Consider the following 56,998-nt stretch of genomic DNA (forward strand, 5'->3'; position numbering starts at 1 on the left):
GATGGCCGGCGGCATCATAGCTCGGGTCATTGCTCGCCTGTTCAGGCTCCATGCTGGGGTGGGTCACTTTTGCCTCCTTTGCGACTGACATGAGGTCAGCCATCAATGACAAGTCACCCAGGGACAGGAACTGCTTCGGCCTTTCCCTGGGCCATTCCTTTTTGGCTGTCATCCTTTTCTCAACGACAGCGGCGACAAATTAGCATGCACTCAAATACAAATGCAAATGATTCTCAATTAATTTGTGTAAAGATGTAACCGCCTTGATTGGACGCCTGCATCAATCACAACAAATTGCTCAGCCAAAGACAGGCTTGAGGCGACTGAGTTGAGAGCGATTTGCAAAAGAGTGACTGAGTTAATTCAGTCGGCGGTGAGGCAAAGGGCGGGAGCCTAAGGAAGGTGCGAACAAGTGCCATGTGTGCTTTGCGTCGGCTTACAGGCCTGGGAGCAAGGCCTGGTTCGCAGCAAATGGCCCTAGTGCTTTGCAAGAAGCACTTTCCTAATACGGCGGAGCAAGCTTGCTCAAATATCCTCTGAACTGGGCCGACTAAATTCCTCAACATAGGCATGAATGGAGAATTAACTCACTGCCATATAAGCACTAAACTGAGTATATTCATCACAAGAGGAATTTTTGAGGAGCAGGGGATGAAAGCCACAGCCGGTCGTCCTAAAGGCCATTCAGGGGCCAGGGATGCTTTGATAGAAGCCGCGCGTAGCTGCTTTACCCTGAAGGGCTATGAGCGGGTTTCCACCCGAGAGCTGGCGCGCAAGGCGGGAGTGGATGCGGCGATGATCCGTTATTACTTCGGCTCCAAGGCAGGCCTGTTTGAGGCCATGGTCAGAGACACCATCGCTCCTGTGCTGGAAGCTTTCAAACACTACAATGCCGCGCAAAGTCACCAATCTACCTCTGAGGGCTCTGCAAACAGCCCTGAGCCCAACAATAGCCGCCTTGAGCCGAGCAAGATGAGTCTTGATTCGAGCAAGAAAAGGCCCGAGTCAGGTTTTGGCGGACCATTTGAGCTGATGCAGGTCTATTACCGCGCCATGGCTGCCAACCCGGCCTTGCCCGGGCTTATCATCCAGGTATTGAATCACAGAGAAGGCAGTGAAGCCTTCGATGCCCTTGCCAGTGTATTCAGTGACATGCTCAGCCGCTCGAAGCTGTGGATCCGCCAGCTTGGGCAAGATCACGGCCTTAATCCCAACCTGGACCCTACCTTGGCGCGGCTGAGTTTTGTCAGCCTGATGGTGTTTCCGCTGATCGCCCCGGCCCATCTGATGCGGGACTTCGGCGTCGAATTGAACGAAACCTGGCTCAAACAGCTGGCAGAGCACAATGCCAAAGTCCTGCATCAAGGCTTATTGCGCCAGGATATTGCCGCCAACCCAGGCAGTGAGGAACCCCAATGAACAAGATATCCCTGATACTGACAGCGACACTATTGCTGTTGCAAGCTTGTGGCGACAACGGCGAAAGCCGCGCCATGGGCACTCTGGAGCGGGATCGTATCCAGCTTTCAGCCCCCGTTGCCGAGCAGATAGCCGATATCCATGTGGCCGAGGGTGACAAGGTCGAGGCGGGGCAGTTGTTGCTGCAATTGGACAGCCGCAGCGCGGCAGCCAGAGTGGCACAGCGCCGCGCCGAATTGGCCGAGGCCGGCGCCAGGCTTGATGAGCTGCAACAAGGCGCCAGGGTAGAAGAGCGGCGGGCGGCCAGAGCCGCCATAGAGGCGGCAACGGCAGCCGCGACCGAAGCCAGACTCAGATATCAGCGCACCCGCGAGCTGTTTGCCGCCAAAGTGGTGGGGCAGGCGGAGCTGGATGCGGCCATCGCCGAGCGGGATCACACCAAGGCCTTGGTCGAGCAGGCCAATGAACAATGGTTGCAACTGGAAAACGGTACCCGCAGCGAACAACTGGCTCAGGCCGAAGCCAGAGTGGCAGCCGCAGCGGCGGCGCTCAAGGCCGAGGAGAAAGCCTTGGACGACCTCAGCCTCAGGGCGCCGCTGGCATCAGAGGTGGACATATTGCCCTGGAAGAGGGGCGATCGAGTGGCTCAGGGCACTCAACTTGTCGCACTTTTGGCACTGGATAAACCCTATGCCAGAGTCTATTTGCCGCAAACGGCCATCAGTAAGCTTTCCCGTGGCGACAAGCTGGAGGTCTGGGTCGATGGGGTGGAGCAGCCGCTCAAGGGCACTGTCAGAAATATCCGTTCCCAACCGGCATTTACCCCGTTTTATGCCCTTAATGAGCGTGATCGTGCCAGATTGATGTATCTGACGGATATCGATGTCGAGGGCGCCGAGTCTCTGCCCTCAGGGCTGGCGCTGGAGGTACGACTGCCATGACTCAGTCAGCTGATGCCGGTGCTTCTTCGGCCATTCAAACTACCCTGGCCATTGAAGCTCACGGACTGACCCGGCGTTTTGGTGAGTTGACCGCGGTGGATAATCTCAGTCTCGCCATTCCCCGTGGCAGTATTTACGGCTTTCTCGGCCCCAACGGTTGCGGCAAGTCCACTGCGATTCGGCTGCTTACCGGCCTGTTGTTGCCGGATGCCGGTGAGGTGACCGTATTGGGAGAACCGCTTGCCGGTAACGAAGAGGCGCTCAAGCAACGTATAGGTTATATGACCCAGAAGTTCTCTCTCTACGATAATCTGTCTGTGCTGGAGAACCTCAGATTTGTCGCCAGTATTTATGGCTTGTTCGGCCGCCGCGGCAAGGCGCGCATTGAAGAGCTACTGCATCTATATAGCCTGGAGGGCAGGGAGTCTCAGTTGGCCGGCTCCATGAGTGGTGGTCAGAAGCAGCGTCTGGCACTGGCCTGCGCCACACTGCACTCCCCCGAGCTGTTGTTTCTCGATGAACCCACCTCGGCGGTCGATCCGGAAAACCGCCGCGAGTTTTGGGAGCGGCTGTTCGATCTCTGCGCCGCTGGGACCACTATTTTGGTGTCAACCCACTACATGGACGAGGCAGAGCGCTGCCATGCATTGGCAATCCTTGAGCGCGGCGCCAAGCGGGCCGATGGTTCCCCGGCCGAATTGATGCAGCAGATGGGCGCCAGCGTGGTGGAAGTGAGCGGTGAGCAGCTAAGGACGCTCAAGCAGCAGTTGGTGGCCTTGCCAGAGGTTGTTTCAGCCGCTCAGGTAGGCACCCGGCTCAGGGTGTTGGTGCGGCGTGATGCCACAGATCCCATCGCCTTTCTCAGCCCCTATTGCGATGGGCGCAAGCTCGCCATGGCGCGGCCCAGTCTCGAAGATGTGTTTGTATCCTGCACCGGAGGTCGACATGTGGGCTAGGATATTGGCAATCATGCTCAAGGAGCTCAGGCAGCTGTCGCGGGATAGGATGACCTTCGGCATGATAGTGATGATCCCTCTGGTGCAGTTGCTGCTGTTTGGCTACGCCATCAATACCGATGCCAGGCATCTGCCCGCCGGATTGGTGGATATATCCGCCAGCAGCTATAGCCGGGCCTTGGTGCAGGCGGTAAAGGCCACCCAAGTGGTGGACTTCAAGGCAAAATATGCCTCTATCGAACAGGCCGAGGCGGCCATCACCTCGGGAGAAGTGCGCGCCGTGCTCTATTTGCCGGCGGATCTCAATGCCCGGCTGGTGAATCATCCAGCCTTCGACCGTCGTCAAAGCGACAGCCAGCTTACCCGGCCCGTGGCCCAGTGGCTGGTGGATGGCTCGGATACGGTTATCGCCGCCGCGATTCGTAGCCTGAGAAGCATGCCGCTGGATGAAGTGGCCGGTTTCAGCAGCCAAAGCCGGGTGCCAAGTTTTGAGGTGGTGCAGTATTTCAACCCGGAGCAGCGCACTGTGGTTAACATAGTGCCCGGCTTGCTGGCGGTGATTTTGACCATGACAATGATCATGTTCACCTCTGCCGCCATTGTCAGGGAAAGAGAGCAGGGCAATATGGAGTTTCTGATCACCACCCCGGTCAAACCCATGGAGCTGATGGTGGGGAAAATCATCCCCTATGTGCTGGTGGGGCTTATTCAGGTGAGTATTATCCTCAGCGTGGGCCACTTCCTGTTCGGTGTGCCGGTGCGCGGTGGTCTGGACAGCTTGTTGCTGGCCTCTTTACTGTTTATCTTTGCCAGCCTCAGCCTGGGCCTGGTGATCAGCACCATTGCCAAGACCCAATTGCAGGCGATGCAGCTGACGGTATTTATCCTGTTGCCCTCTATTCTGTTGTCAGGCTTTATGTTTCCTTACGAAGCTATGCCAATTGCGGCGCAGTGGATTGCCGAAGCGCTGCCGGCGACCCACTTTATGCGTATGGTGCGCGCCATAGTCCTGCATGAGGCCGATATCCTGATGTTGGCTAAAGATGCCTTTTGGCTGGGGGCGTTCACCCTGGGAGGCGTATTGCTCGCTTCATTGAGGTTCCGTAAGCGTTTGGGATGAGCGCTGTGGTTCAGCGCTCTTCATCTCTGAGGGTCAACACTTCATAGCCGGTATCTGTCACCAGTATGGTGTGCTCCCACTGGGCCGAGAGTTTTTTATCCCGGGTCACTACTGTCCAGCCATCTTTCTTGGTCTTTATTTTGGCGCCGCCCTGGTTGATCATCGGCTCTATGGTAAAACACATACCGGCTCGCAGTTCCAGGCCGCTGGCGGCGCGGCCATAGTGCAGTACCTGGGGCTCTTCGTGCATCTCCCGCCCTATGCCATGACCACAATATTCCCTGACCACACTGTAGCCCTGGGATTCGGCATACTGCTGAATCGCATGGCCAATATCCCCGAGGCGGGCACCGGGCCTGACCATCTTGATCCCTCGCCACATGGCTTCATAAGTGGCCTGTACCAGGCGTTTGGCCAAAGGCGATGCCTGTGGCATCAGGTACATCTTGCTGGAGTCGGCAATAAAACCATCCTTTTCGAGGGTAATATCCAGATTGACAATATCGCTGGCCTTCAGCAACTGCTGCTCTGACGGAACCCCGTGACACACGACTTCATTGACCGAACTGTTGAGCACATAGGCATAGCCGTATTGGCCCTTGCTGGCCGGGCGCGCCTTAAGCTCGTTGACGATAAAGTCTTCTACTCTGTCGTTGATGGCCATGGTCGAGATGCCGGGAACAACAAAGTCGTCCAACATGGCAAATACCTTGGCAATCAGGGCGCCTGAGCGGCGCATCAGATCGGCTTCAGTCGCGGTTTTTAAATGAATTTTTCTTTTTTGATCAAGCATTTTGCGCTCCAGGTACCTTAATGGCTTCCCGCTGATACAGCTCGGCCATCAGCTCATTGAAACTCCGGTCGGGGTTAAGCTCGGCCAGCATGCCCATCTTGATCCAAAATTCCGCCTGGGCGTTGATGGAGCGCGCCATTAGGCCGCTGGCCTTGCGCAGCTCCTCATGGAGTTCATCGGAGATCTTGATAATTCCCATATGCTAAAAATACACTTTATATATAAAACATATATGAATCGTATACTTTGTGGCGGTGAAAGAAAAGCATGTTGGTTGAAAGATTGCGGCGCCTTAAGAAAGTGTGGCGTTGTCAGAAAAGGGTTTAAGGCAGTTCTTTGGGCAAGCATAAGCAGCAGCCTTGGCTCTCTTTTGCAGGGGCAAGCTGGTGGGCGACTATGACGTTAAAAAGCCTGCTTGGGGAAGCAGGCTTGAGATTGAGCTCGAGGGTGAAGGTGAAGCTAGAGAACCGTTTGCTGCTCGTCTCAGTTAGGCTGAAAGTGAGAGCTGGTTTTTAACTGCCCTGATTTTTAACCGCTTTGGTTTATAACGGCTTTGGTCTTAGCCGTTTTGCTCAGAATGCTTTTGTTCAAAGGCAAGCGAGGCTTAATTTGTTGCCAGCGGCAGATGGGCCTTGCTGCCCCAGTCGGCCCAGGAGCCATCGTAGAGTATCAGGGCATCGAGGCGTACCTGATAGGCCGCCAGGATCAAAATACAGGCGGTGATCCCTGAGCCGCAACTGAAGATCAAAGGTTTGCCGCTGCGTCTGGCATCCATGGCACCCAGATGAAGAAAAATCTGCTCCAGTGCCGGCTGAGGTTTCAGGCTGTCGCCATCCAGCACTTCGGCAAACGGCAGATTCACGGCGCCGGGAATATGGCCGCTGCGCACGCCTTCTCTGGGTTCGGGACTCTGGCCGAGAAAGCGTGAACTGGCCCTGGCATCCAGTATCATGGCCTGCTTGCCTGCCAGGGTATCCAATACCTGGGGGGCGTTACAGACCTTTTCCGCTTGATATTGCCCACAGGCGTTACCGCGCGGAAACTCGGTCGCTAACTTGTCGGCACAGGGGCGCTGCTCTTTGAGCCATTTGGGCAGACCGCCGTCGAGAACAAACACCTGCTCAAAGCCCATGACCTTGAAACACCACCAGCCCCGGGGTGATGAGTAGATGCCCTGGTTGTCATAGATGACGACAGTACTGTCCTGGTCGATGCCAAGCCGCTGCACCAGTTCTGTAAACTGGGCCTGACTCGGCAGAGCGTGTAATTCACTGGACTGCAGATCTGTGCACTCCCGCTCCAGATCCAGCCGCCGGGCACCGGCAATAAAGCAGGGCTCATCGTAGACTATCGGCTCGCGGCCTATCACCTTGTCCATGCTGGCATCCAAAATGACCAACTTGGGATCAGAAAGATGAGCGGCCAACCACTCGCTGCTTACCAGTGCAGATTGCATCTCGACTCCTTAAGCTCGGTAACGGCACCAAGCAATGAAACTTGGCCCAAATTACTGGAGCGCTACGGATTTCTCAAGCTGTTATTGCCACAGAACCTCTATAGGCGATTATTCTCAATAGTTATTGGCATGCGGTTTGGATTGCAGCCTCGGCAGCACTTTGCAGGCTGGCATCAATAATGGCCTCAAACTGTGGCTGTTGTCCGGCGGGCAACAGCTCCCTTAGCATTTCCCGGCGCTTCTCTTCACCGAGCAGGCGTTCGGCCAGCCAGGCACACAGATACATGGCCGACAGGCAGCCACCGGCGGTAGCTATGTTGCCTCTTATCACCAAAGGTTCATCCAGTACTTCGGCACCTGTCTTTTGCAATGCCGTTTTGGCATCCGGATGCGTGGTGGCCGCGCGGCAATCCAGTAACCCCAATCTTTGCAGGATAAAGGAACCGGCGCAGATAGAGCCGAGCAGTTGCTTGTTGGGATCCAACCCAAAAGTATTGATAAAGTCCGGGTCTTGCAGCGCCAGCGGGATCCCCTGTTTGCCGCTGATAAACAGCACGGCATCAGCCTGGTTGGCTTCGCGAATATGGCCCTGCATCTCAATCTCAAGACCCAATGCCGATTTGTGACTTTTGCTGCTGCCGAGCAGCTTGACCTGCCAATCATTCTGGATGCGGCCCAATATGTCCCACATCAAAAACAGATCGATATCGGTAAATTCATCGAAAGCCACTATGGCGATAGTGGGTTTCTTGTCCGTTGGCCCATAGCTGGCGCTCGGGGTTTGAGCGTTTGGTGAAGTATAAACAGACATACAGCCTCCTTGTCTGGTATCAGTTTGACAATTAGGTTCTTCAGGAATGTTATTCAATGCCAATGCAAGCCGGGATTCAGTCTCTGAACTCTTCGTCATAGGCCAGGCCGCTGACATCGGCCAGCTCTTTACCCAGCTCCTGCATTGCGGCCTTGCTCTTACGTCTCAGCAGGGTCACTCTCTGACCATCCTTGAGCATCAAGATCAAGTCCCAGTATCTGGGCTCGCCGAAGTGGGGGCAGAGGCAAAATCCGCTGATTTCGGCCAGTGGCACCTTGAGTTGCCCTATGGGGTAGATACTGCGAATACTGTGCACCAGCACACAGGTATCTTTGTCTATCAAGATTTTATGGCGACAGAACAACGCGTGCCAGCCGAGTGTTGCCCCCATGGCCCAACCGAGCAGCAGTTCAGGGTTAAGCCCGAAATACACCTGTGCCAAAGTCAGCGCCGCCAGCGGCAGGCCGATTAACCAGGTCCAGCGGCCAAACACCAACTCGGCCCTTTGTGAGGAGTACTTGTTCCAGTGCGCCATGGCTCAGCTCCCTAAGCGTGTCAGTAGCAGTCCGAGCAGGGCAAAAAGCGGCAGCGGCAGTGCCAGTTTCCACATCAGGTGTTGCTCCCAAATGGGCCGGTACTGACTGCTGGATTGGCCAGTTTGAGTCGCGGCTTTCAGAGGCTTGGTTTCGGTATGGGGGGATTTTGCGGCCTGGCTCTCGGCCTCGGGCGCCGAGTCGCTTGGAGCTGTGTCAAAGGGCACGGCTTTCAACTCGGGCCAGGCAGTGACTTTTTCATAAACTTCAAGTTCATAAACTTCAAGTTCATAAACTTCAAGTTCATTGACTGCAAGCGGGCCGGCGCAGCCGCGCAAAAAGCCTATCAATGTCAGCGCTTCAGCCATATCTGTCAGGGTGTGGCGCTGTCCGAGCAGCACCAGCTGCACCCCATTGGGCGTTTGCGCCAGTGGGGTAATATGAATAGATAGTTGACTGTAGGGCAGGGTTTTGCGGGGCTTGGCTTTTATACGCCACCAGCCAGTGTATTCTTGAATCTCAGCGCTTTTGGGGTCAAACAGCCAACGCCTTCTCACCCCCAAACAGCCAGTTGCCAGAGTTAACAACAGCAAGGCCGAGACGGCATGAAATACCTGTGATTTACCTGTCAGCACCACAGCCATTAAACTTGAGGCCGACAGGGGAACCAGCATGATTAAGCCCCAGATTGTAGCCAGGGTTTGCTGTCTGCCAATAAAGTAGGCTCGTCCATCGGCATCCAGCTTTAAGTGCCAACGGGCGCCGCGGGGCAGAGCGCGATATTTTTTGTTTAACTCATCTTCCTTGGACATCAATCAGTTATCCTTTTGAGGTATCAAGTGCCAGATGCAAAATAGGGAAGGGCTTACCCATGGCATCGAGTGCCGAGCGGGAGATTTGTTTAAAGCCTTGATGCCGGTAGAATCCGACCGCCTGTGGGTTTTGCTCATTGACATCGACCAAGTTGGCGCCGAGGTCTTCGATGGCATGCTTGAGCAGGGCACTGCCTACGCCTTGGCCGCGAGCCCGGCTGTGAACAAACAGCATCTCTATCTTGTCGTCTGCTACGCCCAGAAAGCCGACAATGGCTTTGGCCTCATCTCGTATACATCTGAGCGTCCCCGCCGGGAAGGCCTTATCGAGGATCAGCGGCTTGAAAAAGGCGATATCGGCTTCGCTGATAAAGTCGTGGGTGGCGCGCACTGAATCTTCCCAGACTTGCAGCAGCTCAGCAAAGTCGGCACTGGACGGGGTTTCAATGTTCATATCTTGTGGTTTTCCAATCCAGGGTCGGGTTGTGGTGCTCTTTGAGAGCCAGGCCGAGCAGGATGCGCTCATCTTTCCCCGGTGCTTTCTGCAGTTGCATGGTTTATATCCATGGGCTTAATTAGGTGCTGGTTAGCGCTACTCAGCCCCTGAAGTTATTGCCCGGCTTGCACCATTTGCAGAATTTTGCGGGCCTTCTCAAAGTGATCCAGTTTGTGGGTCTGGATCCACCAGGTAGCGGCCTCCATGAGCAACTCGGGATCATCATTCTTGTTGGCAAAGAAGGCATAGAAGGAGACGCCAACATTCTCGCCCTTCTGGGCGATTTTTTGCTGGCAAATATGGATAACTTTTTGTCGCAGGCTGGCACGCATCTCGATTGTTCCCTCAATCTGAAAAATCATTTTTAGGTGTTTTGCTGTTGCAACTGGGCTTGTTGCGCCTTGGTCAGTTTACTGACAACCAGGGCGTAGGATGCCTCAATCAGGTCACGGAGCATATCCTCGTTGACCTCACCATTCAAGGTTAGCGTGAACCAATGCTGCTTATTCATGTAATAGCCGGGCACTATCGCCTCAAAGCTATCGATCAGTGCCTGCACGTCGGCTGGCTTGGCCTTGAGTGTCACCCTAGGGGGCGTTTCCTGCTCGGCCAGCAGAGCAAACATCTTACCCATGACCTTATAGACTCTGGCCTCAGGACCAAAAGGGTAGTCGGCAGTGGCGTTGGGGCATTGCTGTAACAGATTCTTGAGTTGTGTCAGTGTCATGGCGTCCTCTGTCATTTTGGGGGGAGTATGATAATACCGGCTTCAGTCGACGTTTTGTTGATGGGGAAGGGCATGTCGCAGCCTGGCCTTCAGCCATTGAAGCGTTTACACATAAAATACCTGTCCGGACTGCCGGGAATTCCGCTGACCGAGCCGACAACTTCAAACCCTTGTTTGGCATAAAATGCCGGCGCCTGAAACGACAAAGTGTCGAGCTGCGCAGCCAGGCACCCCCGTTTGATTGCCTCTTGCTCGCACAGAGCCATTAAGCGGCTGCCAAGACCTGAACCTCTATGCTCCTTCGCGACCCAAACCACCTCAATCAGCAACTGGCGATAGATGCTGCGGCCACTCACGCCACCAATGAGTTGCCCCTTGGAGTCGCGGGCGATGGCGGCCAGAGGTTGACTAAGGAAGGTGGGAACAAGCCCCATGGGTACTCTGCGTCGGCTTACGGACCTGGATGCAAGGCGTGGTTCGCAGCAAATGGCTAATCCTTTGCAAGAAGCACAACACAGCAGGCGGGTCTGTAAGCCACGCCCTTCGGGGCTTTCACAGCAACCGGCTTTCGGCGTTATCCGACTTCGACAGGCCCCGGCATGCCTTCAGTCAGATGCCTTGAACACCAATTGCTGTGCAAGCCAGAGTACCACGAGGACTTATTTCCACCTTCCTTGCCCATATAGCTGTGATTATAGGTTCTGAGCTTGTCGATAAGCTCATTTTGCAGGTCGTCATCAACTTGCTGTAAAAGGTCAATCTGCATACCGATTTCCCTGAGTTGTTGTTGGTTGCTTTGGATTCAGTGTTAATTAAATCCTGGGTTAAGGCTGTTGTCGTTTTATGCTCAAGGTTGTTGCTCAAGCTCAAGGCTGCTGCTTAAGGTTCAGTGTCGCGTTATCTATCAAGGTCAGATATCCCTGCTCTTCGGTCAGTTTGATCATAACCGACAAAGTAATTTCCTTCACTGGCTTGCTCATCTCATCAAGACCTGCATCAATGGAAAAACTATATTGGGTAGGTGTCTCGGTATTTATCAATGTTTGTACTTGCTGGAAACTGTTTATTGCCGTATCAGTGAGTGCCAATTGATAATGGTTTTGTGCTGGACTGCTGCTGAAGAGGCCCTCATTTTGGGGGATAACTTGAGTAGACTCCAATTTGAGTGGGAAACTATACCGGGATATTCCTTGGCTGGTATCCAGTTCCAGGGTCAGTTCAGTGGCATCAATCTTGAGTTTACCCGGTTCATCGATGAGGATTTGCGATCTGATAACTCGCGGGTTTAATTCGGCAAAATCCTGCTCATCGAAAGAACTCAGGCTGAGCATGGTGCCGAGTGGAATACTGGCACAAGCGTTAATAAAAAATATTACCCCAAGGACTGTTAAAATCCTTCTTATCATAATTATTATTCCCTTTAATACGATATTTATAATGTTTTTTTGATGTTGGCACCGCGTCCATCTGTTATTAGTGCGTCGCTAAGTTAGCCATAAAAATGATAGCTTGCCAAGCTTCTTTATCAGCAGATAAGCAGGTTTATAGATATCAAAATAAATAAATTCGACGGCATTCGAAGCAGAGTAACCCTTGCTTCGTCAATCACTGTGACTTTCCGCTACATGTATTTGCTTTGTCATAGCGTCACAATGTCATAGAGTCACTATCGCTTCCAAAAACAAGGAACGACGGCTCTGGCAATTAACCGCTATTGTTTGAGGATCTGGAGGGGATTCAAGCAGGATAAGGGTCTTGATTGGCGTCCAGAAGACTGAGGTAAAGTCGCAACTCAAATTCCAACTGATGATAGTCCGGTTCCATATAGGTGCACAGCTTGTAGAAGGCTTTGTTGTGCTCTTTTTCCTTCAGATGCGCCAGTTCATGTACCACCAACATCCGCAAGAAGGCTTCGGGTGCCCGTTTCAGGCGGGAGGAGATACGGATTTCATTCTTGGTCTTGAGTTTGTGCCCTTGCTTACGGGCGGCGTAGGTATGCAGCCCCAGCGCCTGATGGCTGAGGCTGATTTTGTCGTCAAAACACACTTTGGCGAGCGGGTTTGATTGACGCAGATAAGTTTGTTTCAGCGCCTGGGTATAGTCCCAAAGCGCTTTATCACTGCGGATCTGGTGTAATTCAGGATGACGTTTTGTCAGGTATTCAGCCAGTTTGCCAGCTTGGCTGAGCTGCTGAACCTGTTGTTTTATCTCGTCGCTGTAGTGGGCCAGATAATCAAAACCGTTCAAGGGCTTAGACCTTCTTGTAGATCCGCATCTGCTGGAAGGCGTACGCGGCGTCAAAGGCGTTTTGCTGGAACTTTTTCAGCTCCAGGCCGCTGAAGTCCACTTGCGGTGGATTGCGTTTCAGCTGCTCTTTAATGCTTTGAGGTGTCAGCATTGTTACCGGTAACTTACCCAGTTGAATGGCCGCCTCGAACTTGAAGCTGACAGAGGTGCCGGCCAGCTTACCCTTGTATTCGCGCTCAATAATCACGACGTGTTCGACCTGATAATCTTCCATCAGTTTATTGAAGGCGAATTGGAATTCCCGAATTGCTTCCTGGCTGGCAGGGTTGCTCAAGGTAAATGAGTGACGGCGGCAATCAGGAACGTTGAATACGTCCCCCTGGGCGCTCAGTAAACAGATGACGGCTTCGCCGCCTTTTAATTCAACAGCACAAACTTTCATGGTATTCCTTGTAGTTCATCATGCCGCACCGGCGGCTAATGTTAATCTTATGATTCGGAGCCGCTTTCATTGCCGTTATCTACCGGAGCGGGTTTACGTCTCATAGGGGCATCGCCCACATCCACCCCGGTAATAAAGCGCTTGTCTCTGCCGGACTTGGCCTTGCCCGGTTTAGCCGCTGTCTTGCTGCGTCCTTTGGGCTTGCTGGCCTTGGTATTCTTGGGTTTGCTGCTCTGGCGCTTGGGATCGGCCAGGCCACTGAATTTGGGTTCGAGCCCCTCCAGGGAACTGAACTCGAAGCGGCGACCGAGAAAGCTCTGCACCTTTTTGAAGTTGAACCAGTCCTTGGGGCCCACCAGAGACAGGGCATCGCCCTTGGCGCCGGCGCGGCCGGTACGGCCGATACGGTGGACATATTCTTCGGCAAACTTGGGCATGTCGAAGTTGACCACCAAGGAGACATTCACCAGATCCAGACCGCGGGAGGCCACGTCGGTTGTCACCAGAATTTGCTGCTGGCCACGGCTGAACTGATCCATTATCTGGTTACGGGCACTTTGGCGCAGTTCACCACTGAGCGCCACGGCGCTGTAGCCTTCTTGCTTGAGCTTTTCGGCCAGTCTGTCGGTATCCTGGCGGGTGGCGGTGAAGATGATCACCTGGCGCTGTTGCTCGCGCTTTAGCAGTTCAATCAGCAGCGCCTCTTTATGATCCAGATGGTCACAGAGGAAAATACGCTGATGTATGTCCTGATGCTCTGCATTGGCGGCGCCAATGGCCACATGCTGTGGGTCATTGAGCAAGGTGGCGGCGATATCATTGACCTCTTCATGTTCCAGAGTGGCCGAGAACATCAGGGTCTGCCGTCGTCTATGGTTGGCGGCGTCGTTGATTGCCTTGAGTTGCGGGGCAAAGCCCAGATCCAGCATGCGGTCGGCTTCGTCAAGAATAAGCAGTTCCAGCCCTTCCAGATACAGATGGCGTTGTGACAGGTGATCGGCAATCCGCCCCGGGGTGGCGACGATAAAATGCGGATCCCGCGCCAGCGCCTTGGCCTGATCGTTGAAGTTTTCTCCGCCAAGCACACTGATGGCTCGATATTGGGTATTGGCAACCAACAGACGCAGCTGGGCGTAGACCTGGTTGGCCAGCTCACGGGTCGGCAGGAGTATCAGTACCCTGGGATCACGCTTACTGAGCGCCTTGGTGGAGATCACCCTTTGCATTGCCGGCAACAAAAAGGCCAAGGTCTTTCCCGAGCCCGTCTTGGATGAGGCCATCAGGTCTTTCCCGGCCAGCGCCACGGGAATCGCTTCACGCTGAATTTCGGTAGGCTCATCGATACCCATATGCTTAAGGGTTTGCAGCAGACGCTGATCCAGCGAAAAATCGGAAAAATGCAAAGGTGAACTCCTCAATAAAAACGACCGCACATTATAACGGCTTTTACGGCGCTGGGCATGCATTTAGTCAAAGGAGTGTCGAAACAGCAGCGACTTTTGTTCAAAAAAGTCGCAAGTGGGTGGCGGGAGTCCTGCCGGATAAAATCTGGAGCAGTACTGGCTTCGGGTGTATGCTGCCTTGGCTGTCTAAGCTTAGGCTGCGTGACTGGTAGAAAAATATAAAGGAGAGAGGATGACGCAGAGTCATAACCCTTGTATCGGTATCGCGCTGGGAAGCGGTGCCGCCAAAGGATGGGCCCACATAGGTGTACTCAAAGGCTTGGCAGCCATGGGAGTACAGCCAGATAAGGTGGCCGGTTCATCCATAGGCGCCCTGGTCGGTGCGGCCTATGCCAATGAGCGTCTCGAAGAGCTGGAAGACTGGGTACGCAGTTTTTCCAGCTGGGATGTGTTGGGGTTGATGGATATTAGTTGGGGCAAGGGCGGACTCATCAGTGGTGATAAGGTATTCAGTGCCATTCAAGATCGCATCGGTGATCTCCTGATTGAAGAACTTAAGTATCCTTTTACTGCTGTGTCAACCGACCTCTACTCAGGGCAGGAGATCTGGTTCCGTCAGGGGGATTTACGCCAAGCCGTCAGAGCTTCCTGTTCCATGCCGGGGATCATGTCGCCGGTGCGTCAGGGGCATCGCTGGCTGGTGGATGGCGCTGTGGTGAATCCCATTCCCGTGTCTGTGGCCAGAGCTATGGGTGCAAGTTTGGTGATAGGCGTCGATTTGCATGGTCACAGGCGTGAGCAACTGCAAGTATTGCCGGTGGCGCTCAATAGCGAAGAACCTTCATTGCAGAGCAAAGTGGCGGAACACTCCTCTGAGAGTGGTTTTATGGATCTGTTGGCCAAGGGCAAGGATTATATTTCCGGCCTGACCGACAAGTTCTCCCTCGGCAATAAGGCCGAACCCGGCATGTTGGCTGTGATGTCACAGTCGATGGATATTCTGGAGCAGCGCCACAAGCGCGCGCGCTTGATGGGGGATCCACCGGATATCTGTATCGTGCCAAAGGTGTCTGACATAGGCACTATGGAGTTTCACCGTGCCAGTGAAGCCATTGCCGCCGGGGAGAAGGCGGTGCAGCAGGCCTCGCATCTGATTGATGCGGCGTTGGGGCGTCTCTGAAGCAGGCGCTTTTTGTTAATGCTTGGTATGGGCACATTTTCTGCGGTGTGGGCACACTTTCTGCATAGTCAGCACATCATCAGCATCAAGGCGCTTCAAGGGCGTTTTTTTGACATTTTCCAAGCAATCTTGTCTTAAAAACAACCAGTTGGACGCCAATATGACGGAAAACTGACATGCAGCCTATCCATTCCTCTGTGGATCCCAGATTGTCCGGGGTCGATGCCTATGGCGTCAACAATCGTTTGACCAGCGGCAGCGGCCTCTCGGTTGTCGACACTGAAACTGTCAGTGACAACAAAAGCCAGGGCTCAGCCTCGGCAAACATAAGGCAGGACAGCATATCCCTCTCCAACGATGGCAAAAGAGCCGCGCGGCTGCAGGAGTTGGCCAAGAAGTTTTTTGGCTCAGGCCAGTTCAGCAGTGCCGATTTACCCAAGCTGTTGGCGCGCCTCGGCGACGAAGGGCTGTTGTCTGAGAGTCAGATGGCCAAATTACAGGGCAGTGGCCTGATGGGAGTCGATACCAAGGATAACGTCAGTCTAAAGGAATTTATTCAAGGCCAGATTGGTCTGCTCAGACAACAGGCCAGCCAAAGCCCTTTGCTCAACGCACTTGAGGGAGCTGATAGCTTGATGGGTAATATGGGGATGATGTATACCCCATCGAGCTCTTTGGCGGCCAATAAGGTGGCGGCTCAGTTGGATGCCGTGCTCAAGGGCGAAAACCAAACCGCCAAGAGCGACAATGGCAACAGCAGCAAGCCAGCGGTCAAGGCCGATTCCGCACAGCAAGAGCCTCAACTCTTGTCCCGGCTCAGTGGTGTCAGCGCGTTGATGCGCACCGCCGCAGCTATGGGCAGCCAGCAGCAGGGCAGTGGGCAAATCAACAGTTATCTGGCCTTGGTAAAGAGATACTGACTAGCGGCCGTTTGGAGCTCGGTCAAGGGAAAAATCTCTACAAGTTGTGCTCGTCGGCACTAATCCCATAGTGTTGTTCATCCTCTTCAATACCATGATCCAGATCATGGTATTGAAGAGCGATTTGTCGCTTAATCTCCACATATAGTGCTTGGTTAATAAAACACCACTATATATGGTGTTAAATAAACAACATGGAGATTAAAGAAATGCCGGTAGTGATTAAGCGGGACGGGTGCCGTACTCAGTTCGACGAAACAAGGATAAGGGATGCGGTGCTGGCAGCCTCTAGCCACTGCGGTATAGAAGATGCAGACTATGCGGCCACAGTTGCAGCGTTGGTCACCCAGGCGGTAACCGACAAGGCCGAGGTCAATATCCAGGAGTTGCAGGACAGGGTCGAAAACCTGTTGATGGAAGGGCCGTACAAGCAAGTGGCCCGTAGCTACATCGAATATCGTCATGACAGAGATATCTGCCGTGAATCCAGCAGCCGACTGAATCTGGAGATCCGCGGCCTGGTCGAGCAGAGCAACGCGACCCTGCTCAACGAAAATGCCAATAAAGACTCCAAGGTGATCCCCACCCAGAGAGATCTCCTGGCCGGTATTGTCGCCAAACATTATGCCAAACATCATATCCTGCCCAAGGATGTGGTTGCCGCCCATGAGGCCGGTGAGATCCATTATCACGATCTCGACTATTCGCCTTTCTTCCCTATGTTCAACTGTATGCTGATCGATCTCGGTGGCATGTTGACCCAAGGGTTCAAGATGGGCAATGCCGAGATTGAAACGCCAAAATCCATCTCTACTGCCACTGCAGTTACCGCGCAGATCATCGCCCAGGTCGCCAGCCATATTTATGGCGGCACTACAATCAACCGCATAGATGAAGTGTTGGCCCCCTTTGTGGCCAAGAGCTACGACAAGCATTATCAAACGGCGCTCAAGTGGGGGATTACCGATGCCAAGGCGTTTGCCACAGAGCAAACCAAGAAAGAGTGTCACGACGCCTTCCAGTCGCTGGAATATGAGGTCAATACCCTGCATACCGCTAATGGTCAGACGCCTTTTGTTACCTTCGGTTTCGGTTTGGGTACCAGCTGGGAGTCACGGCTGATCCAAGAGTCTATTTTGCGGATCCGTATGGAAGGCCTTGGCAAGAACCGCAAGACAGCGGTTTTCCCCAAGTTGGTATTTGCCATTCGTGATGGTATCAACCACAAGGCCGGTGACTGCAACTACGATATCAAGCAGTTGGCGCTCGAGTGTGCCAGCATTCGCATGTATCCGGACATTCTCAACTATGAGCAGGTGGTCAAGGTTACTGGCTCATTCAAGACTCCTATGGGTTGTCGCAGTTTCCTTGGCACCTATGAGGAAAACGGTGAACTGCTGCATGAAGGTCGCAACAACTTAGGTGTAGTCAGCCTGAACTTGCCGAGGGTGGCGCTGGAGGCCAAGGGCGATGAAGCCGAGTTTTATCGCATTTTGGATCAAAGGCTGGAGATGGCCCGCAAGGCATTGGATACCCGCATCGAACGTCTGGCCAACGTCAAGGCCAGAGTGGCGCCCATTCTCTATATGGAAGGGGCTTGCGGCGTGCGTCTGCGCGGTGATGACAACATTGCCGAAATCTTCAAAAACGGCCGTGCTTCCATTTCTCTGGGCTACATTGGTCTGCATGAGACAATCAATGCGCTTTATGGCACAGACACCCATGTGTTTGACGATGAAGCATTGAGGCAGAAAGCGGTTGCCATAGTGGCTCACCTCAAGGCGGCCACAGTGCGTTGGAAAGAGGAAACCGGTTATGGTTTCAGCCTCTACAGCACACCGAGCGAGAGCCTGTGCAGCCGTTTTGCCAAGCTGGATGCCAAGCGTTTTGGCCTGGTTGATGGGGTCACCGACAAGGGCTATTACACCAATAGTTTCCACCTGGATGTAGAGAAGAAGGTGAATCCTTACGACAAACTCGACTTCGAACAGCCGTATCCTGAGCTCGCCAATGGGGGGTTCATCTGCTACGGCGAGTACCCGAATATGCAGCACAACCTGGAAGCGCTTGAGAATGTCTGGGACTACAGTTACAGCCGGGTGCCTTACTATGGAACCAACACACCGATAGATGAGTGTTACGACTGTGGTTTTACCGGTGAGTTTATCTGTACCAGCAAGGGCTTTACCTGTCCCAAATGTGGCAACCATGAGCCCAGCCGGGTGTCTGTGACCCGCAGGGTTTGCGGTTATCTCGGCAGCCCGGATGCCAGACCCTTCAACCACGGTAAGCAGGAAGAGGTCAAGCGTCGGGTTAAGCATCTCTAACGTAAAACAGTACTCTGTGTACTTACGCTTGGATTTTTGCCTCTTTCCCTAAATAAAGGCGCCCCGAGGGGCGCCTTGTGGATATAGCTATGAACTATCATCAGTATTACCCCGTGGATGTGGTCAATGGACCGGGCACCCGGGTAACCTTGTTTGTTTCCGGTTGTGAACATCAGTGCCGGGGCTGTTATAACCAGTCAACCTGGGATCCCCGCTCCGGGCATTCTTTCGACCAGGCGATGTCTGACAGGATTATTGCCGATCTCAATGATAGCCGGATCCCGAGAAGGGGCCTGTCACTCTCCGGCGGTGACCCACTATTTCCAGGCAATCTTGACGCCATCAAGGCCTTGCTGCTGCGGGTGCGGGACGAATGCCCGGGAAAGGATGTCTGGCTCTGGACTGGTTATCGTCTCGATGAGCTCAGTCCGGCGCAGCGGGAATTGCTCGGGCTTGTTCATGTGTTGGTGGATGGCAAATTCATGCAGGAGCAAGCGGACCCCTCATTGAAGTTTCGTGGTTCGGCCAATCAGGTGATACACCTGCTCAAAGACCCTCAATAAGTACAAAAGTGAAAACTGGTTAACACAATTGCTTTTCCCTGCTAAAAAACCCCGTCACCTGAGCTTGAGTTGCTGTTATACTTCTGTCCGGCACATTTACGGCAACCAGGCCGTCCATTCTCAGGTGCCGGGATTTTGTAAGGTAACAGAATGAATTTGAAGCAGGAGCTGCAACAGCTCAACGATAAGCTGGATCAGTATCGCCGTAAATTGGCTGCCGCAGAGCAACGTGGCGATGGTCCTATCATTGCCCAGTTTCAGCGGGAAATCGCCGCCGTCAACAAGCGGATTGCAGCCATCAAGGGGCAGCAGAGTCGGCAGCTTGGCAAACAGGGGCAGTCTATTCGCGATCTGCCTTTTAGCCGCGAACTCACCAAAGCCGAACAGGCCGACATGGGCAAACTCAAGAAGTCTGTCCGGGGGTTGGTCGTTGTGCATCCTATGACAGCTTTGGGTAGAGAGATGGGTATTACTGCCGTTACCGGGTTTGCACCCAAGGCATTTTAACTGCCGCCGTGACAGCAGATAATAACCAATGAATTCACTTGGGTATTCCGGTCGGTGGTAAAAACGCATAAAATGACCGGCCTGAGTACTGAGCGCGCTTCACTATTATCTTGATTTTGAAGGATGTTAACCGTCTCAGGGAATGAGAGCAGTCGTTAAGGTTAATTCATGTCTATTAAATTTATCGCCACCGCCAAATTGCCAACCCCTTGGGGGGTGTTTGCCATGCATGGTTTCGAGGATACTGAAACCGGTAAAGAGCATGTGGCGCTGACTTTTGGTGAGCTCCAAGCCGATAAACCCATGCTGGGACGGATCCATTCGGAATGTCTCACCGGAGATGCCCTGTTCAGCCTGCGCTGCGACTGTGGCTTTCAACTGCAGACCGCGATGCAAAATGTCGCCGAAGCCGGTCAGGGCTTTATTCTCTACCTGCGTCAGGAAGGTCGTGGCATAGGGCTGTTGAACAAAATTCGAGCCTACGAGCTGCAGGACGATGGCGCCAATACAGTGGAAGCCAATGAGCGCCTGGGCTTTCCGGCTGATATGCGCAAGTACGATATGATTGCGCCCATGCTGGAAAAAATTGGCGTTCATAAGGTGAGGTTGATGACCAATAATCCGCGCAAGGTGCAGGCGATGAAAGATGTCGGCATGGAAGTTGTCGAGCGGGTGCCGCTGCAGGTTGGCAAAAACCGCTATAACGAAGCCTACCTCAAGACCAAGTCTACTGAGCTTGGCCATATGATGTCTGAGTATCATTTCACCGAAGGTCATCAGGACTGAGTCGGCAAAGATGAAGTCACCGGGGAAAGCATCGACCCAAGTTGGTTTATTGAGTGTGTCTTCCCTGGGGCTTTTGCTACTTGCCGCGCCAATCTTTGCCCAAGAGTCTCCCAGCCACGCTCGGCCGCCGGACAACTCCCACTATGCCTTTGGCAGTTATCTGGGCAGCGGGGTCTATCGCGCGTCCGAACAGGATGCTACCGTCATCAGCTTACCGCTGGACTTTACGCTGGAGCAGAGTGAGGACACGGAGTTCTTGCTGCGCCTGCCTATCTCTGCAGGCTTTTTCAACTATAGCCTTGAAGATGCCGGTGAGTTCGAATTGCCTTCCAGTGTTGGTACCTTGACCGTGACCCCAGGCTTTGAAAAGCGTTGGCGTCTGGATGAAAACTGGCGCATGGAGGCCTATGGCGATCTCGGTTTTGGCAGTAATTTCGACCAAGGTGGTAATGTCGCCATCATGGCAGCCGGCATCAGTGGCTTGCGCTCTTTTGAGTTGTGGCGGGCAGATTCTTTGTGGGTGACTCGACTGAAATTTGCCGCCTACAGTGAACGGGCGTTCAGCATCAGTCAGAGCTTTTCCGTATTGCAAACCGGAGTGGATATCGGCTTGCCTTATCACTGGTCCTGGCAGGGGCTACAGATGCAGCCCAGGGTGTTTGCTTTGGGTTATTGGTATTTTGACCAGTTACAGTTTGCCGGCGATCTCAACCAGGATACCTTGGTGTCCGGCAGTATTGAGTTGGGTGCCACCCTGGCCCTTGCCAAGCCAGTGCTTGGCATAGACAGATTGGGGATCAGTTACCGAAGTGGTGACGGGCTGGAGATCTGGCGCCTGCTGTTCAGCATGCCTATCTGAGGGCTGAGCCCTCAGTGGCGGTGTTCTTGTCCTGGTGAGTTTTCTCTTTGATTAAGGCGACCAATTGGCCACTGACGGCGGCTATCTGATCTTGCAGCAGTTTACGCTTTATCTCGGCGGCTTCAGAGTCATCGCCATTTAGCTGCTGCAACTCCTGTTGCAACTCCTTGAGTTTGTTCTGCAGTTCCTTAATCTTCTTGTCAATTTCAGACATACCCGAGGTATCTTCCTCGGCGGCTTCCTGCGCTTCTGAGGTTTGCGCCGAATTATTTCGGTGCAATTGACCACCCACATCATCCGCCAGCGCCTTGCGGCCGGCAGAAGAGATATTCACTTTATCCTGGCTGTCCGAACTTGTGGCAGTGCTTTTCTTGGCTGTGCCCTTGGCGACCACAGTGACTTCACTCAGGCTGCGGGAACCGGTTCCCTGAGTGGCGATTTGACCTAAGCCTGCAATGTTCATCATTAAACTCCCTGGCGGCATCTGTTCGTGCTGATAGTCGATAACGACTTATCGGCTACAAGGGGAAGAACTTTAGCAGCTTTGAAGCAAAATTGGTTAAAAATATAGCGGGTTGCGTGTTGTATCAGGGCCGGGTTAGTCAGTTTTTTTGCCCCAGATATGGGCATTGGTCTGAGGCTTGTCGGCACAGGTTTTTTGGGCCGGTTTTTCCCGTGTTGCCGGGGTTGAACTGCCCAGCAGGTGAGGCGGAATGGGCAAGCCCTTGCTGGTCAGATAGAGGCGTTCCAGTTTTTCCCTGGCCCATTGGGTTTTTCGCAAAAAGGTTAGACTCGACTTAATGCTGGGATCATGGCTGAAGCAGCGCACTCTTATCCTTTGTGCCAGACCATCAAAGCCGTACTGTTCCACCATTTCTGTGAGTATCGCCTTGAGGGTCAGGCCGTGCAGGGGATCTTTGTTGGCTTGAGGGGAATTGGAAGCTGTCATCAATGGGCCTTGGTAGCTGGTGTTATAAAAGCGGCGCCAGTATAACCGAGAAGCTTTTCAAATGCCTTGCAAAAAGGTTGAAAAAGTTGCGTCAAACTGTCCGGCAGATACATGCTCGGCAGATCTTTAGCCAAGGGAAACCATCGAGAGAGGAAAAAGGGGCCGTAGCGGCCCCTTGAAAGAGAGATTATTTAAAGTGCAGTGACCAGTTGTCGATGTAGCCTAGGTCACGGCGACCCGAGTCGACGGCCTTGAGCAGCCAGGTACCACTGGACTCGACACCTGTCATATCGACCGAATAGCTCTGGATGATATTGTCGGTGCCTTTGCCTGTGTTGTCGTGCAGCACGGCAATCTGGCCATTGGGGCTGTGCAGTTCAACCTGCAGATCGCCAATGTAAGGGTGCACTATGCTGACATCTACAGTGACCACACCCGAATCACCGCTGCGGCTGACACTGATGGGGCTGGTAATACCTGTGCTGTTGTTGTCGGGAATATTGGCATTATCACCATTGGTGTAGCTCGCTGCGCCGCCACCTGGATTGGTGCTGCTTGAGCCTGTGTAGCTAGCCACCAGGCTGGCACCGCTGAAGCTGCTGTAACCGCGAACCATCACATAGTAAGTACCGGCTTGAGGACTGTTGACCGAACAGCTTTCAGTGTTGCCGCCTTTCCAGGGGCGACAATCAAAGCTGCTGGTGGTTGGAGCCGCGCCGTACTGCATGTAAAGGTCGGCATCACCTGTGCCGCCACTCAGGTTGAAGCTCAGGTTGGAAGCGCCGGCTGGCACATCGAGGAAGAAGTGCAGTTCATCGTCTTTGGCACCGCTTAGGTTGTTGACTGCCACACCGTTTTCCAACTGACCATCGCTTGGCGTGCCGGGATCGCTCGGGCCATTACAGGAGGCATCCAGATATTCCTTGGCAGCCACGGCATTGACCAAACCATAGCCGGTGCGATCGTCACGACCGGGGACATCCAGATCTTCGGCGGTGGCTTTCAGCGCCTGACGCACCTGGGCGGCACTACACTCAGTGTGATAGCTCCATACCAGAGTTGCGACGCCGGATACGTGTGGCGTCGCCATGGAAGTACCGTTGTAGTACTCATAGTCTTCGCCGGTGGTGTTGGATACGCTGGCCTGCTGACCGATTTGGTTACGTAGCGCCAGACCGGTTTCACGGTCTACAGACACAGAAGCCTTGGTCAATTCAGTGTTTGAGTCAACCAGGAAGGGGTTTTGCAATCCGGGCAGAGTGCTGTTGGAGTAGACAATAGTCGCTGCAGCACCGGCGTTGTTACAGGCGCGAACCGCATTGATCTCGGGATAACCGGCACCTTGGTTTTCCAGACGTTGCACCAAACAGACTTTGCCCGTCATATTGCCGCAGTTGTAGCTGCCAGCGCTGGTGTCACACTCGGCCAGTTCGCCGCTGGCACTGGCGCTGATGGGTGAGGGCACATAGTTGCTGCCCGATGGTACAAAGCGGTTGTGAGGCACCACCCCTTCGGCAAACAGCGACTGACCGGCAATGACAATATCAGCCAGACGTCCTTCGCCGCGAGTCACGGTTGAGAGGATTGCTTCACCCGGGCCGGAGATTTCGACCTGATTGGTGTACTGGGAGAAGGCCGAATGGTCTTTGTTGCTGTCGACCGAGGCCACCGACATTACCGCATCATAGGAAGCCGGGTAGCTGTGGGTGTTGTTGCCATCGTTACCGGCCGCGGCAATCAAGAGCACGCCATTGTTAAAGTGGTTGGTCATGGCATTGCGCTCAGTGGTGCTGGATCCTGAGCCACCCAGGCTCATGGTGACCACATTGGCGCCATTGTCGACGCAGGTATCCACGGCGGATACCAGTGAAGAGGAGTAACCCCAACCTGACTCGTTGAATACCTTGATCACATGGATATTGGCGTTCTGATTCGGCATCACCCCAACCACGCCTTCATTGTTGGCTATGGCGGCTATGGTGCCGGCAACGTGAGTTCCGTGGGCATTGTTATTGCCCGGCTCGAACCAGTTTCCGGTGCCCGAGTTGTTGGTACCTGTGACATTGTTGCCACTGAGATCCTGGTGAGCACGATCATAGCCTGAGTCTATGATACATATGGTGCGATTACCGCTGAGGTTATCGGCCAACTGAGTCGCGCCGACATAGGTTTGCCCCCAGGGCGTGGTTTCACTCAACAAGCGGCGGGGCATATCTTCTTCGATATATTCCACATCGGTGCGGGCACGCAGCGCCTTGAGTCCTGGGTTATCCAACTTGACGCTGTAGCTGTGGCTGCGACCTATGCGCTTCATTTCGCGAGCCTTAACGCCGTTAAGCGCTCTGTGCTGGCCGAATACCTGATTCAGTTCGCTTTGACCACTCATGGTTTGCAGGCCGTTGTTGTCCTTGAACTTAACGATATAGCGCTTGGGCAGGGGCGACTGCTGTGACAGATCATTGGCTTGAGGTTTGAAAGGTGCGCCATGAACACCGGCAGAGACTGCCAGGGCCAGCATGGACAGACTCAGGGCCAACTGTTTATTTGTTATTTTTTTCATACTTGTCTTCCGTGTATCTGATCTTGGTTTATTGTCCTCGGACACTTCAGCATTCACTGAAATGACCCTTTTGCAATCTACCGTCACGAAAAATTCATGTAAAACAAATGTTAATGGAATGGCGTTCTATTTCAGCTTGGTTGTATTTTGCTTTTTGTGAATAAAAATTCAATCAAGCGTTTTATGTTACCAAGTGTATCACTGCCGATTGCATGAAATTTTGCCGGGCTTGAATAAGAGTCGATGTGAGGATGGATTGAAATCTGATATGTAATTAAGGTGCAATTAATTGATTTATAAAGTTAATGAAGCCTGTTATTTTAATTTGATATAAGCAATTACTTTTAAGAACAATAGTTGCGAAAAGAAGACTTTAGTATAGGGTAAAGGCGACTTTTTGACTAAAAGTGCATTTTTGACACTTGCATTTTATCTTGGGGATTGTTGATTATTTGTGTTAATCGTTTCATGGGAAGGCCCACTTGAGTGGGCCCTGTTGCATGAGAGGCGCAGTACTTAATGGCTATCTGGTCAGCTAGTTACCGGCGCTGGCCTTGAGGCTATCATAGCCGCCACCATTATAGACTTCCTGATAGCCGGCTTTATCCAGCGACTCTTTGGCGATACCTGAGCGGCGCCCGCTACGGCAGTAGACAACTACCGGGGTGTCCTTGGCAATGCCCTGTTTGGCAAAGGTTTCGGCTATCTGCTCAAAGGGGATATTAACCGCCTCTGGCAGATGTCCCTCGGCGTATTCCTCCGGGGTTCTGACATCCACCAGCATGGCGCCCTGGGCGACCTTGGTCAGCGCCACCTCGGGAACCATCTGCTCGGCGCGAACGCTGAGGCTCAGCAATACACCAAAAAGCAGAGTCGTTAGCCACAAGAATTGGCGCTGGGTACGGGTTATTATCTTCACTTACATTCCTTAATCAGTGGGTATTGGCCATGGCTTGTTCAGCCTCCGTTTTCATACCGAATTTACGCATCAGCATGCTGGCAGGACAAAAGCCGGTAAAAGCACTTTGGAATAGGTTAGCGCCAACAAACAGAGTTAGCCATACAAAATTGTGATGGACAGTGGCGGTTAACAGTAATGACAACATCACCATAAATCCGGCAAAGGCCATAGTGGCACGTTCTACAGACATTTTAAGCTCCTTTGGCCGCCTGGGCCTGGTTGATCACTGAGTCGATGCGCTTGCGCATCAGGGCATAGTAAAGTACCGGGATCACCACCAGCGTTAGCAGGGTGGAGATCAGGATCCCGAAGATAAGGCTGATGGCCAGACCGTTGAAGATCGGGTCATCCAGAATAAACATGGCGCCTATCATGGCCGCGAGGGCGGTGAGCATAATAGGTTTGGCCCGCACGGCGCCCGAGTGAATGACCGCCTGTTCAAATGGCACTCCTGCAGCGGTTTCCTGGTTGATAAAGTCCACCAAGAGTATGGAGTTACGCACTATGATCCCCGCCAGCGCTATCATGCCTATCATGGAGGTGGCGGTGAACTGGGCGCCGAGCAAGGCGTGCCCCGGCATGACCCCGATAATGGTCAAGGGGATAGGCGCCATGATAATCAGCGGTACCAGATAGGAACGGAAGTGGGCCACCACCAGGAGATAGATGGCAATCATGCCAACCCCATAGGCCAGGCCCATATCACGGAAGGTTTCATAGGTTATCTTCCATTCGCCATCCCAGAGTACGCTGATGGCATCCAGGCCATCGGGTTGGCTGAAATAGTGCTGGTTGAAACCAAGGCCACCTTCTGAGTCGATATCCGCCGCCATTTCAAACATGCCGTACAGTGGGCTGTCGAGTGGCCCGGCCATGTCGGCAATCACCATGATCATCGGGATCATGTTCTTGTGAATGATGGGCGCGTCTATCTGTCCTTTGCGGATTGTCACCAATTCGGCCACGGGCACAGTGCCGCCATGGAGGCTGTCGAGGCGTAAGTTAAGCACTGAAGTCAAATCCAGTTTGTCGGCCTCAGGTAGTTCCAGGCGAATTGGCACTGGGCGTTTCTGCATCGGTTTATGCAGCACATTGATATCCTTGCCGCCGACAGCGGTGGCCACCAGATCCACTATGTTGGCGTAGGGTACGCCCAGCAGACTGGCCTTGCTGCGATCGATAAGCACCTGCCATTTCTGTTGTGCCGCCGGCAGGAAGATATCGATATCCACTACATCCTCGGTCGCCTGGAACAGGGACTGCAGCTCCCTGGCCGCCTGCTGGCGAATATCCTGGCTGGGGCCATAGACCTCGGCCACAATCGGCGACCACACTGGCGGGCCGGGGGGCACTTCCACCACTTTGACATTGGCGTTGAAGCCCCGGGCGATTTGCTGCAGCGGGCCGCGCACCGCCAGGGCTATGCTGTGGCTGTCTCTGTCCCTGTGCTGTTTATCACTGAGATTGACCTGAATATCGCCAAGCTCCTGACTGTTGCGGACAAAGTAATGCCTGACCAGGCCGTTGAAGTTAATCGGGGCATGGGTGCCGGCATAGAGCTGCAGATGCTGCACTTCGGGTACAGTCACCAGATAATCGGACAAGGCCTTGAGGACTTTTTCTGTCTGCTCCACCGGCGTGCCTTCCGGCATATCCACCATCACCTGGAATTCGCTCTTGTTGTCGAAGGGCAACATCTTGAGCACCACCAACTGGCCAACGGGCAGGGCAACAGCCATGCCTATCAGCACAAACACGCCGGCGGCCATGCCTACTCGGGCCTTGCGGCTCTCGAGGAATGGCTTGATAAGCCGGGTAAACAGCTTGAGCATTACAGGGCTGGCATTGTCGCTATGTCCCTCGCCACCCTTGTGTCTGAGCAGTTTGTGGCTGAGCCAGGGGGTGACCACAAAGGCCACCGCCAGGGAGATTAACATGCCCATGCTGGCGTTGATGGGAATAGGGCTCATATAGGGGCCCATCAGCCCAGAGACAAAGGCCATCGGCAGCAATGCCGCAATAACGGTAAAGGTCGCCAGAATGGTGGGGCCACCCACTTCATCCACGGCGGCGGGAATGAGCTCACTCAGGCTGCGTTTGCCCATGGCCATATGACGGTGGATGTTCTCCACCACCACTATGGCATCGTCCACCAAAATACCTATGGAGAAGATCAGTGCAAACAGGGATACCCGGTTGAGGGTAAAGCCCCAGGCCCAGGAGGCGAAAAGGGTAATCGCCAGGGTAATGACAATCGCCACACCCACCACCAGTGCCTCGCGCATTCCCATGGTGAACACCACCAGGATAACCACAGCGGCGGTAGCAAAGATCAACTTGAAGATCAGAGTGTTGGACTTGTCAGCCGCCGTCACGCCATAGTTGCGTGACACAGTGACATTGACATTGTCCGGAATAAGCAGGTTACGGCTCTTTTCCACCTTGGCAAGGATTGCATCGGCAACATCCACGGCGTTTTCACCCGGTTGTTTGCCTATGGCTATGGTCACTGCCGGGAAGACGCCTTTAGCTTCTGCTTCGGCGCTGTGACCGTTTTGATGCCAGGCGCCATAGAGGGGGACATCGGCCTTGAGGCTGATATCGGCAATATCACTGAGGAACACTGGGGCGGCTTTGCCTTGGCTGTCATTGTGCACCGCGACCACCAGTTGCTGCACATCCTCCAGCGAACGCAGGAACTGGCCGGTCTGCACCTTGATCTCCTGGTTATCCTGCACCAGAGACACGGGCATGGAGACCGCATTGTTGGCGCCGAGCGCCCGGTTGATGGCATCGAAGCTGACACCATAAAAACTCATTTTGGCCGGATTGATGCGCACATTGAGCACCAACTCATGGGATCCCATGGACTCGACATCTCGGGTGCCGGGAATGCGCTTGAGTTCGGTTTCGAGCCCATGGGCCACATGAGTCAGTTGCTGAGCCGAGACATTGGGATCTTCTGACCAGAGAGTCAGGCTGACAATGGGCACATCGTCTATGCCCATGGGTTTTATCAAGGGATCGCCCACACCCGCGGCTCTTGGCAGCTTGTCCAGGTTGGAATAGATTTGATTGTAGAGTTTGACTATCGCCTCGTTGCGGGGCACACCCACCTCAAAGATGACGATGATCATTGCGCCATCGGGCTGCGAGAAGGAGTAGAGGGTATCTATGCCTTTTATCTGCGAGATCACTTCTTCTGCCGGCAGGGTAACCAACTGCTCGACCTCGGTCGGTGTGGCGCCGGGGAAGGGGATAAACACATCGGCAAAGGTCACATCTATCTGAGGTTCTTCCTCCTTGGGAGTGACCATAATGGCAAACATCCCCAGCAACAAGCCCAGCAGGGCCAGGAGCGGCGTAATGGCACTGAGCTGGAAACTGGCGGCAATGCGGCCGGAGATGCCGGTGTTATTTTCGCTGTGATTAGCCATGAGTTCCCCTTACTTGGCCTGGCGCTGCTCGAGCAGCAACTGGTAGGCGTTGGCGGCGACTATGTCTCCGGCTTCGAGTCCTGCCAGTATGGTCACGCCATCGTCACGCACATCTCCCAGGCGTACCTGTTGCAGGACAAAGTTATCGCCGCGCTTGAGGTAGACGGCCGACAGCTCATTGACGCTGTAAAGCGCTTCTTTGGGCAGCACTATCTCCTGGCGCTTGTCTATGGCAAAGCGCACCTTTACGAAACTGCCGGGCAATAGATCGTCTGTGTTGGTCGGCAGTGGCAGTCTCACCTGAAAGGCGCGGCTCTGCTCATCACTGAAACCAAAGACCTTGGGGGTAGTGACATCAAAACTGCGGCCATCGGCTAGGATAACCGTCATCTTGTCTGTGGCTTTAGCGGCCTGAAGAAAACGCTGCGGCAGCTGCATCACCACCCGCATCTCATCGTCGGCAAAACCGGACAGGAGCGGCTGACCGGGAGCGACTGTTTCTCCCTCTTCCACATGCCTGGCCGTGACTATGCCAGCATATGGCGCGCTGACGACTGTGTATTTCAGTGATTCTTTTGCCTGAATGATCCTCGCCTTGGCGGCGCTGGCCGCCTGGGAGGCTGACTTGGCATTGGCTATGGCCTGATCCATTTGGCCGCGGGAAATCGCGCCCTTGGGAAACAGTTCCTGATAGCGCTTGAGCGTCAGCTGCGCTTCGGTATCCAAGGCTCTGGCTCTGGCGTATTCCGCCTCGGCCGCCGCCAGGGACGCGCCTTGCTCTTCACTGGTGATCTCCAGCAGCGCCGCCCCGGCGGGGACTCGGTCGTTGACATCATAGTAAAGCTTGAGGATCCGTCCCGAGGTCTGGGCCGACACGGTTGCGGCCTTGACCGCCTCGAGCCTGCCATCCAGGGTCAGCAATTGGGAGTGCTCTGTCTGGCGGACAGTCACTGTGGCCGGCTCGGCTGCCTTAACCGGTTGAATGAGCAGCAGCGCGGGCAGTAACAGGGTCAATACTGGCGTTATTCTGGGCATGGAACTGTTCTCAAAAAAACATCTATGAGAAAATTCTAATGAATAAGGTGGTCGCCTGCAACTATTATTAGAAAAATATGATTAAATAAGAGGTGGCTTGAGTAACTGACTAGACCTTGAATACCCAGGCCAGAATATACACAGCCAGAATACAGATACGAAAACAGGCGGCCTTGGCCACCTGCTTATATTGAAAAATCCGTTTCAGGTTTGCGCTTCAAAAGTTCAGTCGTTGAGATAGTAGGTGAGGGTAGAGACGATTCGCACCTTCTTGATGTAAGGCGTATTACTGTCGCGATCGGAAATGGTGAAGGTGCCCTGGCTGGCTTGTTTGATCTTCCCAAGTACCGAGTCTGAATCTTTGGCAAACTTCTCGGCCACTTCACGGGCATTTTGGGTAGCCTCCTGCACCATGGCCGGCTTGATACTGTTGAGTTCGGTAAACAGGAATTCGGTGCGACTGTCATAGTCCTGACTGGCGATGGCTATGCCTTCTTTGGCCAGGGCCAGCAGCTTGTTACGGCTCTCAAGTAGCAGATCCACCTGGTGAGTATAAAGCGAGACTGTTACCCGGGCTGCGTAGCGATACTTAACATTGGGATCGACATAACCCTGGGCTTGCCTGTCTTCTATGGAAGGCAGAGAAACAGAGATTTCATCCTTGTTGAAACCTTGCTGTTCAAGAAAAACTACCACTTTATCTGTCTTTTGCTGCACCGTCTGATACAAGGTGTTGAGATCGTTATCCACTTCATTGAAGCGAATCGGCCAGATGGCGACGTTGGCCTTGACCTCGCGTTCAGCCAGACCTTTGACCGCCACGGTTCGCTCCATACCTTTCATTGCCAGCAGGCTGTTTCCAATACTGGTGCCAAGCAGCAGTAAACCGGCGCAAATAAAACCCCCAAGCAACAGGGCCGCCAGAGAATAATTTTTGCTCATTTCAAAATTCTTTATGTGATATAGGGAAGGTACAAAGTACGCTTGATATCCGGCCCTGTAAGTCAGCCTATACAGCGCAATTTACACCTTCCATAAGATAACCAAGCCTTGGTGAGAATGCATCTATGAGTTTGAATGCTGCCTGAACAACTTGCTGTTAATCAACAAAAAACCGCCCAGAAGGGCGGCCTTGTCAGCTTAAATTTGTCGGAGTTTTGGCTCAGAACTGATAGCTGTACTGCACTGAGTAGTACATGGCTTCTGATTTGGTAATGGCGTTAACCGGGCCAACTACTGCACTGTTTTCTACCAACTCAACCTCTTCACCTTTAACAAAGGCCATGCCGAAGTCGATGGTTTGATGTTGGTTGATGTGGTAGCTCAGGCCAGCGGTGAACCATTGACGGTCAGAGTCTGGGATGGAGATAGAGCTGATTTCATCAACCACACCATTGTCGAACATGTAACCGGCGCGAACAGTGAACTGCTCATTGATGTCGTAGGTTCCGCCCACACTCATCAGCCAGGAGTTTTTCCACTGGTACTGCTTCAGGGGGGCGTTTACATTGTTGGCAATTACAGTACCTGTACCATAAATGCTGCTGACACCATCTTTGGCAGTAATTTGATCGAAGTTGCCCCAACGGGTGTATTGAGCCGTATAATGAACCGCAAAGTTTTCGGTTAACTGGTGGAAACCGGCCAACTGGAAGATATCGGCCAAAGGCACTTCCAGCTCATCAAACAGGGTTGAAGCAAAACTGTTTGTTTGGCCTGGTAAAGGTGTCAGTGTCGCAATATGACCACTCACATCGACATTGGGGCTGTAACGGTAGCTCAGGCCAAAACGGTTGTTCTCATTCAGCTCAAGCGTGGCACCAACAATACCGCCAATACCCCAACCATCGGCATCCACATCGACCAATGGCATTTGATTGTAATAGCGATCCAGGTTGCCTTCGCCATAAACCAAATCCAGTCCGACGCCCAAACTCAGCATATCATTGATGCGGTAAGACACGCTGGTGTTGAAGTTGATGGTGGTTACTTCGGTATTACCTATCAGATCATAGGGAGCCGCCACTGTCTTGCTATTGACCAATGATGCGCTGTCTGTACCGGTACCGAAGTTGGAAAAGGCCGCAAAACCAACAGCCCATTTATCGTTCAAAGGCTGGATGTAATAGATGTTGGGGATCCATTTGACGCTGCCGGCATCATCAATTCCACCCAGATCCACCTGGCCACCCATAAAGTTAACGTCTTTGATATCTACCTGGACGTCAACAGTGGTGACACCAACCGATATAGCGGCTTTGTCAAACAGTGCCATGGCGGCAGGGTTACGGGATAACACGGATGCGTTATCGGCGATCACGGCATCACCGGCAAAGGCGCGGCCGATACCTGTGGCAGATTGGCTGTTGAGTTGGAAACCGGCTGCCAGAGATTGGCCACTGATCAGCGCGACAGAAACTGCGATAAGAGTCTTGTTGAAATACTTCATTATTATCTTCTCTTTTATGTTTGCAGGTTGGCTGTCAGTCTTTAATACCCCACAGGCACCCGCTTATTAGTCCAGTGCATCTTATGGATGCTCCAGAGTGTCAACAACTCCGACCAGATGTGAAAATTTGTAATATTTTGGTTAATTTCTGCAAATGTGCTGCGAACGTGCGACGAACCTCCAAGTAGCTACTTGGCAGGAAAAGCAGTGATAACTGTGTTTTAAGTGTTTGAAGACCGGCACTGACAGTGTTGCCAAGCTGTAAAAATCAGAGACACAATAAATTACAAACTGCTGGCGAGTTTGGCGTACAAGTGTACGCCAAACGATGGCGGCGGTATAAAAACCGTGGTTAGAGGCTTTGTTCGAAGCGATTGAATTGCGCCTCTGTGACCTCGGATGGTGGTGATAGAAGGCTTACCACAACCCCGGCCAGGGTGGCCAGAATGAATCCGGGTAATATTTCATAAAGGGCGAAGATACCGCTTTCCAATTGCTTCCAGATGATTACTGTCAAGCCGCCGACTAGAATGGTGGCAATGGCGCCGTTGCGGCTGTAGCCACGCCAAAACAGCGACAGGATCACTACAGGGCCGAAGGCGGCACCGAAACCGGCCCAGGCATAGCTCACCAGACCCAGCACACTGGCTTCCCGATCCAGGGCAACAACCACTGAGATAATGGCAATGGCCAACACGCCGATACGACCGACCAACATCAGCTCCTTGCTTGAAGCCTCGGGCCTGAGCCACTTACGGTAGAAATCTTCGGTGATCACGCTGGAACACACCAGCAATTGCGAGTCTATGGTGCTCATGATGGCCGACAAGATAGCGGCGATAAGCAGACCACCTATCCAGGGGTTAAAGGCGACCTGAGTCAGATGGATAAACACAGTTTCCGGATTCTTGAGCGGCTCATCGGCAAAGTAGAGCGCGCCGGCAATACCGGTCGCCAGGGCGCCGATCAGGGAGACAAACATCCAGCTCATGGCGATGCGGCGCGAAACCGGCAGATCCTTGACACTGTTAATCGCCATAAAGCGCGACAGAATATGGGGCTGACCAAAGTAACCCAGCCCCCAGGCCAGTGCCGACAGCAGGCCTATCAGACTTAGCTTATCGCTCCATAACGACAGCATAGCCGGGTCCAGGGCATCCAGACTTTGGTGACTCTCGGGTTGGGTAAACATGCTGACCGGGACTATCAGCAGGGCTATCAACATCAAGCAGCCCTGGAAGAAGTCTGTCCAGCTGACGGCAAAAAAACCGCCGACAAAGGTATAGGCCACTATCACTGTGGAGCCTATCAAGAGTGCTGTTAGGTAATCGAAGCCGAAGACATTGCTGAACAGCACAGCGCCACCAACCATGCCGGAGGAGGCGTAAAAGGTGAAAAACAGCAATATGGTGACGGCAGAAACCAGTTTCAGGAGGCCGCCCTTATCGTTAAAGCGCTTCTCAAAAAAGTCCGGCAGGGTGAGGGCATTATCTGCCATTTGGGTATAGATCCGCAGGCGTTTGGCCACCAAAAGCCAGTTGAGCCAGGCGCCCAGTAACAGGCCTATTCCCATCCAGGCTTCGCCCAAACCGCCAAGATAGACGGCGCCGGGCAAACCCAGCAGCAGCCAACCGGACATGTCGGAGGCGCCGACACTGAGAGCGGTCACCGCCGGGCCCATCTTGCGGCCACCGAGAATATAATCATCGACCGAATCGGTCGCCTTGTAGGCCCAAAGACCTATCCCCATCATCAGAGCCAAATAGCCCAGAAAAGTAATCATTACCGGGGTTTCAATATGCATGCTGGTTTACACTTTTGTGTTGTTGTTTGGCGCGGATACTAGCAAAAGTTTGCCAAAGCGCCCATTGTTGACGGACTATGTGAAGCAGATCTGACCAGTCCCTGAGAAGATGATCCGGAAAGTTTGCAGTGGTGAGTGTTAATTTACTCAAAAAAAGGTGAGCTTAATTGGCTGAATCTTCACTAGAATTTAAACTTGTGGCTCATATTGACTTGTTTAAGGGCAAAGAGGGGCCCTTGGAGCGCGGATACCGGCGTCAGGCTTTTTATATTGCAATTGTTGTATCTGCAATTTGTGCTTTTTGGAATTATGCTCTGCCGCGGTACGGATCTGCCAGAGATGCAAATCTTCGGCGAAAGATAATATAAGGAGTATGCCTATGGCACTGCCTCTCCTATGGCTCGGGTCTGCAGCCCTCGGCGCCGTTTGGCTTGCCGATGAACAGCAGAAGCGTAAGAAGATCGCCCAGAATCGAGTACTCATGGATATGTCGGTACAGCGAGTCAAGGGGCGGGCGCGGCTGACACCCAGTGAATGGTTTCACAGTCAGAGTGTCAAACAAGTGCAGCCCGGGATGCTGGTGTGCTGCCACGTATTCGGGATTATTGAACACACAGGTATCTGGCTCGGTGACGGCACGTTGGCCGAGCTCCACGGCAGCGGCCTTGTGAGGCCAGTGTCGGTGAGGCGTTTTCTCGCCGGTCGCAGCGGCAGCAAGGTGTTTGTCGCCTGCGATCATCAAAGAATGCCCTTGGTCAGTGAACAAGCGCTGGCACGCGCCGGCGAGAGCCTGTTTCAATATCGGGATTACGACCTGTTTGACAATAACTGCCACAGGTACGTGTGGCACTGTATCAGCGGTAAGCCGCAAAGGGTGAGCAGTTTTTTGCGGCTCAATCAGCTGTTGGAAGACTTCTTCGGTCAGGGCGTTTATTGGGATCAACTGCCGCTGGAATCTTTTGGGGACGAGTGAAGATGATAGTCACCGCAAGGGCGCTTAAACGTTAACCAAGAATTGTCTTGAGTGGATCGCTATTCATGCAACTTAATCGCTTTGAAAAATCGATAGTCAGGCATCCGCTGCGGTTGTGGCTGCAAAGACAGCTGGAGCGGCGGATGTTGTTGAAGTTGTTTGCCAAGCCTTTACCGGCTTTTAGTTGTGCCTTGGAGATAGGTTGCGGCTTTGGTGAGGGAATAGCTCTTATGCGTCAGGAGCTGGGGGCAAAAGAAGTGTGGGCGCTCGATTTTGATCTCGATATGGTCAGCCACTGCGCCGGGCGGTATTTGGAGCAAAACTGGCTGCATCTGTGCCAGGGCGATGGCAGCGCCTTGCCCTTTGCCGATAGCCAGTTTGACCTTGTGGTTGATTTTGCCGCCTTTCATCATATTCCGGATTGGCAACAGGCGGTGGCCGAAGTACACAGAGTGTTACGCTCAGGCGGCTATTTCGTCATGGAAGAGCTTTATCGCGCCGCCATCTGTAATCCCTTGAGTCGGCGTCTGTTTGAGCATCCCCAGGAAAATCGTTTCAATCACGCTGAACTTTTGGCTGTTGTTGAAGATAGCGGCAACTTTGAGATTGTCCGTCAACACCAACTGCCGGCGCTGGCGGGCATCATTCTGGCCCGTAAAACCTTCGGCAAAGCATGAACGGGATAATGACGGGTAACCAGAGGGCGTACGCGGGCTTTTGCTGTAGTCCAGCTTAACCCTTTGAAGGAAGATGCGTTTTACCCTCCTCCTTTGCAACCTATATAACTGTAGCCAAGTGCATATCATTTAAGACAATTTAGCTTAAATTTGCCCTGAAGCATGGTTTGTTGCGCCCCTTTACCACTATAATCGACGTCATATTCAGCAGTAGAATTGGACAAGTAGTTGTTATGGCAAATGTATTGGAATCTGTAGATCAACGAACCCAACTCGTCGGTGAGAATCGGCTGGAGTTATTGCTGTTCAGGATCAGTTCGACCCAGCTGTTTGCCATCAATGTTTTCAAAGTTAAAGAGGTAGTAAAACTGCCGGAGCTTTCGGCCATGCCAGGCAGCCACCCTGCCATCAGCGGCGTCGCCAATATCCGTGGTGTTTCGATTCCCGTTATCAACTTGCGCAGTGCCATAGGTTTCTCACCCATGCCTGTGGGCGAAGACGCCAACCTTATCATCACAGAATACAACCGCAGTGTGCAGGGTTTTCTGGTGGGCAAGGTTGAGCATATAGTCAACATGACCTGGGGCGATATCATGCCACCGCCGAAAACCGCCGGCCGCAATCATTACCTTACAGCTATCACTCGGATGGAAACCCAGGGTAAAACTGAGTTGGTGTCCATTATCGATGTGGAAAAGGTGTTGGCGGAAATCATCCACTATGACGTGCGTCTCTCAGAAGGTGTGTTGGATGAGTCCTTGGTGGCCAAGATGCCGGGACACAAGATTTTAATTGTCGACGATTCGCCCACCGCCAGACGCCAGGTTCGCGATACTTTGGGACAGTTGGGGCTTGAAGTGATTGAACGCAGCGATGGGCGCGAGGCGCTGACGCTGCTCAAGTCCTGGTGCGATCAGGGGCTCAAGGTGACAGATCAGATTTTGATGATGATCACCGACGCTGAAATGCCCGAAATGGACGGTTACCGTTTGACTTATGAGGTGCGCAACGACAAGCGGATGGCCGATCTCTTTATTACCCTCAATACTTCCCTCAGCGGCAGTTTCAATAAGGCGATGGTGGAAAAGGTGGGTTGCGATCGTTTTATTTCCAAGTTCCAGCCGGATCTGCTGGTGGAAGCCGTACAGGACAGAATTCGCCAGCTGGGCTGATTAACGGCTGTTTTCCTGCTCTAGCTCGCGGATAAGTTGCTTCTTGGTGCGTTTGTCCGCGGCAATGTTAAGCCTGGCCAGGCGCACGGCAAAGGCAAATCTGTCGCGGCCGCAGATGGCGGTCAGTGCCTGCAGAAAGTCTTTGTCCAGCGCAAAATTTTTGGCGTAGTGCTCTATGGCGGCAAACACAGAGCTGTAGTGTAAGCCATCGAAGTCAAACCCGGTATTTGGCGTCTCGTCGCTCAGCGGAACGCCTTCAATACACAGGGACCAACCCTTGGCATTGATCCTGTCTCTGGCCACTTCATACATAAACCAGGCGCTGCGTTTAAAGCCGCCAAGAATTTTGCAGGAAAACTCCGATTCTTCCAGCTCTTCACGGGTCCAATTCAGCCCTATGGCCAGATGTTTGGCGTAGCGCTTCATCAGCGCATCTTTAACCGCAATACGGCACTCGTATATCGAGGTGAGAGTATGTTGGCGGGCCAGCGTCAGGCACTCCTTACAGGCGGGCACGCTCAGTGAGGCATGTTCTGCATGGGGGGAGGCTCTAAAGGCAAAAACGTGTTCGCAGGGCTCGGCACAAAACCAGCAGCTGTGACGGCAATTAAAGGGGATGTCGACCAAGGGACAGGGCATAGGGTTGTGCAGATGTTGCTCTGAGTCTTAAAAGAAGTCGGGAGCCTTGGTGACTCCCGACCGGGTAAAGCTTATTCGGCTTCCACGTCCACCAGGAACTTGGCCAGCTCTACCGGCTCAACTTCGGGACATTCCTGCTCGGCGCGCCAATCGATACCAATCAATACGCCATCTTCGTTGAGATCTTCAATCCAGAACTCCAGTAACTCCTCCAATGGAATCGCCACCGGTGCGAAGTTGACCCACTCCTCGGTGCAATGGCTTTGGGCCACTGCCTGATCAGACCATAAAGGCATGACATCTGTGTCTTCATATTCGCTGGAGTCACACACCACCCAGCCTTCGCCGGAGTCGTCCTGCAAGCCCCACACCTGCTGGTGCTCTTTGACGTTATCGATAAATTGGCTCAGTGCCGGCGCTAAATCAGTCATGATCTCTCTCTTGAGCAAGGGTTAGTGGCGCCATTATACGGCATAAGCACTGGAGTCCAAGTGAATCTTAACCTCAGATGAACAAACAGGAATAAATGCTTAAAAATCGGCTCAACGACAGGGAATTATGCCTGTGGGGCTTAAAAAACGCTGTGCGACTGGTTAGGATGGAGCTCGATGGGGTGTTTAATTTTTTAAGGAGTCGGAAGGTGTTCAGAGTTTTATCCTGGTTTCCCCTGCTGTTGGCCACGCAAACGCTGGCAGCCCCCCAGAATGAGGATCCTGTAGAAGCCCTGATAAAGGCCGGGGAAGCGGCTTTTCCTCAGTGTATTGTGGAGTTGCAGGACAAGGCCCTTAACGAGGGCATCAGTCAACAGACCATCGACTCACATCTTAAGCCACTGAAGTTTGTACCCAGAGTGATAGAGCTGGATCGCAGTCAGCCCGAGTTTACCCAGACATTTGCCAACTATTTCGATAAACGGGTAACAGATTGGCGGGTTTCCAAGGGCCGGGAACTGCTGGTTGAGCACAAGGTACTGCTGGATAAGCTCAAGCGCGAGTATGGCGTGCCGCCGCAATATCTCTTGTCTTTCTGGGGCATGGAGACCAATTTCGGAGGCTACAAGGGGAAGATGCCTGTGTTGGACTCGCTGGCAACCCTGGCCTGCGACTCCCGCCGTTCGGGTTTCTTTACCCAGGAGTTGATGACAGCGCTGAAGCTGAGCCAGAAATATGGTTTTGCCGCAGCCGATATGCAAGGCTCCTGGGCCGGCGCCATGGGTCACACCCAATTTATGCCCAGTGCCTATGCCAGTTATGCCGTCGATGGTGACGGTGATGGCAAGGCGGATCTCTGGAACAGCATAGATGATGCCCTGACCTCGGCGGCAAACTTTCTTGCTCACCTGGGGTGGCAGCGCAACGAACGCTGGGGCAGGGAGGTTCGCGTACCTGAGTCATTTGATTATCAGCATCTGGGGCAGAAAAAGTCTCTCGCCGACTGGCAGGCGCTGGGATTGACCCAGAGCAATGGCAAGGTGCTGCCACAGGCCCAGATGGAAGCCAGGCTCTATCTGCCCGCCGGGCACGAGGGCCCTGCGTTTCTCGGCTATGATAACTTCCAGGTGATCCAGCGTTGGAACCGCTCTGAGTTTTATGCCATCTCAGTAGGCCATTTGGCCGACAGAATCAGTGGCGCCGGTCGGCTTGCCAAAGCACCGCCGCAGCAAACCCGCTTGAGCCGCGCCCAGATAAAGGCGCTGCAGCAAAAGCTCAATGAGCAGGGGTTTGATGCCGGAAAGCCGGACGGTATTCTCGGGCGTAACTCCCGCGCCAGTTTGCAGGCGTTTCAGCTCAGCAAAGGCTTGGTGGCCGACGGTTTCCCCTCTGCCGAAACCTTTAAAGCCCTGGGACTCTAATTCTGCTAATCAAAATGATTGCCAGTAGCCAAGGGATTGGCTAATGTTAGCTCATAAAGGCGCCAATCAACTGCCCGGATAATGTTGGCAGCAGAAATTGGCGTTTTCCCGCACCGATTAGAACTCAGGGAATGATATGAGCAGCGAGATGAGCAACATAGATAAATTGAGTCACGGCCAGCGACAGCGTCTGGCCTTTATCGATTTCAGTCTGCAGTATTTTGGCCAGGTCAGTCGTCAGGATTTGATTGCCAAGTTTGCCACCGGATTGGCGGCCGCCACCCGCGACTTCAGCCTCTATCGCGAGCTGGCGCCACAGAACCTCAAGCTGATGCACCCCAGTCGTCATTATCAGCGCCAGCATGAATTCAAGCCCTTGTTTCATCACGAGCCCGAAGCCATTCTCTCGGGGCTGGCCCGTGGCTTTGGTGATGGTTTGTCACAGCCCCTGGTGCCCAGCCAGGTCTGTTTCGATGCGGTGCGGCTTATTCATCCGGATACCGAGATTATCGCGGCGCTGATGCGTTCAATTCAGCAAGGGCAGGCGCTGGCGCTGCAATATGTTTCCACCTCAAGCGGTGAAACCCTGCGCGAAATTGTGCCTCATGCCCTGGTCAACAACGGCCAGCGCTGGCATGTACGGGCATTTGACCGACAGCATGGCAAGTTCAACGACTTTGTGGTGACCCGTATCAAGCAGGCCAGAGAACTTGAAGGCTCTCCCTTGCCTAAGGAGCAACCGGCGGCCGACAGCAACTGGTTGACGCCGGTGGAACTGGTGTTGGTTCCCCATCCGAGCCTGAAACACCCGGAGGCGATTATGCTCGACTATCGTATGGAGGATGGCGAGCTCAAGGTGGCCAGCAACGCGGCCTTGGCCGGATATCTGCTGCGCAGCTGGAGTGTGGATTGCTCTGTTAAGCATCAAATTGATGGTGGTGTTTGTCAGTTGGCACTGAAAAACCACCAGGTGCTGGAGCGACTCGAGCATCTGGCGATAGTGCCGGGCGCAGGGCGCTAATCCAAAGCAGTGGAGTGCAGGCGACAGTTTTGTTAAGCTGCGCCGGAATCATGAATACTGAGGACTCAGAATGAGCGTTAAAGAAGATATGGTGGTGCAGTTCAATTACACACTGCGCGATGAAAAGGGTGAAGTGCTGGAAACCAACGAGGGGCACGATCCCATCGCCTATCTGCATGGCCATGACAACATGATGCCTGGAGTCGAGAAAGCCATCGAAGGCAAAGAGATAGGTGCCAAGTTCAGTGTGACCTTGCCTGCCTCTGAAACTTACGGTGAGCGGGTTGAAGGCGCCGAGCAGCGCGTATCGGTAAAACACCTGATGGGCGCCAAAGTATGGAAGCCAGGCATGCGCGCGGTCGTCAATACAGATCAAGGCCAGCGTCAAGTGACTGTGGTCAAGGTGGGCAAGTTTATGGCCACTGTGGACATCAATCACCCATTGGCCGGTCGCGAGCTGACCTTTGATATCGAAGTGGTCTCTGCCCGTGAAGCCACCCATGAAGAGATAGCCCATGGTCATGCCCATGGCGTCGGTGGTCATCACCACTGAGTTTGGCTTTAACTGAATACGCCCGCTTTAGCGGGCGTTTTTGATTGAGAAACCATTTGGAGGAGAGGGGATGAAAATTGACTGCGAGCAGGGGCGATTGCTGCTGAGTCCCAATGAGCTGCAGGTACGCTTGCCGACCATGCAGACAGTGTTGATGGCGCTGAGCGACGATATCCGTTTGCTCAAAGGTCCTTGCATTCTGCTGGCCGATGCCGGCGCCGTGCGTTGGCAGCTGCGGCTCGACTCAGATGAACAGCTCGAGCAACTGGCAGACTTTTACGGTCTGACGCCCGAGTGATTTACTATTCCAGTCTGTGGCGTTGATGGCTGCGCTGATAGTCTAACTCGGGGCCCTTGGGTACGATGCGACTAGGGTTAATCTGCCCATGGCTGTAGTAATAGTGCTGTTTGATATGTTCAAAGTTGACCGTGGCGGCAATGCCGGGGTACTGATACAGATCGCGCAGGTATTGGCTCAGCGCCGGGTAGTCTTCAATGCGGCGTTTATTGGTCTTGAAGTGGCCCACATAGACGGCATCGAAACGGATTAAGGTGGTAAACAAGCGCCAGTCGGCCTCAGTGAGTTGTGAACCTGTGAGAAAGCGGCGTTCACTCAATTGCAACTCCAATCTGTCAAGGGCACTGAACAGCTGCTCAAAGGCCTCTTCATAGGCTTGTTGTGAGGTGGCAAAACCGGCCCGATAAACCCCGTTATTGATATTGGGATAGATGAATTCGTTGAGCGTATCTATCTCCTCTCTAAGATGGGGCGGGTAAAAGTCCAGGTTATTGCCGGTCAGATGATCGAAGGCGGAGTTGAACATACGGATGATTTCCGACGATTCATTGCTGACTATGGTCTGATGATGTTTGTCCCACAGCACAGGTACTGTCACCCGACCGCTGTAATCGGCCGCGGCGAGCTGGTAAATTTGGTAGAGGAATGCTTTGCCAAACAAAGGCTCTTGCTCGGCGCCCTGGATAGGGTGGCCACTCTTGGGGCCCGCCTCTGTGGCAAATTCCCAGCCATTTTCCAACATATGGGGCTCGACTACAGTCACAGAGATCAGCGCTTCCAATCCTTTCACGGCGCGAAATATCAAGGTTCTGTGGGCCCAGGGGCAAGCGAGTGAAACATAGAGATGATAGCGGCCCGGCTCGGCCTTGAATCCACCTTGACCACTGGGGCCCGGACTGCCATCCGGGGTGATCCAGTTTCGTAGCTTTGCATCTTCACGGACGAACTTGCCGCCGTTTTTGTCTGTCTGATACCACAGGTCGACCCATTTGCCCTGCTGCAACAATCCCATTTTTCGCTCCTTTAACCGCTTTGATCTATGGCTCGCATTTCAGTCTAGGTGGTGGTTATTTATGGGTAAAGCGCGAAATACACGTGTTTTTATTCGAATTTTTAGAATGGTACTGGCAAGGAATCTACAGCCTGATATGATGTCGGTCACATTTTTTGCCTATCAAGAAGGATGTTGTTATGTCGTCAACGACCCTGGACGCCGTTGTTGTTGAACCCCGCGAGCCGGCCACGGCCTGCGTTATCTGGTTGCATGGTTTGGGTGACTCGGGTGACGGCTTTGCCCCTGTGGTGCCGGCATTGGGACTGCCGGCCGAACACTCGATACGCTTTGTGTTTCCACATGCGCCGGAGCAGGCTGTTACTGTTAATGGTGGTTATGTGATGCGCGCCTGGTATGACATCAAGAGCCTCAATCTCCATGACAGAGCCGATATGCCAGGGGTACTGCAATCCGAGCGTTTGGTTCGGCAACTGATAGAGCAGCAAGTCGCCCAGGGCATTGCCGCCAACCGTATTGTGCTTGCCGGTTTCAGCCAAGGCGGGGTGATGAGCCTCTTTACCGCACTGCGTTATCCCGAAGCCTTGGCCGGTATTATGGCGCTGTCCTGTTATTTGCCGGGTGGTGAGCAGTTGCCGGAAGACGTGAGCAGCGCCAACCGTGATACACCTATTTTGCAATGCCACGGTGAGCAGGATGATGTGGTTGCCCTCAGTGCCGGGCTTATGGCCAAAGAAGCGCTCGAGCTGGGGGGATATCGACTTGAATGGCACACTTTCCCAATGGCGCACGGCGTGGTGCCGCAGGAGCTGAATCTCATCAGTCAGTGGCTGCAGGCGCGTTTGAATTAGGGAAGGTGCGAATAAGTCCTAGCGACGTTCTCATTGAGAGAGTGACTTACACAGAATTGGCGTTCAAAGCTACGGACCGAAGGTATGCAGGGGCCTGCCTGAGTCTAATAACACAGAGCACAGATGGGACTTGTTTACACTTGCCTAATATCCAGTTTTGATTTTTTGAAAAATAAGTCGTCCCTTAATAGAAACGGCCCTTCAGTGGCTGTTTCCATTATCAAACAATAGCCTGTTGCTGCTAATACTTTAGTTATTTTCATATATATCAGTGAAATAGCTTTTTTCGGGTGCTAATTACACTCTAATATCAGCAGCAGATCACGCTAAAGTATGAGTAGCCCCTGGAAGCCTATTCTGGATTGTGAACAGGTTGTGTTATTTCCCGCCTTAAAATCATGCAGTTAACGTTTATTTGTTAATAAAAATGACACATTTTTGACTTAATCTTGCTAGTATGTCGGGCGCGGGAAGTTCGCTTCTCCGCTCATTAATGATGATGGTAAAAATAAATAAAAACATGGGGTTGATTTAATAATGTCTAATAAGCTGATGAAAGGACTTTTGGCGACAGCCATTCTGGCTGCACTCGCCGGTTGTAACAGTGATGACAAGGATCCGGCACCGGAAGTCTGCGGCGCCGATAATTGCACCAAGTTCACCATTTTACATACCAATGACAACCATGGTCGCTTTTGGGAAAACAGTGACGGTGAGTATGGTATGGCAGCCCGTAAGACGCTGGTTGAGCGCTTACGCAGCGAAGTGGAAAGCAACGGCGGCCAGACTCTGTTGCTCTCCGGTGGTGATATCAACACAGGTGTGCCTGAGTCGGATCTGCAAAACGCCGAGCCTGACTTTATCGGCATGAACCTGATTGGTTATGACGCCATGGCCGTGGGTAACCACGAGTTTGATAACCCACTGAGCGTGTTGGATATGCAGCGCGAGCTCGCCGAGTTTCCTATGCTGGCTGCCAACATCTACAAAAAAGATGGCAGTCGTTACTTCGAGCCTTACAAGGTTTTCGATGTTAAAGGTCTTAAAGTGGCTGTCATAGGTTTGACCACAGAAGATACCCGCAAGATAGGTAACCCTGAGTTTATCGGCGAGCTTAAGTTTACTGATCCCAAAGAAGAGATCAAAAAGGTCATCAAAGAGATCAATGATAACAAAGCCGCCGATATCATAGTGGCAACCACTCACATGGGGCACTATGCCGATGGCCAAAACGGCAGCAATGCCCCGGGTGACGTGGCCATGGCTCGCGCCCTGGAAGAGGGACAGCTGCAGGTCATCATAGGTGGCCACTCACAGAATCCGGTTTGTATGGAACCCGGTAGTCAGAGCTATGCCGACTTCAAACCCGGTGATGATTGCCTTCCTGATCAGCACAAAGGCACCTGGATCATGCAGGCCCATGAGTGGGGTAAGTATGTTGGCCGCGCCGATTTTGAATATTATGGCGGCAAACTGCACCTGGCCAGCTACAAGCTGATCCCGGTCAACCTGAGAAAACTGGATGCCGAAGGCAAGAAGACCGAGGAACTGGCCGGTGAGCAGATCCCTGCCGATACCACAGTCAAAGCTGTACTGCAGCAATATCAGGACAAGGGCAGTGAAAAACTGGGCGAAATCATCGCCACTACCGATGGCAAACTGGAAGGCGATCGCGGCGTGGTTCGTGGTCAGCAGACCAACCTGGGCCGTTTGCTCGCCATGGCGCAGGCCACCAAGGTGAATGCCGATATCGGCGTGATGAACTCAGGTGGTGTACGTGACTCTATCGCTGCCGGTGATATCAGCTACCGTGATGTACTGACAGTGCAGCCTTTCGGTAACATGATAACCCTGAGCACTATGACAGGTGCCGAGCTCAGCGATTATCTGGGTGTAGTGGCTACCATGCAGCGCGGTTCAGGGGCTTATGCCCAGATAACGGGCGTGAAAATGACAGTTGATTGTCAGGCCAAGTCGGTCGCTATCAGCGAAGTCAACGGCAAGGATTACAGTGCAACAGGCAGCTACACCTTCACTGTACCCAGCTTCAACGCCGCGGGCGGTGACGGCTATCCCAAGCTGGATCCGGTACAAACTGGCTATGTTGATGCCGAAGTCTTCTACAGCTTCCTGAAAGAGAAGCAAAGCATCAAGGCCGCTGATTACGAGCCGGTAGGCGATATCGTTTATGAAAACTCCAACAGCCCGCTGGGTTGTGAAGTACCTCAGTAAATAGCACATTAAGTCACTTTACAGGCAGCCCTTCGGGGCTGCTTTTTTGTGGCAAAAGAGCAGGGTGGTCATGTGGCTTTGGGTGAATTTTAACCAATTAATTCTACCGACACTTGAAATACTTTTGCCCGACCTTATCTATTGAGTGTCGGCAGGGAAAGTGCCTTGACCGATAAATTAAAGGCCGTGCCATTGGGCGGCCGTTTGAACCTAGGGTGCGATGATTCGGCTCGACACTACATATTGCTTAATCTATGAGGATATGACTATGCGTAACTATGATTTGACTCCCCTTTACCGCAGCGCTATCGGTTTTGATCGTCTGGCCCGTTTGGCCGAACATGCCGCCGCCAACAATGGCAATGCCGGTTACCCTCCATACAATATCGAACTCCTGGGTGAGAACCGTTACCGGATCACCATGGCGGTTGCAGGCTTTGCCATGGATGAGCTGGAGATCACCAGCGAGGGCGAAAAGCTGTTGGTGAAAGGCACCAAGGGCGAGCAGGCTCCGGAGCGTAAATACCTGTATCAAGGCATTGCCGAGCGCGGCTTTGAACGTACCTTCCAGTTGGCCGATTATGTGACCGTCGAAGGTGCCCATCTGGAACACGGCCTGCTCAATATAGATTTGGTGCGCGAGATCCCTGAAGCCATGAAGCCGCGCAAAATTGAGATAGGCTCAGGTAACCGCCTGATAGAAGAAACTCAGGCCTGAAACAGCGCCGATAAGCTCGGCCCCGGCTTGTAAAGCAGGCCGCTAAAGCAAAAAAGCCAGTCTAATTCAGACTGGCTTTTTGTATTCAGGGTTATCACTCCCCAAGGCAGTGCTTAGAGTACCATGGCGGCAATCCAGCCGAAGATTAGCAGCGGAATGTTGTAGTGAACAAAGGTTGGGATCACGCTGTCGCGGATATGATCGTGCTGACCATCGGCATTGAGGCCGGCGGTGGGGCCGAGCGTTGAGTCCGATGCCGGTGAGCCGGCATCTCCAAGCGCTGCGGCGGTGCCGACCAGGGCGATAACCGCAGGCACAGAGAAACCAAAGTTCAGCGCCAGCGGCACATAGATGGTGGCAATAATGGGGATAGTCGAGAAAGATGAGCCAATACCCATGGTGATCAACAGACCCACCACCAACATCAACAATGCGCCCAGGCCCTTGTTGTCACCAATCAACTCACCTATGGCACTGACCAGAGTCAGTACTTCACCGGTTTGTTTGACCACGGCAGCGAAACCGGCGGCGGCTATCATGATAAAGCCTATGTTGGCCATCATGCGCACGCCTTGGTTAAAGATATCTTCATCGGCCACATGTTTGAGCGCGCCGCTGAATGAGAAGATCATAAAGCCAACCAGGGCGCCGAAAATCATCGAATCTGTCTGCAGCTGCACCAGCAGAGTCGCCAGAATAGCCAGCACAGCAATGATGATGTTGCGCTTGCTGAGTCCGGTTTCCGGTTCAGCGGCGAGGATCTGCTCTTCCCGGTACTCTCTTGGCTTGCGATAGCTGATAAACACGGCTGTCAGCAGTCCGGCCAACATACCGGCGGCCGGAATAAGCATAGCTTGGGGAATGTCACCTGACTGGGCCTCTAAGCCGTTGGACTGCAGGTTTGCCAGCAGTATGTCGTTTAGAAATATGCCGCCAAAGCCCACAGGTAACACCATATAAGTGGTGACCAGGCCGAAAGTGATAACACAGGCAACCAAACGCCTGTCCAGCTTGAGTTTGGACATCAGATGCAAGAGTGGCGGCACCAGAATGGGGATAAAGGCGATATGGATCGGCAGAATGTTTTGTGAGCTGATGGCCATGGCCAGCAGCGACAGCAGCAACAGGCTGCGAACCCACTTGAGGTTTTGACTATTGGGATCCTTGCCAAGGGCCTTGATCACAGTAGTGGAGATCAAAGTGGTCAGCCCGGAATGGGACAGGGCTACGGCAAAGGCGCCAAGCAGGGCATAGCTCAGGGCTATTTGGGCACCACCGCCCAGGCCGGTATTGAATGCTTCTATGGTCTGGTGGATGTCCAGTCCCCCCATCAAGCCAGCGACCAGGGCGCTGATCGTCAAGGCGATCACCACATTGACCCTGGCCAGGCTGAGAGCGAGCATCAGACAGACGGCAATCACAACTGCGTTCATAGTAAAGTCTTATTCGCTAAACAAAGGGGCTATTTTTGACTGGGGGGGCTTGGATGTCCAGCTGCAATCAGTGTTTGCGGGAAAAAATCTGCCTTTGTGAACTGGATCCTGAGGTTATTGAACCGCTTTGTGACCCATGTTGTTGCAGTGACCGCGCTCTTGCCGATTTCTTATCCAGACAAGCCTTAAATTGGGGCAAAAGCGTGATATTGATCCTAAATAGGTTGTCAGGTGGATGGCACCTCTTATAATGGCCTGTAGTTAAAACGGATTCTGTTTTATTCACAGCTCAATCCATAGATGGAGGTATAAAATGAGCGTATTAGTAGGCCGTCCGGCTCCGGACTTTACTGCGGCAGCTGTTCTGGGTTCTGGCGAAATTGTTGACAGCTTCAACCTGACTGCAGCAATCAAAGGCAAGCCTGCGGTAGTGTTCTTCTACCCACTGGATTTCACCTTCGTGTGCCCATCTGAGCTGATCGCTTTCGATCACCGCATGGAAGAGTTCAAGAAGCGTGGCGTTGAAGTGATCGGTGTTTCTATCGATTCTCAGTTTACTCACAATGCATGGCGTAACACCCCAGTGGAAAAAGGTGGTATCGGCCAGGTTCAATACACTCTGGTAGCCGACGTTCGCCACGACATCTGCAAGGCTTATGACGTTGAACACCCAGAAGCCGGTGTGGCTTTCCGCGGTTCTTTCCTGATCGACAAAGAAGGCATGGTGCGTCACCAGGTCGTTAACGATCTGCCTCTTGGCCGTAACGTCGATGAAATGCTGCGTATGATCGACGCGCTGCAATTCCACGAAGAGCACGGTGAAGTTTGCCCAGCTGGTTGGGAAAAAGGCAAGAAAGGCATGAAAGACAGCCCAGACGGTGTTGCTGCCTATCTGTCTGAGAATGCTGAAGAACTGTAATATAGTTTAAGTCTTTAAAAGCAGTCTTAAAGCACAATGCCGTTCAGTTATACTGAGCGGCATTTTTTTATCTTGATCGATTTCCTGTGTTGGTTCATTTGAAATGTTATTCGTGGGCGGGCACTTTCCATTCAACTTAAACTGTTTGACAAGCTGCGATAGTTTCTGAGTGATAGGCTTTGATGACTATCTCATCTGTTGTGAATACCAATCCAGAGCCTTGTTTTAGCTAGAATAGTGCATTATGGCAGTTTGTCTCTCTAAAGCTCGGTTCGCCCATGTATGTCTTGGATAATTCAATCAATATTAAAGTGCTTTACCCTTGATAAGTTTACGCATCCACATCCGGTTTGGATTAAGGCGCTGCAGTAGCGTACTGCCTACCGGCAAGGGTTGATGACAAAGCTCTGATGCCAGAATATCCGCCGCCAACGGACCTGTGCTGAGACCGCGGGAGCCCAAACCACCAAGAACATAAAGACCGGGATGCACAGGGGCCGGTGTTTGTTGCCAATAGCGGGCACTCTCGGGAGTGTGCTGATGCTGCTGATAGACTTGCATTAGTGCCTCGACATCCGGTGCTTGACCCAACATGGGGAAGTGATCCCGGGTGACCATACGCACCCCCACTCGCGCTCCTTGCCCCATCACCAGCCCCTGGTGCCAGTCGGCATCCGGATAACTCATGGCGATTTTTTGCAGGTTTTCTCTCTGCTCGACGTCGCTGTAGGCCAGCTGCTCGGGATCTTTGACATAACTGGCTCCCAAACAATGAATCCCCTCCCAGGCCGGGGTGAGATAGCCCTTGGCACAGAGTACTGTCTTAAGCGCTCGCAAACCGCCTTGGGTTGCGACTTCGCTGACCTGGCCGCGAAAGGGTGAGGCGGGCAGGGCCGAGGTTTGTGGCAGTGCTGTCAGCGAAGCGCCGCTTGCCAGCACCAGTTTTTTGAATGGCCCAAAACGGCGACCATCGGTAGCACTCAGCCACCAGTGGCTACCTTCTCTTGAAATCTCGCTGATATGGGTGCGGCGCTGAAAGTCGCAGTAAGTTGATTCAACGGCATATTGGATCGCGGCGCGGCACAGGGCTCTGGGGCAGACCCAGCCCCCCAGAGGGTAAAAAAGACCATCTTCTTTAATATCCAATCCCGCAAGCTCAGTCGCCTCAAAGTTGTTGACCCGGCGCAAAATATCCGGGTGCCAATTTTGGCCCTCGGCAATCTTATTCAGGCGGGTGCGGCTTCGCTCATCAAAGCCTGTGTGTAATACACCGCAAAAGTCATGGGCGATATCGAACCCGGCGGCAACCAAGGCGGTTATCCGCCGCCGACTGAAGAGAAAACCTTGTTGGAATAGTGTGTTGAGCTCGGATGTTTCCGGTGTCAACAGCGGGTATAGTGCACCTTGTCGGTTGCCACTGGCACTTTGACCCGCGTTTTCCTCGCTGCAAAATACCTGGCTGGGCTGGTGACGTTCGGCCAATGACAACGCCAGCTGGCTGCCGGCCACACCGGCGCCGATAATGGCAATAGATTCATCGGCTGCAAGTGTGGATTCGCGGTAGAGCGGCCAGGGCGCCAGTCTGGCATTGCTTTGGCGCCGCAAGGCAAGGCGTTCTGCTTTGGCGATGGGCTCGAGCTCAGTTTGTTGAGTCAAAAGCAGTGCTGCCGGCCTGTTAAAATCTACTATATTGAGCCCGCTATTGACCATAATAGAGGCAAGAGCGCTTCTCTTACTTGGCAGGCACAGCAAGGAAGCGTAGTCTTTAGCCAAGCGCGCCATCTGCCAGACCTCTGCCTGAGAGGGTAAGGGCTCAGCAAGCCAGAGCCAGTTGTCTATCCAGCCGTTATGGTTTACACCAGGCAACTCTTTGAGCAAAGTGGCGTCAAATTCAAGGTAAAGATCCAGTGTCAACCTGCCGCCATCGAGCACAAAGCGTTGGCAGCCGGGGATTGCCAGAGGTTTACCTGCCTGCAGCTCGGCAAGGAGAGATATTACTTCGCTTGTTTGATGCTCGGCGGATGCGGTAGCTTCGGTGGTCTGCCCTAATGGCAGTTTGCTTTGCAGAACCTTGAGCGATTCTGCCCGGGAGTCTTTATCGGCGGCAAACAGCAAGAGTTGTAACACAAGCTTGGGATAATCCTGTCGCAGTTGGCTCCAGAGTTGCAGCAGAGGCAACAGGGCTTCACTGCCTACCGCCGCCAGACAAATTTGCCGCCCGAAGGGCTTGTCACCGAGGCGGATTTGTTGATAGGGCTCAAGTGTCGCCGTCGGGGCTTGTGTTGTTTCCACAGATGTGGGATTTTGACTGCAAGTTTGCGTATTTTCACTGCCGGATGGCCGAAGTTGTTCCTGTTTCACGGGCAATTTTTTACTCTGGAGGCCTTGTTCGGCATTATTTTACCCAAGTTTACGGAAAGCTGACCACTTAAATGCTGTAAAACGGCTAACATGGCGTCAGCAAAAGTAGGTACTGAATTGTACGGAATGGATAGTAAAACATGAAAAGAGTCGTGATCACCGGAATTGGCGTTGTATCAAGTATCGGTAATAACAAACAAGAAGTGACAGAATCTCTCAAGGCTGGCCGCAGTGGTATCACCCACTCAGATCAGTTTGAGGAGATGCAGCTGCGCAGTCATGTCTGGGGCGACATCAAACTCAATCCCGCAGAACTTATCGATCGCAAGGCGTTGCGTTTTATGGGGGATGCCGCAGCCTACGCCTATTTGGCTATGCAGCAAGCCATTGAAGACAGCAGTCTGACCGAAGAGCAGTATTCAGATCCTCGTGTAGGTCTCATTGTCGGTACCGGTGGCGCTTCGTCTTCCAACCAGGTTCAGGCGGCTGACACCCTGCGCGCTAAAGGCGTCAAGCGCGTGGGACCTTATATTGTGCCGCGGATAATGTCTTCTACAGCCAGTGCCTGTCTGGCGACGCCCTTCAAAATCAAAGGGATGAATTACTCCATCAGTTCGGCCTGTGCCACCAGTGCGCATTGTATCGGCCATGCGGTGGAACTGATCCAGATGGGTAAGCAGGATATGGTCTTTGCCGGCGGCGCCGAAGAGATCGATTGGACCCTGACCATGGGCTTTGACGCCATGGGCGCCTTGTCCACCAAGTATAACGACACACCGGAAAAAGCTTCCCGCACCTATGATGCCGACCGTGATGGCTTTGTTATCTCAGGTGGTGGCGGCATAGTAATTGTCGAAGAGCTGGAGCACGCGCTGGCCCGCGGCGCCAAGATTTATGCCGAAGTCATAGGTTATGGCGCTTCATCCGACGGTTATGACATGGTTGCCCCAAGCGGTGAAGGTGCGGTGCGCTGCATGAAGATGGCGCTGGAGTCAGTAGATACACCTATCGATTACGTTAACACTCACGGCACTTCTACTCCTGTCGGTGATGTGCGAGAGCTCGAAGCCCTGCGTGAAGTCTTCGACGGCCAGATGCCGGCGATTGCCTCAACCAAGTCAATGACAGGCCATGCCCTGGGCGCAGCCGGTGTTCATGAGGCGATATACAGCCTGTTGATGCTCGAACAAGGTTTTATCGCGCCTTCCATCAATATCGACAAGCTGGACGAGGCCGCAGAAGGTATGCCAATTGTGCGTGAATACCGCGACGCCGAGCTCAACACTGTTATGAGCAATAGCTTCGGTTTCGGCGGCACCAACGCTACCCTGGTGATGCGCAAGTACAAGTAAGCGCCTTGTTCTACTCAATACAAGAAGGAAGCCAAATGGCTTCCTTCTTTGCTTATGAGCTGACGCAGAACTTGTTAGTAGCTTCCTCAAATGTGCGCCGGACTCAGACAAGCCTCTAGCTCGCTGATAGAATAGCGGTTTAATCCACAACAGAGCAGGAAAGTCGATGAAGTTGGTGGTTGATGAAAATATGCCCTATGTGCAGCCCTTGTTTGCCGAGCTGGGGGAGATAGTAGCCGTCGATGGCCGTCATTTGGATGCGGCCACAGTAGCCGATGCCGATGTTTTACTGGTGCGTTCGGTCACCAAGGTCAATGAGACACTGTTGGCTGGTGCACATAAGCTTAAGTTTGTCGGCAGTGCCACCATAGGGACAGATCATGTGGACAAGGCTTATCTGGCGTCCCGCAATATCCCCTTTTCCAATGCACCTGGTTGCAATGCCACCGCGGTTGGCGAATATGCTTTTATCGCCATGTTGGAGCTGGCCAACAGGTTTGATACTCAGCTTAAGGGCAAAACTGTTGGCATAGTCGGCGCTGGTAATACCGGTTCGGCGCTGGCACGCTGTCTTGAAGCCTACGGAATAAATACCTTGCTCTGCGACCCCTTACTGGCCAAGGCTGGCGACAGCCGCCGCTTTGTCAGCCTGGACGAACTGGTTGCAGGCGCCGATATCGTTAGTCTGCATGTACCTCTGACCCGTGATGGCGAACATCCTACTTGGTATCTGTTTGACGAGCAGCGACTGGAGACACTGAAACCCGGCTGCTGGTTGCTTAACTGCTGTCGCGGTGAAGTGATAGATAATCGCGCGCTGATCCGGGTCAAGGCCAAGCGGCCGGATATCAAGTTAGTGCTGGATGTTTGGCAAGGGGAGCCTAACCCCATGCTGGAGCTGGTGCCTTTGGTGGAGTTTGCTACCCCGCATATTGCCGGCTACAGTCTGGAGGGCAAGGCCCGGGGCACTTTCATGTTATATCAGGCCTTGATGGCGATACTCAATCGCCCGGCGGACAAGTCGCTTGTGGCGCTATTGCCAGAGCGTTGGAACTCCCGGCTCGATATCAGCAGTTCGCCCGATGAAAAGGCATTATTGTCCTTGTGCCGATTTATTTATGATCTACGTGATGACGATGAAAAATTCCGGAAAATGCTGAAAAACCCCACAGGTTTTGATGACATGAGAAAAAATCACCGCCATAGGCGAGAATTCAGTGCTTTGACTCTTTCAAATGTCGGCGGTTCTGGGGTAGATTGGTTGTCTCATTTAGGTTTTTCAGGAGTCGGTCTGTAAATGTCGCAGGAATTTAACGTTGTCGTATTGGGTGCCTCAGGAGCCGTGGGTCAAACCATGATAGAAATCCTCGAGGAGCGTAACTTCCCGGTGGCGAATCTGTATCCACTGGCCAGTAGCCGCAGCGCCGGTGAAACCGTGAGTTTTCACGGCAAACAGGTGGAGATCCTCGATGTAGAAAGCTTTGACTGGACTCAGGCGCAGATAGGCTTCTTCTCTGCCGGCGGTGATGTCTCGGCCAAATGGGCGCCGATTGCGGCCGATGCAGGTTGTGTGGTGATAGATAACACTTCCCACTTCCGTTACGACCTGGATATTCCACTGGTAATCCCTGAGGTCAATCCAGAAGCGATTGCCGACTTCCGTAACCGTAATATTATTGCCAACCCCAACTGCTCGACGATTCAGATGTTGGTGGCGCTCAAGCCTATCTATGATGCCTTTGGGATCAGCCGTATCAATGTGGCCACTTATCAGTCGGTTTCCGGTACCGGTAAAAAGGCGATTGAGGAGCTGGCGGGGCAATCTGCCAAGCTGTTGCAGGGCTTGCCTTCAGAGCCCAAGGTTTATGATAAGCAGATAGCTTTCAACGTGTTGCCGCACATAGATAAGTTTATGGAAAATGGCTACACCAAAGAAGAGATGAAGATGGTCTGGGAGACTCATAAGATCCTCGGCGACAGCGACGTTCTGGTGAACCCGACTGCGGTGCGGGTCCCTGTGTTCTATGGTCATTCGGAAGCGATTCACATCGAGACGCTGCAACCGGTTGATGCTGCCGAAGTCAAGGCAGTGTTGCGGGATGCCGAAGGCGTGGTGCTGTTTGAAGATGATGACGATTATCCAACGGCCGTGACCGAAGGCGCCGGTAGCGACCCTGTGTATGTCGGCCGGGTGCGCAAGGATATCTCCCACGATCTGGGGATAGATTTATGGGTGGTCTCTGACAATATCCGTAAGGGGGCGGCACTCAACAGTGTACAGATAGGCGAGATCCTGATCCGCGACTATCTCTAAGGAAGGTGCGAGTAAGTCCTACGGAGGCTCTGCCTGTGCTTTCAGACTTGAATACAATGCTGGAAGCACTTTTCTAAACGCTTTGTTTCTGTTGAAAAAGCCTGCTGCTTGCAGGCTTTTTTTGTTTTGCAAATGTGAACAGTAGCAGCGCGGACATTTCTGGTTTATAGTAATCTCAATAAATACAAATGCCTAAAGCCAGTCGTCAGTCGGCGAAACCAGCGCTTGAAAGGGAAGAATGGATGAATTTTCGCACTTCATATCTTGTTGGCCTGATGGCCGCTTTTTTTGCCCTGAACCCAAGTAGTCTTATAGAACCGGCCCATGCAGAAGGTCTGAAAATTACCGGCCCCGACGGTCAAGTGCGCCAACAGGTACGCCAGTATGGTCCGACAACGCCATCGGACACCTTCTGGAGCATTGCCCAGAAAGTCAGACCGGATCCCGGCGTCAGTATCTATCAGGTCATGGCCGCGATTTTTGAAGCCAACCCGCACGCTTTCTCATCCAATAACTACAACAGCCTGGAACGGGGCATGATACTGCTGATCCCCTCCAAAGAGGTGATGCAGGCTATTCCATTGAGTATGGCCAGAGCTCGCGCCGAACAGGATGACAAGAGCTGGTCTTCCGGTAAGCGGCTAAAGGCAGATGATGGCAAAATTGAAACCGCCAAAGCCCCCGGGCACCCAAGCCAAGCCGCAAAAGAGTCAACGGCGGTCGCCCAAACTCAAACGGCGGTTGCCCAAACTCAAACGGCGGCGCAGCCATCTAAGGAAAACCGCGAGCAGTCAAAAGTCAGTGAGCCATCGACTGAGCCAGCTCAAGTGGCTGCAGACAAATCACCAGCCATCACAACCGAAAAAACAGCCACAGAAGCAACTCCGGAAACGGCTGACGATAACAGCATTGAAGCGCTGCAGAGCCGCAATCTGAGTCTGACCGATGAACTGGGGCGTGCTCAGGATCTGCTTACTGTCGCCAATACCGATAACCAGGGGCTGCAAGCGCAAATTGATGAGCTGAATCAGCGTCTGTCGGTATTGGAAGAGTCACTGCAGGCCAGTAAAAAACAGGAACAGCAACTCAAGGCTGAAAATGCTGACCTCAAGCAGCAGCTTCAAGTCGCCAATGCTACGGCTAATGAGCCGGACGATCTCTGGCGCAGTTTGATGGGTAACCCATTACTTTTGGTACTGGCTGCCGCAGTACCCGCGGTATTGCTGTTGTTGTTGCTATGGAGCATGCTGCGCCGCAGGCGTAAACAAAGTGATGCCCAAGCACCACAGACCGAAGCGGCTCCAATGGCTGCCGCAGCTGTTGCCGGCGCGGCTACGGCCGATATGGCCAACGCCAACGACGAATTGGCCGTGCGTCTTGACGATGATCAAAACGATTCCATTGATTCATTGCTGGATGTTGATAGCTCTGTATTGCAGCCTGAGCCTGAAGTTGAGAGTGACAGCGAGCAGATGGACATGGCGCAGGAGATGTTCATCGACTCAGGCGAGGGGGATACTCCCCAAGAGGCCGAAGATGAAGGTCAGTCGCTCGATGATCTCTGGGCCGAAGCCATGGGCGAACAAGAGGCCGGTGAGCAGGAAGATGCCAGCGAGGAGGACTTGGACTCATTGCTGGCTGGATTGGACGATACCGATAAACAGGAAACTATTCCTGAAGATTTGCAGACCGAAAGTATTCCAGCGTCAGAGCCTGATCTGAGTGAAACCCTACCGGAAGATGTGACTGCTGCTTTTGAACAGGGTTTTAGCCAAGAGCTCGATCAAGAGTTTGCTTTTGAACAAGACAAAGAGGTGCTCTCAGAGAGAGAAGCGAAGGCAGAGCTGGATGAAGATCTCAGTGCCGCTATCGCAGCCGAGTTGGCTGAAGATAATTTGGATGAGACACAGGAAGCCGATATCGATGCGCTGCTGGCCGGGTTTGACGTCAAAGAAGATACAGAACCTCAAATTGAAGCCGGTACTCAAGTTGAAGGCAATAGTAAGACTGAAGCCGAGGAAGATCTCAGCGCTGCCATTGCCGCCGAACTGGATGAAGCTGATTCAGCTGATACCGAGCTGGGCGAAGAAGCAGACATTGATGCCTTGTTGGCTGGATTCGATGCACC

Annotated in this window: 57 protein-coding genes (2 of these 57 only partly in view); 26 read left to right on the top strand and 31 right to left on the bottom strand. The window is 53.1% G+C overall.

Annotated elements, in window-relative coordinates; translation table 11 throughout:
* On the bottom strand, positions 1–67 hold the 5' portion of the coding sequence (locus WKR14_RS08420) for an aspartate aminotransferase family protein (protein WP_339087623.1). The gene continues 1,502 nt to the left of window position 1, outside the view; only the first 67 of its 1,569 coding nucleotides appear in the window; the start codon lies at positions 65–67; its stop codon lies off the left edge, out of view.
* A gap of 584 nt (positions 68–651) precedes the next feature.
* On the opposite strand from WKR14_RS08420, the gene WKR14_RS08425 reads away from it, so the two are divergent.
* Genes WKR14_RS08425 through WKR14_RS08440 form a run of 4 tightly spaced genes read left to right on the top strand, consistent with a single transcriptional unit; the run spans position 652 to position 4,436 of the window.
* A complete protein-coding gene (locus tag WKR14_RS08425) occupies positions 652–1,419 on the top strand; it encodes a TetR/AcrR family transcriptional regulator (RefSeq protein WP_144168287.1) in 768 nt (255 codons plus the stop codon).
* Complete coding sequence (locus WKR14_RS08430; protein ID WP_062793542.1) at positions 1,416–2,360, top strand: HlyD family secretion protein; 945 nt, start codon at positions 1,416–1,418, stop codon at positions 2,358–2,360. Before WKR14_RS08425 ends, WKR14_RS08430 begins: the two co-directional genes overlap by 4 nt.
* On the top strand, positions 2,357–3,316 hold the full coding sequence (locus WKR14_RS08435; protein WP_339087624.1) for an ABC transporter ATP-binding protein: 960 nt from the start codon (positions 2,357–2,359) through the stop codon (positions 3,314–3,316). The genes WKR14_RS08430 and WKR14_RS08435 overlap by 4 nt, the downstream gene beginning before the upstream one ends.
* On the top strand, positions 3,306–4,436 hold the full coding sequence (locus WKR14_RS08440) for an ABC transporter permease (RefSeq protein ID WP_339087625.1): 1,131 nt from the start codon (positions 3,306–3,308) through the stop codon (positions 4,434–4,436). Before WKR14_RS08435 ends, WKR14_RS08440 begins: the two co-directional genes overlap by 11 nt.
* A 10-nt stretch (positions 4,437–4,446) precedes the next feature.
* Here WKR14_RS08440 and map read toward each other — a convergent pair whose 3' ends face one another.
* The 15 genes from map to WKR14_RS08515 form a co-directional block, all read right to left on the bottom strand.
* On the bottom strand, positions 4,447–5,229 hold the full coding sequence (gene map / locus WKR14_RS08445) for a type I methionyl aminopeptidase (RefSeq protein WP_339087626.1): 783 nt from the start codon (positions 5,227–5,229) through the stop codon (positions 4,447–4,449).
* Positions 5,222–5,428, bottom strand: coding sequence for a ParD-like family protein (locus tag WKR14_RS08450; RefSeq protein WP_025010681.1), 207 nt, complete (start codon positions 5,426–5,428; stop codon positions 5,222–5,224). Before WKR14_RS08450 ends, map begins: the two co-directional genes overlap by 8 nt.
* Positions 5,429–5,833: 405 nt before the next feature.
* Entirely contained in the window at positions 5,834–6,685 is an 852-nt protein-coding gene (locus WKR14_RS08455; RefSeq protein WP_208149312.1) for a sulfurtransferase, read from the bottom strand.
* A gap of 121 nt (positions 6,686–6,806) precedes the next feature.
* Positions 6,807–7,496 (bottom strand): DJ-1/PfpI family protein, encoded by a 690-nt coding sequence (locus WKR14_RS08460; RefSeq protein ID WP_339087627.1) that lies wholly within the window; start codon positions 7,494–7,496, stop codon positions 6,807–6,809.
* 76 nt (positions 7,497–7,572) lie between these two features.
* Positions 7,573–8,031 (bottom strand): hypothetical protein, encoded by a 459-nt coding sequence (locus tag WKR14_RS08465; RefSeq protein WP_071238353.1) that lies wholly within the window; start codon positions 8,029–8,031, stop codon positions 7,573–7,575.
* Positions 8,032–8,034: 3 nt separating this feature from the next.
* Positions 8,035–8,841 (bottom strand): hypothetical protein, encoded by an 807-nt coding sequence (locus WKR14_RS08470; RefSeq protein WP_339087628.1) that lies wholly within the window; start codon positions 8,839–8,841, stop codon positions 8,035–8,037.
* Between the two features lie 7 nt (positions 8,842–8,848).
* Positions 8,849–9,295, bottom strand: a complete 447-nt coding sequence (locus WKR14_RS08475; protein WP_226564883.1) for a GNAT family N-acetyltransferase — start codon at positions 9,293–9,295, stop codon at positions 8,849–8,851.
* 155 nt (positions 9,296–9,450) lie between these two features.
* Entirely contained in the window at positions 9,451–9,669 is a 219-nt protein-coding gene (locus WKR14_RS08480; protein ID WP_062793549.1) for a DUF6500 family protein, read from the bottom strand.
* Between the two features lie 32 nt (positions 9,670–9,701).
* Positions 9,702–10,064, bottom strand: a complete 363-nt coding sequence (locus WKR14_RS08485) for an MmcQ/YjbR family DNA-binding protein (RefSeq protein ID WP_226564881.1) — start codon at positions 10,062–10,064, stop codon at positions 9,702–9,704.
* A gap of 89 nt (positions 10,065–10,153) precedes the next feature.
* Entirely contained in the window at positions 10,154–10,498 is a 345-nt protein-coding gene (locus tag WKR14_RS08490) for a GNAT family N-acetyltransferase (protein WP_101053076.1), read from the bottom strand.
* A gap of 140 nt (positions 10,499–10,638) precedes the next feature.
* The gene (locus WKR14_RS08495) at positions 10,639–10,830 is read right to left on the bottom strand and encodes a hypothetical protein (protein ID WP_339087629.1); all 192 of its coding nucleotides are present in this window, start codon (positions 10,828–10,830) and stop codon (positions 10,639–10,641) included.
* Between the two features lie 100 nt (positions 10,831–10,930).
* Positions 10,931–11,470: a hypothetical protein gene (locus tag WKR14_RS08500; protein WP_165564917.1), complete on the bottom strand. Its 540-nt coding sequence runs from the start codon at positions 11,468–11,470 to the stop codon at positions 10,931–10,933.
* A gap of 331 nt (positions 11,471–11,801) precedes the next feature.
* Positions 11,802–12,311, bottom strand: a complete 510-nt coding sequence (locus WKR14_RS08505) for a M48 family metallopeptidase (protein ID WP_101053083.1) — start codon at positions 12,309–12,311, stop codon at positions 11,802–11,804.
* A gap of 4 nt (positions 12,312–12,315) precedes the next feature.
* Complete coding sequence (locus WKR14_RS08510; protein ID WP_101053085.1) at positions 12,316–12,753, bottom strand: DUF3010 family protein; 438 nt, start codon at positions 12,751–12,753, stop codon at positions 12,316–12,318.
* A 47-nt stretch (positions 12,754–12,800) separates the two neighbouring features.
* Positions 12,801–14,156 carry a DEAD/DEAH box helicase gene (locus WKR14_RS08515; protein WP_101053087.1) on the bottom strand — a complete coding sequence of 452 codons (1,356 nt, stop codon included), beginning with the start codon at positions 14,154–14,156 and terminating at the stop codon, positions 12,801–12,803.
* Positions 14,157–14,388: 232 nt separating this feature from the next.
* On the opposite strand from WKR14_RS08515, the gene rssA reads away from it, so the two are divergent.
* From rssA to WKR14_RS08550, 7 genes are all read left to right on the top strand, one after another.
* Positions 14,389–15,336 (top strand): patatin-like phospholipase RssA, encoded by a 948-nt coding sequence (gene rssA / locus WKR14_RS08520; protein WP_101053089.1) that lies wholly within the window; start codon positions 14,389–14,391, stop codon positions 15,334–15,336.
* A 176-nt stretch (positions 15,337–15,512) separates the two neighbouring features.
* The gene (locus WKR14_RS08525; RefSeq protein WP_339087630.1) at positions 15,513–16,256 is read left to right on the top strand and encodes a hypothetical protein; all 744 of its coding nucleotides are present in this window, start codon (positions 15,513–15,515) and stop codon (positions 16,254–16,256) included.
* A 209-nt stretch (positions 16,257–16,465) separates the two neighbouring features.
* Entirely contained in the window at positions 16,466–18,583 is a 2,118-nt protein-coding gene (gene nrdD / locus WKR14_RS08530) for an anaerobic ribonucleoside-triphosphate reductase (protein ID WP_101053093.1), read from the top strand.
* Between the two features lie 89 nt (positions 18,584–18,672).
* On the top strand, positions 18,673–19,146 hold the full coding sequence (gene nrdG, locus WKR14_RS08535) for an anaerobic ribonucleoside-triphosphate reductase-activating protein (protein ID WP_101053095.1): 474 nt from the start codon (positions 18,673–18,675) through the stop codon (positions 19,144–19,146).
* Between the two features lie 150 nt (positions 19,147–19,296).
* Positions 19,297–19,653 carry a YibL family ribosome-associated protein gene (locus WKR14_RS08540; protein ID WP_025011144.1) on the top strand — a complete coding sequence of 119 codons (357 nt, stop codon included), beginning with the start codon at positions 19,297–19,299 and terminating at the stop codon, positions 19,651–19,653.
* Positions 19,654–19,821: 168 nt separating this feature from the next.
* The gene (ribA, locus tag WKR14_RS08545) at positions 19,822–20,439 is read left to right on the top strand and encodes a GTP cyclohydrolase II (protein WP_025011143.1); all 618 of its coding nucleotides are present in this window, start codon (positions 19,822–19,824) and stop codon (positions 20,437–20,439) included.
* Positions 20,440–20,449: 10 nt separating this feature from the next.
* On the top strand, positions 20,450–21,298 hold the full coding sequence (locus WKR14_RS08550; protein ID WP_339087631.1) for a hypothetical protein: 849 nt from the start codon (positions 20,450–20,452) through the stop codon (positions 21,296–21,298).
* Here the strand turns inward: WKR14_RS08550 and WKR14_RS08555 are convergent.
* The 10 genes from WKR14_RS08555 to putP all read right to left on the bottom strand — a co-directional run bounded on the left by WKR14_RS08555 (position 21,291) and on the right by putP (position 34,493).
* Positions 21,291–21,764 (bottom strand): hypothetical protein, encoded by a 474-nt coding sequence (locus WKR14_RS08555; protein WP_339087632.1) that lies wholly within the window; start codon positions 21,762–21,764, stop codon positions 21,291–21,293. The two genes, WKR14_RS08550 and WKR14_RS08555, sit on opposite strands and share 8 nt — an antisense overlap.
* A gap of 132 nt (positions 21,765–21,896) precedes the next feature.
* Positions 21,897–22,247, bottom strand: coding sequence for a VF530 family DNA-binding protein (locus tag WKR14_RS08560; protein WP_101053098.1), 351 nt, complete (start codon positions 22,245–22,247; stop codon positions 21,897–21,899).
* A 187-nt stretch (positions 22,248–22,434) separates the two neighbouring features.
* Positions 22,435–24,807, bottom strand: coding sequence for a S8 family serine peptidase (locus WKR14_RS08565; RefSeq protein ID WP_101056375.1), 2,373 nt, complete (start codon positions 24,805–24,807; stop codon positions 22,435–22,437).
* Positions 24,808–25,342: 535 nt separating this feature from the next.
* Complete coding sequence (locus WKR14_RS08570; protein ID WP_224867614.1) at positions 25,343–25,663, bottom strand: rhodanese-like domain-containing protein; 321 nt, start codon at positions 25,661–25,663, stop codon at positions 25,343–25,345.
* A gap of 76 nt (positions 25,664–25,739) precedes the next feature.
* Entirely contained in the window at positions 25,740–25,958 is a 219-nt protein-coding gene (locus tag WKR14_RS08575) for a DUF2892 domain-containing protein (RefSeq protein ID WP_335917095.1), read from the bottom strand.
* A gap of 1 nt (position 25,959) precedes the next feature.
* Positions 25,960–29,205 (bottom strand): efflux RND transporter permease subunit, encoded by a 3,246-nt coding sequence (locus tag WKR14_RS08580; protein ID WP_286995417.1) that lies wholly within the window; start codon positions 29,203–29,205, stop codon positions 25,960–25,962.
* A 9-nt stretch (positions 29,206–29,214) separates the two neighbouring features.
* A complete protein-coding gene (locus WKR14_RS08585) occupies positions 29,215–30,240 on the bottom strand; it encodes an efflux RND transporter periplasmic adaptor subunit (protein ID WP_248952972.1) in 1,026 nt (341 codons plus the stop codon).
* A 225-nt stretch (positions 30,241–30,465) separates the two neighbouring features.
* Positions 30,466–31,182, bottom strand: coding sequence for an SIMPL domain-containing protein (locus WKR14_RS08590; protein ID WP_165564923.1), 717 nt, complete (start codon positions 31,180–31,182; stop codon positions 30,466–30,468).
* A gap of 220 nt (positions 31,183–31,402) precedes the next feature.
* The gene (locus WKR14_RS08595; protein WP_339087633.1) at positions 31,403–32,689 is read right to left on the bottom strand and encodes an OmpP1/FadL family transporter; all 1,287 of its coding nucleotides are present in this window, start codon (positions 32,687–32,689) and stop codon (positions 31,403–31,405) included.
* A gap of 352 nt (positions 32,690–33,041) precedes the next feature.
* Positions 33,042–34,493: a sodium/proline symporter PutP gene (gene putP, locus WKR14_RS08600; RefSeq protein WP_101056369.1), complete on the bottom strand. Its 1,452-nt coding sequence runs from the start codon at positions 34,491–34,493 to the stop codon at positions 33,042–33,044.
* 379 nt (positions 34,494–34,872) lie between these two features.
* On the opposite strand from putP, the gene WKR14_RS08605 reads away from it, so the two are divergent.
* The 3 genes from WKR14_RS08605 (at position 34,873) to WKR14_RS08615 (ending at position 37,315) form a co-directional block, all read left to right on the top strand.
* Positions 34,873–35,466, top strand: coding sequence for a hypothetical protein (locus tag WKR14_RS08605; protein WP_101056368.1), 594 nt, complete (start codon positions 34,873–34,875; stop codon positions 35,464–35,466).
* Positions 35,467–35,531: 65 nt separating this feature from the next.
* A complete protein-coding gene (locus WKR14_RS08610) occupies positions 35,532–36,143 on the top strand; it encodes a class I SAM-dependent methyltransferase (protein WP_339087634.1) in 612 nt (203 codons plus the stop codon).
* A gap of 233 nt (positions 36,144–36,376) precedes the next feature.
* Positions 36,377–37,315 carry a chemotaxis protein CheV gene (locus tag WKR14_RS08615; protein ID WP_101056366.1) on the top strand — a complete coding sequence of 313 codons (939 nt, stop codon included), beginning with the start codon at positions 36,377–36,379 and terminating at the stop codon, positions 37,313–37,315.
* Here WKR14_RS08615 and WKR14_RS08620 read toward each other — a convergent pair whose 3' ends face one another.
* Complete coding sequence (locus tag WKR14_RS08620; RefSeq protein WP_101056365.1) at positions 37,316–37,954, bottom strand: hypothetical protein; 639 nt, start codon at positions 37,952–37,954, stop codon at positions 37,316–37,318. It abuts the gene before it with no gap.
* A 71-nt stretch (positions 37,955–38,025) separates the two neighbouring features.
* Positions 38,026–38,385, bottom strand: a complete 360-nt coding sequence (locus tag WKR14_RS08625; RefSeq protein WP_101056364.1) for a DUF2750 domain-containing protein — start codon at positions 38,383–38,385, stop codon at positions 38,026–38,028.
* 209 nt (positions 38,386–38,594) lie between these two features.
* Between WKR14_RS08625 and WKR14_RS08630 the strand changes: the two genes are divergently transcribed.
* The 4 genes from WKR14_RS08630 (at position 38,595) to WKR14_RS08645 (ending at position 41,678) form a co-directional block, all read left to right on the top strand.
* Complete coding sequence (locus WKR14_RS08630; RefSeq protein ID WP_404830181.1) at positions 38,595–39,806, top strand: lytic murein transglycosylase; 1,212 nt, start codon at positions 38,595–38,597, stop codon at positions 39,804–39,806.
* 136 nt (positions 39,807–39,942) lie between these two features.
* The gene (locus WKR14_RS08635) at positions 39,943–40,827 is read left to right on the top strand and encodes a WYL domain-containing protein (protein ID WP_229839795.1); all 885 of its coding nucleotides are present in this window, start codon (positions 39,943–39,945) and stop codon (positions 40,825–40,827) included.
* Between the two features lie 70 nt (positions 40,828–40,897).
* Positions 40,898–41,380 carry an FKBP-type peptidyl-prolyl cis-trans isomerase gene (locus tag WKR14_RS08640; protein WP_071239052.1) on the top strand — a complete coding sequence of 161 codons (483 nt, stop codon included), beginning with the start codon at positions 40,898–40,900 and terminating at the stop codon, positions 41,378–41,380.
* Between the two features lie 70 nt (positions 41,381–41,450).
* Positions 41,451–41,678 carry a DUF3389 family protein gene (locus WKR14_RS08645; protein WP_335922993.1) on the top strand — a complete coding sequence of 76 codons (228 nt, stop codon included), beginning with the start codon at positions 41,451–41,453 and terminating at the stop codon, positions 41,676–41,678.
* A 4-nt stretch (positions 41,679–41,682) separates the two neighbouring features.
* Here WKR14_RS08645 and WKR14_RS08650 read toward each other — a convergent pair whose 3' ends face one another.
* Positions 41,683–42,690: a glutathione S-transferase family protein gene (locus WKR14_RS08650; RefSeq protein WP_339087635.1), complete on the bottom strand. Its 1,008-nt coding sequence runs from the start codon at positions 42,688–42,690 to the stop codon at positions 41,683–41,685.
* Between the two features lie 179 nt (positions 42,691–42,869).
* On the opposite strand from WKR14_RS08650, the gene WKR14_RS08655 reads away from it, so the two are divergent.
* From WKR14_RS08655 to WKR14_RS08665, 3 genes are all read left to right on the top strand, one after another.
* Complete coding sequence (locus WKR14_RS08655) at positions 42,870–43,541, top strand: alpha/beta hydrolase (RefSeq protein ID WP_339087636.1); 672 nt, start codon at positions 42,870–42,872, stop codon at positions 43,539–43,541.
* 537 nt (positions 43,542–44,078) lie between these two features.
* Positions 44,079–45,773: a bifunctional UDP-sugar hydrolase/5'-nucleotidase UshA gene (gene ushA / locus WKR14_RS08660; RefSeq protein WP_339087637.1), complete on the top strand. Its 1,695-nt coding sequence runs from the start codon at positions 44,079–44,081 to the stop codon at positions 45,771–45,773.
* 268 nt (positions 45,774–46,041) lie between these two features.
* Positions 46,042–46,491 carry an Hsp20 family protein gene (locus WKR14_RS08665; RefSeq protein ID WP_028779347.1) on the top strand — a complete coding sequence of 150 codons (450 nt, stop codon included), beginning with the start codon at positions 46,042–46,044 and terminating at the stop codon, positions 46,489–46,491.
* Between the two features lie 113 nt (positions 46,492–46,604).
* On the opposite strand, the gene WKR14_RS08670 is transcribed toward WKR14_RS08665, so the two are convergent.
* Complete coding sequence (locus WKR14_RS08670) at positions 46,605–47,924, bottom strand: Na+/H+ antiporter family protein (protein WP_101056360.1); 1,320 nt, start codon at positions 47,922–47,924, stop codon at positions 46,605–46,607.
* Between the two features lie 313 nt (positions 47,925–48,237).
* Here WKR14_RS08670 and WKR14_RS08675 point away from each other — a divergent pair, with 313 nt between their 5' ends.
* Complete coding sequence (locus tag WKR14_RS08675; protein WP_025009505.1) at positions 48,238–48,843, top strand: peroxiredoxin; 606 nt, start codon at positions 48,238–48,240, stop codon at positions 48,841–48,843.
* Between the two features lie 306 nt (positions 48,844–49,149).
* On the opposite strand, the gene mnmC is transcribed toward WKR14_RS08675, so the two are convergent.
* The gene (mnmC, locus tag WKR14_RS08680; RefSeq protein ID WP_226564869.1) at positions 49,150–51,135 is read right to left on the bottom strand and encodes an FAD-dependent 5-carboxymethylaminomethyl-2-thiouridine(34) oxidoreductase MnmC; all 1,986 of its coding nucleotides are present in this window, start codon (positions 51,133–51,135) and stop codon (positions 49,150–49,152) included.
* Between the two features lie 209 nt (positions 51,136–51,344).
* Here mnmC and fabB point away from each other — a divergent pair, with 209 nt between their 5' ends.
* The 4 genes from fabB to WKR14_RS08700 form a co-directional block, all read left to right on the top strand.
* A complete protein-coding gene (gene fabB / locus WKR14_RS08685) occupies positions 51,345–52,556 on the top strand; it encodes a beta-ketoacyl-ACP synthase I (RefSeq protein WP_101056358.1) in 1,212 nt (403 codons plus the stop codon).
* Positions 52,557–52,722: 166 nt separating this feature from the next.
* On the top strand, positions 52,723–53,853 hold the full coding sequence (locus WKR14_RS08690; RefSeq protein ID WP_101056357.1) for a 4-phosphoerythronate dehydrogenase: 1,131 nt from the start codon (positions 52,723–52,725) through the stop codon (positions 53,851–53,853).
* On the top strand, positions 53,854–54,870 hold the full coding sequence (locus WKR14_RS08695) for an aspartate-semialdehyde dehydrogenase (RefSeq protein WP_101056356.1): 1,017 nt from the start codon (positions 53,854–53,856) through the stop codon (positions 54,868–54,870).
* A gap of 242 nt (positions 54,871–55,112) precedes the next feature.
* Positions 55,113–56,998, top strand: the 5' portion of a protein-coding gene (locus tag WKR14_RS08700; protein WP_339087638.1) for a FimV/HubP family polar landmark protein. 1,342 nt of this gene lie beyond the right edge of the window; only the first 1,886 of its 3,228 coding nucleotides appear in the window; the start codon lies at positions 55,113–55,115; its stop codon lies beyond the right edge, outside the window.

Source organism: Shewanella chilikensis, assembly GCF_037953065.1.
In the GTDB taxonomy this organism is placed as follows: Bacteria; Pseudomonadota; Gammaproteobacteria; order Enterobacterales; family Shewanellaceae; genus Shewanella; species Shewanella chilikensis.

Coding starts and splice junctions, on each gene's coding strand:
- WKR14_RS08425 (WP_144168287.1), top strand. CDS start 652: ATGAAAGCCACAGCCGGTCGTCCTAAAGGCCATTCAGGGGCCAGGGAT.
- WKR14_RS08430 (WP_062793542.1), top strand. CDS start 1,416: ATGAACAAGATATCCCTGATACTGACAGCGACACTATTGCTGTTGCAA.
- WKR14_RS08435 (WP_339087624.1), top strand. CDS start 2,357: ATGACTCAGTCAGCTGATGCCGGTGCTTCTTCGGCCATTCAAACTACC.
- WKR14_RS08440 (WP_339087625.1), top strand. CDS start 3,306: ATGTGGGCTAGGATATTGGCAATCATGCTCAAGGAGCTCAGGCAGCTG.
- map (WP_339087626.1), bottom strand. CDS start 5,229: ATGCTTGATCAAAAAAGAAAAATTCATTTAAAAACCGCGACTGAAGCC.
- WKR14_RS08450 (WP_025010681.1), bottom strand. CDS start 5,428: ATGGGAATTATCAAGATCTCCGATGAACTCCATGAGGAGCTGCGCAAG.
- WKR14_RS08455 (WP_208149312.1), bottom strand. CDS start 6,685: ATGCAATCTGCACTGGTAAGCAGCGAGTGGTTGGCCGCTCATCTTTCT.
- WKR14_RS08460 (WP_339087627.1), bottom strand. CDS start 7,496: ATGTCTGTTTATACTTCACCAAACGCTCAAACCCCGAGCGCCAGCTAT.
- WKR14_RS08465 (WP_071238353.1), bottom strand. CDS start 8,031: ATGGCGCACTGGAACAAGTACTCCTCACAAAGGGCCGAGTTGGTGTTT.
- WKR14_RS08470 (WP_339087628.1), bottom strand. CDS start 8,841: ATGTCCAAGGAAGATGAGTTAAACAAAAAATATCGCGCTCTGCCCCGC.
- WKR14_RS08475 (WP_226564883.1), bottom strand. CDS start 9,295: ATGAACATTGAAACCCCGTCCAGTGCCGACTTTGCTGAGCTGCTGCAA.
- WKR14_RS08480 (WP_062793549.1), bottom strand. CDS start 9,669: ATGCGTGCCAGCCTGCGACAAAAAGTTATCCATATTTGCCAGCAAAAA.
- WKR14_RS08485 (WP_226564881.1), bottom strand. CDS start 10,064: ATGACACTGACACAACTCAAGAATCTGTTACAGCAATGCCCCAACGCC.
- WKR14_RS08490 (WP_101053076.1), bottom strand. CDS start 10,498: ATGGGGCTTGTTCCCACCTTCCTTAGTCAACCTCTGGCCGCCATCGCC.
- WKR14_RS08495 (WP_339087629.1), bottom strand. CDS start 10,830: ATGCAGATTGACCTTTTACAGCAAGTTGATGACGACCTGCAAAATGAG.
- WKR14_RS08500 (WP_165564917.1), bottom strand. CDS start 11,470: ATGATAAGAAGGATTTTAACAGTCCTTGGGGTAATATTTTTTATTAAC.
- WKR14_RS08510 (WP_101053085.1), bottom strand. CDS start 12,753: ATGAAAGTTTGTGCTGTTGAATTAAAAGGCGGCGAAGCCGTCATCTGT.
- rssA (WP_101053089.1), top strand. CDS start 14,389: ATGACGCAGAGTCATAACCCTTGTATCGGTATCGCGCTGGGAAGCGGT.
- WKR14_RS08525 (WP_339087630.1), top strand. CDS start 15,513: ATGCAGCCTATCCATTCCTCTGTGGATCCCAGATTGTCCGGGGTCGAT.
- nrdD (WP_101053093.1), top strand. CDS start 16,466: ATGCCGGTAGTGATTAAGCGGGACGGGTGCCGTACTCAGTTCGACGAA.
- nrdG (WP_101053095.1), top strand. CDS start 18,673: ATGAACTATCATCAGTATTACCCCGTGGATGTGGTCAATGGACCGGGC.
- WKR14_RS08540 (WP_025011144.1), top strand. CDS start 19,297: ATGAATTTGAAGCAGGAGCTGCAACAGCTCAACGATAAGCTGGATCAG.
- ribA (WP_025011143.1), top strand. CDS start 19,822: ATGTCTATTAAATTTATCGCCACCGCCAAATTGCCAACCCCTTGGGGG.
- WKR14_RS08550 (WP_339087631.1), top strand. CDS start 20,450: ATGAAGTCACCGGGGAAAGCATCGACCCAAGTTGGTTTATTGAGTGTG.
- WKR14_RS08555 (WP_339087632.1), bottom strand. CDS start 21,764: ATGATGAACATTGCAGGCTTAGGTCAAATCGCCACTCAGGGAACCGGT.
- WKR14_RS08560 (WP_101053098.1), bottom strand. CDS start 22,247: ATGACAGCTTCCAATTCCCCTCAAGCCAACAAAGATCCCCTGCACGGC.
- WKR14_RS08565 (WP_101056375.1), bottom strand. CDS start 24,807: ATGAAAAAAATAACAAATAAACAGTTGGCCCTGAGTCTGTCCATGCTG.
- WKR14_RS08575 (WP_335917095.1), bottom strand. CDS start 25,958: ATGTCTGTAGAACGTGCCACTATGGCCTTTGCCGGATTTATGGTGATG.
- WKR14_RS08580 (WP_286995417.1), bottom strand. CDS start 29,205: ATGGCTAATCACAGCGAAAATAACACCGGCATCTCCGGCCGCATTGCC.
- WKR14_RS08585 (WP_248952972.1), bottom strand. CDS start 30,240: ATGCCCAGAATAACGCCAGTATTGACCCTGTTACTGCCCGCGCTGCTG.
- WKR14_RS08590 (WP_165564923.1), bottom strand. CDS start 31,182: ATGAGCAAAAATTATTCTCTGGCGGCCCTGTTGCTTGGGGGTTTTATT.
- WKR14_RS08595 (WP_339087633.1), bottom strand. CDS start 32,689: ATGAAGTATTTCAACAAGACTCTTATCGCAGTTTCTGTCGCGCTGATC.
- putP (WP_101056369.1), bottom strand. CDS start 34,493: ATGCATATTGAAACCCCGGTAATGATTACTTTTCTGGGCTATTTGGCT.
- WKR14_RS08605 (WP_101056368.1), top strand. CDS start 34,873: ATGGCACTGCCTCTCCTATGGCTCGGGTCTGCAGCCCTCGGCGCCGTT.
- WKR14_RS08610 (WP_339087634.1), top strand. CDS start 35,532: ATGCAACTTAATCGCTTTGAAAAATCGATAGTCAGGCATCCGCTGCGG.
- WKR14_RS08615 (WP_101056366.1), top strand. CDS start 36,377: ATGGCAAATGTATTGGAATCTGTAGATCAACGAACCCAACTCGTCGGT.
- WKR14_RS08620 (WP_101056365.1), bottom strand. CDS start 37,954: ATGCCCTGTCCCTTGGTCGACATCCCCTTTAATTGCCGTCACAGCTGC.
- WKR14_RS08625 (WP_101056364.1), bottom strand. CDS start 38,385: ATGACTGATTTAGCGCCGGCACTGAGCCAATTTATCGATAACGTCAAA.
- WKR14_RS08635 (WP_229839795.1), top strand. CDS start 39,943: ATGAGCAGCGAGATGAGCAACATAGATAAATTGAGTCACGGCCAGCGA.
- WKR14_RS08640 (WP_071239052.1), top strand. CDS start 40,898: ATGAGCGTTAAAGAAGATATGGTGGTGCAGTTCAATTACACACTGCGC.
- WKR14_RS08645 (WP_335922993.1), top strand. CDS start 41,451: ATGAAAATTGACTGCGAGCAGGGGCGATTGCTGCTGAGTCCCAATGAG.
- WKR14_RS08650 (WP_339087635.1), bottom strand. CDS start 42,690: ATGGGATTGTTGCAGCAGGGCAAATGGGTCGACCTGTGGTATCAGACA.
- WKR14_RS08655 (WP_339087636.1), top strand. CDS start 42,870: ATGTCGTCAACGACCCTGGACGCCGTTGTTGTTGAACCCCGCGAGCCG.
- ushA (WP_339087637.1), top strand. CDS start 44,079: ATGTCTAATAAGCTGATGAAAGGACTTTTGGCGACAGCCATTCTGGCT.
- WKR14_RS08665 (WP_028779347.1), top strand. CDS start 46,042: ATGCGTAACTATGATTTGACTCCCCTTTACCGCAGCGCTATCGGTTTT.
- WKR14_RS08670 (WP_101056360.1), bottom strand. CDS start 47,924: ATGAACGCAGTTGTGATTGCCGTCTGTCTGATGCTCGCTCTCAGCCTG.
- WKR14_RS08675 (WP_025009505.1), top strand. CDS start 48,238: ATGAGCGTATTAGTAGGCCGTCCGGCTCCGGACTTTACTGCGGCAGCT.
- fabB (WP_101056358.1), top strand. CDS start 51,345: ATGAAAAGAGTCGTGATCACCGGAATTGGCGTTGTATCAAGTATCGGT.
- WKR14_RS08690 (WP_101056357.1), top strand. CDS start 52,723: ATGAAGTTGGTGGTTGATGAAAATATGCCCTATGTGCAGCCCTTGTTT.
- WKR14_RS08695 (WP_101056356.1), top strand. CDS start 53,854: ATGTCGCAGGAATTTAACGTTGTCGTATTGGGTGCCTCAGGAGCCGTG.